Origin of the sequence: Catenovulum agarivorans YM01, assembly GCF_000281085.1 — a bacterium.
Classification (GTDB): domain Bacteria; phylum Pseudomonadota; class Gammaproteobacteria; order Enterobacterales; family Alteromonadaceae; genus Catenovulum; species Catenovulum agarivorans.
On the sequence record NZ_JH767530.1, the window covers coordinates 42887 to 92629 of the forward strand.

Below are 49743 nucleotides of genomic sequence, written 5' to 3' on the forward strand. Positions count from 1 at the left end.
ACAAACAAGCTGAGTGACAAAAAGCAAACTAAAAAAAGAGGGCTTTATAAAGGCCTTTAAACCTATGTGTATTGTTTTCATTTTAATTCTCTTTAGTTTTCAATAAACGTCAAAACTTTGCATAAAACAAAATTCAACGATCTGTTTATTAACAAAAGAGTAAAAAAAGTATAATTGCTACCCCACCCCAACTAAATTGAACGGAAGCGGCAATGAACAATTAGTGGTATTGGACGTGCAGAGAAACACAGGTGGTAATTCGATACTGATACAGCCAATAAAGAAGTTGAGCATTTTGTGCAATCAACTGAGCACTGTGAACTTACATATATCATCCGTGTTAAACAATGGATGAAACGTTTACGTGAAGATAATCAAGCCTACCATCCTGATATTGTTGCCAATAATGTATACGACACACAGGCAATACAACGTCAGCTAGTAACTGGTTAAATGTTTCATTTCAATACTGAACAATTCAGAAACAATCGGACTATAAGCTTGGCAAATTTTCCGTTCACACCTATTCTTAAATACACATCGACTAAAAAACAGCTAGATAAGGTTAATCAAGCATGGTGCCGCATAAAAAAGCTTCTTTATTTTTAACCTTATTATTTAGTGTTAATACCTACGCTGAAATCACCTTGACCTCAGCCCAAGGCACAAGCAACGAACGAAAAACTTATGCTCATCAATTATTGCAAGCAGCTCTAAACACAACTGCCGTTGACAACCATATAGACAGCGTTAAACAAGTGCCCGTAAGTTATGGCTACGATGCCCGCACCTATTTAGTCACGAAAGGTCAAGCGGATGTGACTTATTTTCCTGCAGAAAAACAAGTTGAAAAACAACTAATACCGATACGAATTCCTATATATAAAGGATTGATGGGCTATCGTTTTTTATTGATAAACAGCAAAACGCAAGCAAAATATGACGCTATTATGGATGTGAGCCAACTAAAGGGCTTGATTAAAGGCACAGGTACTCGTTGGCGTATGACAGAGGTATATGAGTCACACAACTTTTTAAATGTGAAAGCCGAAAAGAACCACAGCTTATTTAAAATGTTAAACGCGGGTCGCATTGATTACACAACTAGAGGGGTTATTGAAGCAGCAGAAACATTGAACTCGATTGAACGGCATTTCCCAAACCTCAAAATAGAAAACAGCATCCTTTTGTATACCGAACTCCCTATCTACTTTTTTGTAGGTACCCACAACCCCAAACTAGCAAAACGCATAGAAGCAGGTTTGTTACAAATGATAGAGTCTGGTCAATTTGATAAGATTTTTTATGCCTTTTACAAAACAATTCCGACCAGTTTAACCTTAAAAAACAGAAAGGTTTTCCATGTGGAAAACCCCTTTTTAAGCACAGAAACCAAAGAAAACGCACTCAATTTTTGGCAGCAGCATAACAGCCCACTGCCATTTTAATACTAATTATTTGTTAGCTTCTAATTCAAGTTTACGCATGTTAGCTTCGATAAAATAGAAATCGCCATAAATAATTGGCGTGTCTATTTCACCACCGTTGCCGAAATCGCCAGTAGCTTCAGATAACACAAAACCTAAACCTAAGCTGCTGTCACGTCCTTTACCTTTGCGGTCAGTACGATACTCAGCCGTTAACTTAGCCATAATTTTGTCAGCCAAAGCAGCATATTTGGCTTTTTCATCTTGGTCTTTGGTGTAGTTGGCGTAGCGATACAATGCAGCTGCATAGATGGCAGCGGCTGACGTATCTTTCGGCACTTTAACATGGCTGTCTGAATAAGCTTGGGTGCCACAAGGTATTAACTTATCGCCTTGGATAATTTTTTCACCATGCCAGTTAACCTTACCCTCAAGGCGCTCAAGAGATTCGGTAGACAACATTGATGCCTCTAACGTCATAGGCTTATAGCCTACGTAAGGCAAAATATTATCTTCAATTTGCTTGTCGCATAAACCTAAAATGCCGTGAAAAACAGTGGTGTCTTTGGAGATATTTTCAGCGTATTCATAGGCATTGTCGCGTGTAGCAAAATAATCCCACGCAGGTACAACATCGTCTTGCAACAAATGTTCAATACTGCCATACAAATTACTCAAATGCGCTTTAAAATCAGGATAGGTCGACAAATCTATTTGCGCTTGTTCCATCGCTTCAACAACGGTTACGAAACCGTATAGTGACCAACCTTGGCCTCGTGCCCATGCTGATACATTCCCAACACCTTGCCAGTTCCCAGGTTTATGCGAACCATAATCGAATACGTGGTACGACAGCGGGTACTGTTTTTGAGTGTCAGATTCATCATAAAAATAATGATTAATGCTTGTGTGTTTAGCGTGGTTAAAAGCTATTTCGTGATAACGGGCATTGTCGCTGGCAAACAAGTATTCCAAGTTCATCATATTGTCGACGATAACAGGGTAAGTCCATGGGTTTGACAATGTATACATGTCTTTAACCTGCTCACCATCTTCCAAGGTCAAAATGCGCATACGTGGGATCCAATCCCACGAGCGAATTAAGCCAACTTCATCTGTGTAACGCGTCGCCAATGTGGCACGGCCAACTTCCAATGCAGTTAAGTATTCAGCTCTCGTTTTTTCGTCTAAACCATCATAATCAAGGGCTTCGCCAAATGAATCGTATAAAATAAAACCTAAATCGTGAGTTGAGCCACGTTTGCTTTCAGAAAACAGCGTGTTTTGATAATAGCGCGCTGTTTCGTAAAGCTTCTGTTCTTCACCAGCTTGCCAATTGTTAATATCATCCTTAGCTGACAACAACTTCCATAAAACACCTGGGTAAAAACCGTTAGTCCATTTCTCCGGCAGTTCCATATGGATTTCATCTTTTTCTTGAGAGCGCGGCACACAAATGGTCTCAGGAGTTGCGTCACAACCTTCTTTCATATCAAGGTGACGTTCATTCGCAACATGCTCGATAAGCTTTAAGTACTGATTTTTTGCAAAAGACAAGTTATCTCTGGCGGCATCAAGGGTGAAAACTTGGCTCGCTGCCGACGTTTCTGCAACTGGCACCGAGCTTGTAGGTTCAGCTGACTGTTTACTACAACCTAAACTAGCTAAAACGCAGCCAGAAACAACTGATAGCATAAAAATACGTTTCATCGACTTCCTCTTTGTACTTTATTTATATTTGAATAAAAGTGACTGTTGTTGACTAGTTGAGTCTAACACAGATTTTTACAATCAAATCAAGTTAGTCACAATTTCATTCAAGTCTAGCAACAAGTTTAAAACAAACCAAAATTGGCCTTACCACCTTACACGGCAGTATAAATCAATACTCTTTACAAAAACAACCTTAAATTAGGTAAAGCACACATATTATTGATACAAAACCTTAACAGTATGTCGCCCAGCACCTATTTTTTCCAATTCCACACCGCCATTAGCATGTGTAAATTCAGCTTTTTTGCCATTTACCCACACTTGCTCAATTTTTTTATCAAGCGCAATAGGCAAAATGATTTGAGCTCTAGCATTACCAGGGACAGATACCACCAAGGTAAATTCAGCGCCGAGTTTTTGCTCAATTTCCACTCGAATGGGACCTCGAATACTAGGCACAGTACCTGCTACATAGGTTAAATTGCTCGGCTGTGGCGCAATTTTGAAGCTTGTAAACCCAGCCACCAGTGGCTGTACACCAAGTAAGTAACGGCCGATGATATTTCCAGGGACGGCACCCCACGCGTGATTCCAATCTTGATTTGGTTTAAATTGGTCGTCCCAAGCTTCCATTGTTATGGTAGAGCCTTGGCGAATCATGTTATACCAACTGCGTATTTCCGTAGAAGTTAACAAACTTAGAGCATAATCAGCTTGCTTGTGCATGTACAAGGCTTCCATTAAGTACTGCGCAAAGTACACACTCACGGCCATACCTTTTTGTTTGATGAAATTAATAATTTTTGGCACTTTATCTTTAGGCACTAAACCGACAGCTAAAGGCAAAATATTTGCATGCACGGCGCTGTGCTTTGAACCAATACCATCAATATACAAACCTGTAGCTTCATTGAAAAAATGCTGGTTAAAAGCTTGATAAACGCTTTGCGCTTTGTGTTGGTAATAAGCTTGCTCTTGTTCCAACCCTAAAACCCCCGCTATATCAGCCATTTGTTTAAGGTTTAAATAATAAAATGCGTTTACCACTGTATTTATTGGTACTAAGTCATAATTATCACGCTCTGACGGCGGCCAATCGACAATATCACCCATTTCCTTTTCCCTGTTTCGTTTAGGGTAAGTCGACAGCAATCCGAGGTCTCCTTCAAACTGTTCTAAGGTTTTTTCAGCTTTAAGCTGGTGATAAAATTGCGCGAGTGATTCGGTATCTCCTGTGTACATCCAATCTGTCCATGCCATCATTACTGAGTGTTGTTTCCATTCAGTTGGCCATGTAGGGTTTTGCATCAGGTATTCATGTGAATGACGAGCTAAAGAAAATTCGTCATCAACATAATAGTGAGAGAGTTGATTGATATATGCGTCAGCTTCATAAGGGATGCGTTCACGATCACCATCAACATACACGCCAGCAAAACTAGTTGCTTTCATAGTGTATTTACATAATTGCCAAATGGCATCTAAAGTAGAGTTTGAGGACACAAAGTCAGATTGGTTGTCGTCAAAAGGGTAATGTAATTTGACTAGCGATGCTTGAATATTTGATATTTCAATGTCTTTGCCATCAATTTCGACAAACCTAAAGGGCGCAACGCGTCCAAATCTCCCTGGGATGGCAATCGCTACTTCAGGCTTAGTGTTACGTTGGTCTTTTGGTGGATGTACTGCGTAAACATCTGAATTCTGACTTACATTTAAAGGAACTTTATAGTACCTAACACTACTCCCCTTGTGTAATTTTGAAATGATCCCCTGCTCTGCCCCGTCTGCTACACCGCGCTCAGCAAAATGAACGTCTATTTCACCGGCTTTGTCCGTCGTCAGTTCAAGTTGCAAATAGCCAAATGCGACTTTACCAAAATCAATAAAATATCGGCCTGATGGCAGCTTGGTAATGATGACAGGTTTAACCGCAGTGCTCTCAACGTCATATCTACTCGCTAATTTGCTGGGAGTGGATGAAATACTAAATAGTTGCGGAGTTGACCAAGCGGATTGATATAAATTCTGTTGACTATCCTGAGTCCAAACTCGAACCCGCCATTGATAACTCTGGCCTACACCAAATTCATAACCTGAAATGCTTCTAGCGAGTGACTTTTCATCTAGTATTTTCCCCGAATCCCAGAGCTTGTCACTTGGCAACATAGCCGAAAAGTGAATATTCGCGGGCAGTATTTGAATTTGGTATGCAGTCTGCTTATAAAATTCTGGGTGATTGGGAAGTTGCCAAGAAAATTCGGGTGATAGGTCTTTGATGGCAGATACCCTCTGCCCTTTTAGTAGCTCAACTCTAGGCTGCTGCGGAGCATCTACCAAACTCAAACCTTGAAGTTCCATAGTTGTAGCACAGCTCAGCTGCAGCAAAACGAAAAATACCAATGAGAACAGTTTACCCATAGCAGCAATGTTCCAATATTAGATAACAGGAGAAAAAAAGCCTCTAGTTTTTGACCAAAGGCTTTAAAATAAGCGGAACTGGTGTTTTACAAAACCATATTTCGCTGCTGAAGTGGATACCATTCCACTAATTTTTTCTTTAATTTATCGACGATCTGTGGATATTGTGTCGCCAAATTAGTGGTCTCGTATGGATCGTCAGTGACATTAAACAACCTAGGCGGTTGATTAATTTGCTCATGGTATTTTTGATAACTGACGTTTTTACCATCATAACTTACGATAAGTTTCCAATCACCATCAATAACCCAACGATACATTAAGGTTGATTCAGGATTATTTAAGTCATCCATATCATGTGCAAAACCTTCACCGTAAATGGTGTCACGCCAGATAGCAGATTCATTTTTAAGTTGTCCATATAAATTCAAACCAGGTAACTCTTTTGGAACAGGCAGACCAACGGCACCTAAGATTGTTGGAACAATGTCAATACTGCTGGTCATTTCACTACGCATTTGGGCAGGAAATTGGCTCGGCAGTGAATAGATAATAGGTGTACGCACACCACTTTCATTCGGACTTTGCTTCGATTTTGGTAAAAAACGATCTGTTTGTTGTGGATTGGTGATCCAACCATTGTCAGATACATAAACAACCAGCGTATTGTCTTTTAAACCACTCTTTTCTAAGTGGTCAAAAATTTGTCCGTTGGTTTCATCAAACCACTCTATCATCGCATAATATTTTGCGACTGATTCTGCTAAACCTAAATCCTGGTATTTTTTGTAAATTCGTTCAGGTGGTGTATGTGGTGTGTGTGGCATAAATGGCGCATACCATACGAAAAACGGTTTATCCTGTGCGGCTGTTTTATCAATAAAATCAGTTATTTCCTTTACGCCTTCGCGACCAATTTTTAATCCATCGTCGCCATGGCGACCACCGGGTTGAGGAAATCCTCTAGTCATCCCCTCGTCAAAACCACCACGGCTGTAGTTACCTTCCCACCATTTTCCGGTTTGTAAAGAAACATAACCTTTAGGTTTTAACATGTCGGCTAAGGTTTCTACTTGATCAATTTTGGCGATGATTTCAGCTCTTTGCTGCGCGTATAAATCCCCTTTTTTCCCTCCTGGTAGCTCTCTTGAGGGATCATTGCCTGTTATGCCGTGTTGGTAAGCGTAAAGGCCTGTTGCAATGGTAGCAAGCGATGGCCGGCACAATGAAGTTGGTACATAACCACGCTTGAACGTAACCCCTTCATTCGCGAGCTTATCTAGATGTGGGGTTTTAACGATTTCATGCCCCATAAAACCGTAGTCATTCCATGCATGGTCATCCGACAACACTAATAATATATTGGGTTGCTTTTCAATTTTGTTATGAGCGTTATCGGATTGTGGTGAACTTGTCAGTTGGCTACACGCAGTTATTGTTAAAACTGCGACTAGCAAGCTGACTTTTTTAAGGATCGCGTAAAACATTCAATCTCCAGTAAAATTTACCTAGTATCACCCCTATTATATTTCACAAACACTCTTTGTAAATCAAACACATTATTTTTATTGACTATTTGTGATTATCGGTGATTATATTGATACAGTTTATATACATATTTCAACATCGCCATGCCGTCGAAAACAACTAGCACTTCAACAAGCTCTTTGATTTGCCCGTCGCTATTTAGTAGTACCGCTGGTGTTGTCGCAATCAAAGCTAATGCAAGCTACTTACGGCAAACTAACGTAAGCTCAAGCGGTAGCGATTTGCCATTAGCTGCTAAAGGTAACGCAAACTTATTACAAACCACACTGAAAAATGCAACTAACACAAATAAATTGCGCAAGACTTCTGGGCCTTACCAAATTGATAGAAAAGTTAAAGTGATCCTACTAAACCCTTTGCAAGTACACGCTAAACACGCAAAGTATTTTGCAATCAGCAAACTAGTCGGCGAGTTATTAAATTTAGAGGTCCGAAAAAAACACTTGGCGAAATATGACGAATTTACTGACACAAGCGATAATTTTGTTATATGTAACAATTACGTCGAGCGAGCTTGCGATGGCACAACCAACCAGTAAACGAGCCACAGACAATATAACTAAAACCAATAGTGTAATTAAGTATGTGTGCATCGCAATCAGCAGAATACATTTACTTTCAGGGCGAATATCGCACGACACCAACTTTAGCACTAACAAAATTATGAGTGCGGTTAGAGTAATTTCACCTAAGCGTGTCACCAACGCGATAATAAAAAATAATGATATTTCTCAACTTGGTGATAATGAAGCTAGCGAAAACGCGTCCATTGGTGCTTGCGGTAAGCATTACGAAGGCATTGGTTCAGACGGCGTCCAGGGTAATATACAAATATTAGATACTAGAATTATGGTAGTTGAAGGCAACCGAGTAAATTCCACTCCCACCTACGGAATTGTTACTCGCTCGTTTGATAACCGCCCTACTACAGCATACCAAGCTCGAAACAATCCGTTTGCAGCTTTAAATCAAAATACCTTAAAACTTCAGTGAGTAGAGTAAATATGGAATTTACAAAAAAAACCACTTTAGCGGCAACGCTAATTATCGGGACTTTTAGCTTTGGCACTTGTGCAGCAGATTTGTTGAAAGCAAATACGTTATTCAAACAGCAGCAATATACTCAAGCAGCAGCAGAGTACAAGCAGGGAGCAAAACTAGGTAGTGCACATTCCTACTACCAATTGGGTCTCATGTATGCAAAAGGTTTAGGTGTGCAACAAGACCAATTAAATGCACTCATTTATTTAAACTTAGCCGCACAACAGAACTACCATGACGCAGCAAACTTGCTAAATAAAATGACTGACAAATTACCTGCTGCGCAATTAGAACTGGTTCAGCAAGCACTGCAAGCCTCGGTAGAACAACAAGCTCAGGCAACAAGCATCTATTTACCTCAAATCAATCACGCTAATTTAAATAAAAAGTTTACTTTTGAAGGTGAGGCCGAACTTGAAAAGAAAGTATACTTAGACGACTTGCAAGATGAACTCGACTTAGGATTGGGTCAAGACTTTTCCGATTCATTTGAAAGTGACGGTGATGAGTTTTCAGACAGCAGCGATATACCTTTAATAACAGTAAAAACGCCCTTCCTAATACTAGAGCATGAAGTCGCTCCCGACGGTTCAATTCGTTATATTACAGAAATTCAGAAGCTAGGTTCGGTGAATCGATACACCGAAGCTTACAAGCTGTTTCCATTGCCCAAACCAACATTTGATGGCAAACCAGCTGAATTTATTCATAGGGGGTATATTGGTGCAGCCATTTATGACAAGTTCGATTTATCCGACGAACGATCTTCCTTGTATCGAGAAGTACGAAATATCGCTAGAAAGGGTAAAGACAGCCAGGACTTAACAGAGCAGTATCAATTTGCTATGGCGATGCTTAATTTTCCATGGTTAGAAGAATCACCAGGCCAAGCAGAAAAACTCCTACTAAAATTAGCTAAACAAGGGCATCCATTAGCTATGTATGAATATGGCTTGAAACTCTATCGAGAACAAAAAAATATTCCTCAGGCAATACGCTGGATTGCCGAAGCAAGTAAATATGGTCTCGCTCGTGCAGAGTATCGTTTGGCGCGCTTCATTCAAACGAGTCCATGGCTAGTCAACGACGAAGAAAAGGCATTGTTTTGGTATGAGTCTGCTATGGAAAAAGAACACAAAGCCGCGACAATTCGCGCCGCTGAGATCAAGCTGTTAGCTAACAATGAAAGTTTGCGCAATGTAGATACTGGCATTAAGTACTTGGAGATGGTAGCAGATACGCAAACATCTAACCCGGAATACTTTTATTTGTTGGCTCTATCTTACAAAGATCGAGAAGCTCGCGATTTTAAGAAAGTCGTCGAAAATTTGGAAAAAGCAATTCGTATGGCGGATAGGGCAAATTGGGATGTTAGCGAATGGGAAGACTTACTTTCTGAATTAACTACGGGTCGAGTATTGATAGTCGAATAACCAATTTAATGTTAGATTTTTATCCTTTCGAGCGCTCTAGTCTATTGAGCGCTTTTTTTTTGCAAAAAATTCAACGTTGAATTTTTTCGTAAAATATCACGCACTTCTTTTATTTTTTCAAACTCAGTTCTACACAATTCTGTTTAACCACAGCTACAGACATCAATATTTCGCTAGAAGAATTTATACCTTTTTAAGTGGCTTTTTATCTCCCCCCTAAATCTTAGTAACCGTTATTAGGAGACACTTCTATTAAATTAAATGAGTTCGAAGACTTTCTAACATCATGGTTGCAGCGTGAAGCACGTAAACCAAGAAAGCAACGAAAATCGATCAAAAATCTATTCCAAGATTTACTGCCATTAGGTTACAGCGGCTCCTACGACTGAGTTGCCGCATTTGCCCGACATTGGCGGGATGAACAAAAGTTCGCAGCCTCAAAGCACACCTATATGCCTTTACAATTTGCACCTAGCGAAGCATTCCAATTTGATTGGGGTGAAAACTGGGCACATATTGATGGTAAGAAAGTTAAGTTGCAGGTTGCTCATTTTAAACTGTGCAACAGCCGAGCATTCTTCATTCGAGCCTATTACTCACAGAGTCATGAAATGCTATTTGATGCACACAACCATGCGTTTAGAGTGTTTCAAGGTGTCCCTGAGCGTGGTCTTTACGACAACATGAAAACAGCTATCGACTCAGTGCAAAAAGGTAAAGCGCGTGTGGTTAACCTTCGATTTTTAGCCATGGTCAGTCATTACCTGTTTGAAACTGACTTCTGTAACCCTGCATCAGGTTGGGAGAAAGGCCAAATTGAAAAGAACGTGCGCGATACACGAACAATCATCTGGCAAAGAGCGCCTAGAGTTCAAACCTTAGCAGAGTTGAATCAATGGCTAGAAGAACAATGTATATCCGAATGGCAAACACGTCGTCATCCACAATACAAAGCTAAAACCATTGAACATGCATGGTTAGAAGAGCGTACACAGCTGATGAAAGTTGTGGCGCCGTTCGATGGGTTTATTGAACAAAGCAAACGGGTATCTTCAACCTGCCTAATTAACTTCGATAGAAACAAATACCCAGTTCCAGCCAGTTATGCAAATCCTAGAGTCAGCCTGCATGCTTACTCAGACAAAATTAAGCTTGTGACAGAAGGCCAACAAGTTGCCGAGCACCAAAGAGTATTTACACCCAATCACGAATTACCGCCTCGCGTTATTTATCAATGGCAACATTATTTATAGGTTGCGCAACGTAAACTAGGCGCACTGCGTAACGGTGCACCATTTCAAATGTTGCCAAAAAGCTTTAAACATCTGCAATCTATTCTGTTAGCGCGAAAACGCGGAGATAAAGAGATGGCTGAAGTATTGTCTTTGGTTCGACATCACGACGAAAAGCTTGTTGAAGAAGCAATAGAAAAAGCATAGGAAGCAGGTAACCCATCAAAAGAACACGTAATCAATTGCCTAAGCCGTTTGTTAAACCCTGTGCGAGTTGAACCTATACCAGTGCCAACCAAACTAAAATTAGTTACTGAGCCCACAAGTGATACAGCACGTTACGACAATTTAAGAGGCAAATATCATGCACAATGAAGCTTTATTAAGTACGTTAAAAACACTCAAGTTACATGGAATGGCCAGTTCAATAACAGAGCTTGCATCACAAAATTCGCCTGCTTATCAGCGAGCCCAACCAATCTTAGAAACTTTACTGAAAGCCGAAATTGCGGATAGAGAAGTTAGAAGCATCACTTATCAAATGAAAGCAGCGAAGTTCCCTGTATATCGAGATTTATATGGCTTTGATTTTAATGACAGTAACGTAGATGAATACTTAATCAGAGGATTGCATCGTTGTGAATTTATTCAAGATAGCCAAAACATCGTGTTTGTTGGTGGCCCTGGTACTGGAAAAACGCATTTAGCAACCGCAACAGCAGCTCAAGCCATTCAACATCACCAAATGAGAGTTAGATTCTTATCAACCATAGAACTTGTTAATACGCTCGAAAAACAAAAGCAAGCTGGCAATATAGGCCGCACGGCCACTCGACTTGCCAACTGTGATTTAGTTGTCCTAGACGAATTGGGCTATGTGCCCTTTAGCCAAGCTGGCGGAACACTATTATTCCATCTACTCAGCAAATTGTATGAGCAAACGAGGGTGCTGATCACAACCAATTTGAATTTTACTGAATGGTCAAAGGTGTTTGGTGACACCAAGATGACAACAGCACTATTAGACCGACTGATCCACCATTGCCACATCATTGAAACGGGTAATGACAGTTATCGTTTTAAAGAATCAACAAAGAAATCTAAGCAGAAAAAGAAGTAGCAATCGAGCTTGAAATATCGTCTAAATAGACCCGCTTGGGTGGATCACTATTCGGTGAAAATGGTGGATCATTTTTAAGTGCAAATTAAAGATAAAAAGTTTTTTAAGCATAAATATAGATATGGCGATGCTAATTTTAGTTGGATGCATGTATCACGGATGACTAGAGCGTTGAGCAAGCTCACCAACTGGCAACAAAATTCCTACTTATGCTTGATGAGTTAGAATAAATTTTCAACGACCAAATTTTAATCTGCGGTTTTCATCCGACGAATTAAATTTGTCGTAAACCAAGATATAGTAGGGCGGCGAGCTATCAGCATCAAAAAGTTTGCACTCTCCCACCCAAAAATTCAACGTTGAACTTTTCCTTATATCGCAAGTTGAATTTATTAACGTAGTGGCAGGTAATGTCTTGAGAATAAAGAGGGTAGAGGAAATTCAACGTTGAACACATAAAAAATCTAAGTTCAACGTTGAATTTTTTAACTGTTAAAGTTCATTAAGCAGTTGGATGATTCTGTCCAACTTATCTCTATGTTTAGCGTCGACTTCCAACGCTAATTTACCAGATTTCATAACCTTTGTTTTGATCCCACTGACCTTAATTCCGTTCCAAGTATCAGCCAAATCGTCATCGACTTGGTGCGTTACCACTTTAGCGCCCGAAGTTAACTCCATTACTTCATTTTGTATTTTTAACGCAATCGCCTTACATTGTTCCTCGTTTAACAAGAAATCACTGTCCCATTGCCCATACTTTTCTTTAAGGCTTTCGGATGCAGCGAGTAAACACGTTTGATCTAACTTTGTCAAAGCGACTAGAAAACGTACACCAATATACTTGATAGCAGGAAATAACTTGAATAACGAAGAGGGTAGGGCAGATATTGTTAAAGCATGATGTGCCGTACCTCGACTCACAGAAAATTGATTCATAACATCATCAACTTTAAATGACACGCTACTGTCTTCTTGTTGTTTTTTTATAGACAAAGCAAGGTCTGTGGTTGTCGGTACACCATGAATATCAGCAGTAACAACAAAAGCCTTTTCATCTTCTTCGTCCATTTCAGCGGTGACCCATACATACAATTCACCATCTGTTAACTGAGATACCGCAAAGGAGCGCTTCATTCCCTCAATTAAAACCATGTTTTCAGCAGAACCAACGGCTTTGGCTGGGTTTGAATTACGTTTATGCTCCTTAATTGTATCAAAAATATCATTTACTGAGGCGAGTGTGAAAAATTCGGAACTACGTCGATTAAAACGCGATTTCTTCACTTTCTGAGAAATGTCTTGGCTAGGTACTTTAACCATACGAAAAGTATATTCTTTTCCAGTCGCAGGGCCCTCTAGGCGCATCACATCTCCCGCAATAAGAGGCTTCATTGTGCTTCTAGCACTCTTATAAAACTGCTGTGTCATTAGAATTCACCTCCAGAAACACTCTCTAAAAAGCGTAAAAATTCATCTTTTAACGTTTCCGTATACGTTAGTGCTTTATCTAACTGCTTGTCTGAACACAAATTTTCGACCTTTCGGATGTCAAATATAGTACATTGATTTCTTGCAGCCGCTTCAAAAGCATAAGAACTAACAAGTTGGCTACTAAAAATGTTGTCACCCAAGACTCGGCGTGCTTCATCCATCATGTGTTTATCTCGACCAAATTCGATATTGTAATTAGTTGCTAAGCACTTAAACCATTTAACATTCTCTCCTTTGTTCGGCAACATTTCTAGGTTAATCGGCAAGTTGCTTAAAAAACTACAGGTACTGTGCCAGTCAAGTTCACGTGGGGTAAATGGAACTACTATGCCATCACAGGCATACTGAGCGGACCAAACTAGAGGATTAATATGGGGACCTGTATCAATTAATATAACATCATAGTCATTTTTAACTTTATCAATAACAGTCTCTTTTAACCGCTCCACGTGGTTCAAATTGCCAGTTTTAGCATAATGCAGCCATGCCGATTGAGAGAATCTTTCATCTTCAGAAAACGACGGGAGTACGTGTAAAGACGGTATATGCGTCTCATGGATACTATTGGCTAATATTTCTTCGTGCGTGAAACCTTGAGAAAGATATTGTCGGTACAACCCCTCTTCTTCTTCATCGCCCAACATCATATCTACCGCAGTTAGTATGTCGGTTGAGTAATTCTCTTGAGGTAACAGGTAGTTTCTCAGTGAACCTTGTGGATCGAGATCAATTAGCAAAACTCGCATTCTTTCATGTAAGCCAATAGCAAGAGAAGCAGCCAAAGTGGTAGCTGTAGTAGATTTACCAGTTCCACCTTTTTGATTTTGAAGGTTAATTACCTGTGTTTTGAGTCCTTTATCTGACCATTTTGGTATTTCAAAATAATCCATAAGCACATGCATGTGCTTCAAAGTAAAAAGATATTTGTTGTGTTTGAGTAAAGCCTCTGGAACTATTCCATTTGCGACCGCTTCTTCATATTTAGCTTTAAAAGTATTTCGAGACATTCGACATAATTTAGCGGCTTCGTTCATATTAACAGAATTATTCTCAATAATTCTTTCGATATCACCACTCATTCGTTGAGCGTAAACACTTTGATACCGTGAATAATTGAATTCGGTCAACTTTTCGCCTAAAGACGTTAATTTGCTAGTTACGTATGACATCCAATCACCTAATAGACACTTGTAAATGATTTATGAAATCTACAGTTATTTTTGATAGTTATCAAGTGTTTTTGAGCAAGCGAAGTATCAAAGTGAAGTATAAATATTAAATTAGCGTCAGTTAATATAAGTTATGATGAATGAACTTGTGAGAATTAAATAACATGCAGGAAGCAAACGTTCTCGTATACCTATACTAGTTTTTTCTGCCACCTTCCAGCTCGTATAATCCCTCTGGTGGCATAAATAACGATTATAAGAGTAACCAAGGTAGTTATTTATGCCACCTTAAGAAAAAGACGTTAATAGTCCTTATAGAAGTGGCATAAAAAACGACTTCAAAAGTCAGTCGTTGGATTGTTGCTAGTTATTTATGCCACCAATTCGGTTTTTTAGTAATCCGCAAGGGTACAAATCATTGAATCAGACTAAGTAATAAGTTATTTACGCCACTAAGGTAAAATTTTTGCTTCAAAAGTTACAACTAGCTAACATAAAACGTGATTTGAGACCTGATTTACTCTTTCACCTAGTTATTTATGCCACTTTATCCAGCGAACCTAAGACCTAGATATGGTTAAACGGTATAATAAATCAATAATTACAGATACTTATAGACAATTAGTGGCATTAATAACTAAGTTTAAACACGAAATAGGCGTTATTTTTGCCACTTTAGCTTCAATTGGGACAGCATTGACCCTCTTACTTAAGCAAGCGGAAGTTCATGTAGCCACGTTTTACCAGCCTCATCATGCTTAATACAGATTAATGATTAGTCAAAATCGAATTTTAAAGGGAGATCACAGATCAGATCTTATATATATAAATATATTTATGATCTGATCGATCAGGTTACCTTCTTTAAAAATCAATGAGTTAAATTGTAAAAGTGGACAAAATAACGTGATATGTGCAAAAAAAACGACTTAAAGTGGCAGAAATAACTAATGTGGTGGCTAAAATAACTAGCTAAAGTGGCTAGAATAACTTCGAATGGTGGCAGAAATAACTCATCAACTAAACACTATCGAGTTATTTACGCCACCATAGCAAGTTGATTTTGCCACTTGAGAAGTTTTAAATGCCACCTTTAGGGTTGGGAGCTAGTTTTTTTGCCACTTTCTCCAAAGAGTACAAGCTTTGCGTCTTAGATTTATTCGCTAACAACTTTGCATTTTGTTTTACATACAACTGTGTGCCTGTTGATGGATTCAAATGCTGAAGTTTTGATCAGATCTATATTTATATAAATAAATATAGATCTGATCGATCTGCACAGAATCACTTTAGATCATACACTTATCAAGTTAAAGTGGCGATAATAACTATATAGGTGCGAAAAAAACTACTTTAAGTGGCAAAAAAAACTATTACAGTGGCCTATATAACTTCGAATGTGGCGTTTTTGACTTACTATGGTGGCATAAATAACTATCTCAGCTATCTTGTAGATAGTTATTTATGCCACCATAGCAAGTTAGAATGGCCACTCTACAAGTTTAAATAGCCACTACAAGACACCTCTACTAGTTATTTATGCCACTTTAAAGTGGTCTTTTTTGGTTTTTTTGCGTATGTAGCCCCGCGTAAAGTGCGCTTTTATTCACTTGAGTAAAAAAAATGTAAAATAGTTACTTGATCTTATTGTGGCAATGGTATATTTTCAATGCCACTAATAGCTGGCGAGATTCGATACAGAAATGACAAAAACAAAAGATATAAGTCAGATCTACAAATCAGACAGGGTTGGCTTAATTCGTTCGGAAAATGGCAATATGACTGCCACAATGCAAAGAGCGTTTAACGCGATTATTTTATCTTTGCAAAATTATTGTATCGAGCAGTTTGGCGATTTTTCGACAGTTGAAGGTGTTTTAGGTGACTCTGTTTTAGATGTCGAGGTTGATTGGGTTGATTTTTGTAAGTCTATGGGCTGGCAATCCAATAATCGAACAAACGCCAAAACCGTTATATCTGCTCTAAAGCAAGCTCAGTTTGAATGGGGGTTAAAAGAAATTGATCCCAAAAGAATTGGCTTCATTAACGTACTCAGTGCCGCAAATATTGAAGATGGCGTATTAACGTTTCAAATCGTTCCGAGTGTACGCCGAGAATTATTAAATCACCGCGGTATCTCCGCAATATCTTATGACCTCAGTTTGACCAACCTAGCTTGGACCGATAAGTATACTGCCCGAATTTACGAAGAGTGTTTGCGTGTGTGGCGTGATGGTGAAAATCGTCGGAAATATACAGTGAACGAATTTCGAGAGGCGATAGATTGCCCCTATACTAAAGAAGGCGGCAAAATCGTTTGGGCAAACCCAGTGATGCGTGATTTCAAACGCAGAGTGTTGACTCCCTCTCAAACCAACATTAATGAAACTGACTTTGTTGACTTCGTGATTAATATAGAAACCGTTGGACGCCCTGTTAAGTTTCTAGTATTGAATCTAAAACCTAGACCCAAAGCCCGTAGAATAGCTGGTTCTCATTCGTCTGAAGCCTTAGTATTGAACAAACTAAGCGAAAAGGGCTTTATTAATGCAGCTGCAAGTTATTTTAATAAGTTGCACAGTGATGAAACATATTTTGAACAGGGGCTAGATGAAGAAGAAATACACTACATCTTATATGTGCTTGAACGATATGAAAGCTACGAAGACAAGATAAACCCAGGCGGTGAACTTAGCTATTTCAAAACGTGCCTAAAGTCTAATGTTAAAGCCTTCGAGCCTATCTGGGCCAAGAAAGAGCAAGAGCTGTTATTAGAGCGCGAGCGTATCGAAAAACAACAGTTGTTAAAAGAGCAAGAAATTAGAGAAAAAATTAAAAGCTCAATGGCTGAAGTCAAGAATAAGTACTATTCAAAAGTAGCGGATCAGTACTTGGCAGAATTACCCTCTGAAGAGCGCAAAGACTTGGTAGATAGTATCCTCGCTAAACATTTAAAGACGAATCCTTCGGCTGGTCGTTTGCTTAATGAAGCAGCTAGAAACGCAATTGTGAGGATGTATTTGAAAGAAAATAAAATGTTAAACCATCTGATTAACAAAGATGAACTTGATGCGACCCTTAAAGGAGTTGAAACTGGTATTCGTAACACATCTACTTAATGTATTGCTAAGTTTTCTAACTCCTCGTATACACCGCATGATACTCAGTTAAATCTATTCTTATTTTACATTGCAAAAAAGCCACTAATATGTCTGTGCCGTAGCAATATTGAACTGTAATTATCTAATAATTCAACTGGTCGATCTCACCTGCAAATTTTTCTAAATTACCTTTATTGACTTGTGCGTTGCATCGAGCTGTCTCTTGCTTTTTTCCATGTCAATTGCATGAATGTTGATGTGAAATTGGAATGTAAATTTAATCTTTTGTTTACAAAGTGATTTAAGGATTTAAAAACCTAAAGATTGATTCAATCTTAATCAATCATGAACATTCGAGATGTTACAATTTGAAAATCTAGGGACGAAGGTACTATAAATAAAAAATAGATAAATCTGAAATTGACATCAAAAGCTTTAATATCTAAGTATGCCGGAGATTGTTCTACCTGGGCTGAGGCGCTAAATTGTATAGTTGCTTAAAGGGATTTTTAAGTTTGTTTGTGCATGAAATACAAGGTAATTTACAAAAAATTTACTTTTTGCCTAAAAAGTGATTGATAATGATTGAAAAGTGATTATAATTAATCATGTTTCAAAATTGTTAAGTATGTCATTTAAGCAACATAGTGATTTACAAGTACAAACGACACTAAATTTAAACAAGGGTTACACAGTATGACAAAATCAACTAAGCGAAGCCAACTTCGTCTGAGCCAAATAGCCTTAGCGCTTGGTACTGCCGGTTTAATGTTTTCAGCAAGCAATGCATTTGCTGAAGAAGCGAAAAGGTTAACTGCAAAAGAAAAAGCACAAGCACAAGCACAAGAAGATACTGAAGTTATTGAAGTAACTGGTGTACGTAGCGCACTTGAAAGTGCTCTCAATACAAAACGTTCTGCGGTTTCAATTGTAGACGCAATATCGGCCAATGATATTGACGCATTGCCTGCATTAGATTTAGGTGAAGCACTACAGGCGATTCCTGGTATCCAGCTAAACTCTGACGGAGAAGGTCGTCAATCGAGCATTAGTTTACGTGGTTTAGGTAGTGGTTTTGTTAAAACTACCGCATTTGGTCAATCATTCGCGACTCCTTCGCCAGCGAGCAACTTATCAGTTGGTTCAACTAATCCATTTGCAGCTTTTGAATCAAGTGTTTTTGATGGTGTTACTGTTACTAAATCGCCAACTGCTGATATGCAAGCAGGTGGTGTTGCTGGTACTGTTGATAAAAAGCTCCAGCAAGCTTTATCTAAGAAAGATGGTACTGCCAGTATAAGTATTGGTGGTCGTTATGAAGAGTTAACTGGCCTTTGGGATCCAAATGTAAAATTATCGGGTGTTAAACACTTAATTGACGACAAATTAGCTGTAGCATTTAAGTTAGGTGCATCTGGTCAAACATTCCGTCGTGATACGTTTGACGTAATCAACTATATGGCAGTCGATGAATCTCGAGTAACTAACTATGATGCTTATAGAGAGCGTTATAAAGATATCCTTGGTGACGACGGTGTAATTAGAGTTCCAGTGCGCGGTCGTAACGTAAGTGAATTTAGTGACGGTGACCGTGTATCTTTTTCAGGTAATATCGAATTCCGCCCAACTACTGATTTAAAATTAGGTGCACACGTTTTATATTCTGCGCGTAACCTAGACAGTGGTACAAAAGAAGCGTCTACTATCGAAGCTTTACACGGCACTCGTGCTGACAGACATAACTATGATGCACGTATCGCATTAGATATGGACACTGCACCATTTGCCTATGATTTAACTTCAGATGCCGAAGATGCTGCTACTGCATTTGCTGTTAGCAACTATGATTTCGAAAATGGTACGTTGAAAAACGAAAATCGTAAAACAACTTTTGAAGAGCGCACTGAAGGCGTTATTTTATACGCAGACTACCGTAAAGATGACTGGGTATTAGATACAAGAGTTTCATATTCGCAAGCTGAAAATAATTTTGAAAATGTTGGTATTTCATTTACCCATAACCAAGATTGGAGAGACAAATTTAATTTCCGGGATGCTGAAGAATTCCGCAGGGATCTTCCTACTGTAGGCACTGGATTTAACGGTACAATCAACACTGGCCAAGGTAACTTGGACAAGGTTGAGATATCTGGTGGTTTTGATACACCTTACGTTTATGATGACTTAGTTTGGACCGTTCCTAACACTACTGGTGCGACCTTATCTTCAGTTTCCGATAAGAACCAAAACAGACGCTTGCAATTTGGCATTAATGGCCGTGTACGTGATTTAACTAAAGAATTTAGTAGCGCTGAGTTTAATGCACAACGCTTTACAGATTTTGGTTTTGGCGATGTTTTACGTTTTGAATCTGTGAAAATGGGTGCTCGCTGGTCAAGCGAAGAGTTAGATAGTATCGACCAACGTCAAAGCCCAGCTGGTCTTGACACAGCAAACCTTGGTTCACATTTATTGACTGATCAAGTGTTATCTAATGTTCAGAATGATTACTTTAACGGTAATATGCCTGGTACTTTCAATCACACTAATGGTTGGTTGACCTTTGATAATGAACAGGCTATCGCTAAGTTACAAGAAAATATCGTTACTGACCCTGCAAATCTAATTACTAATGTGAGTGGTTTAACCGTAGACCCTAACATTCAGAGAAATAGAACTGGATTTTGGGATAGCCAAAATAGAAATACCGGCGCGCCAACCAATTTAGGTTTTAATTTTGGGGCAACTCAAGACATTACTGCGCTTTATCTAACAACTGATTTTTCTGGTGACATTGGTTCTGTATTCTATAGCGGTAACTTAGGTGTTAGACATGAGCGCACGGAAAATTCGTTTAATGGTTTCCGAACAGAAAATAATCCTGATGGCAGCAAAAATGTATTAGTTAAGCCTATGGTGTTTGATGATAGTTATGAGCACACTCTACCTATGGCAAACATTTCATTCGAATTAACTGATGATGTAATGTTGCGTGCTGCATACTACGAAGGTTTAGTTAGACCAAATCTTTTGGCTCAAACACCTACAGTAAACTTTAGAGGCGGTGCAAACAGCGTAACATTAGACTTGCCGCGTTCAGAAGTAAGACCGTTTGAAGCAACAAACTACGACTTGTCGTTAGAGTGGTATAACCGTGAAGGTAGTGCTATTTCAATTGGTTACTTTAAGAAGGATATATCAAACTTATTTGCCAGGTTGGTGGGCTACTGTCCAACCGATGGTTCTAACCCTGTTGTTAATGACTTATTAGGTGACTTAGAGCGTGTCGATTCTGACGATGAAGAAAATTCATGTAAACAGGTTACAGCATTTGAAGATGATGAAGGTAACTTAGTTAACAGAAGTGTGACTATAAACTCGCACATCAATGTAGCAGATGAGCTTAACGTAGAAGGTTTTGAGCTTGCGATTCAGCAAAACTTAGACTTCTTGCCTTACCCTTGGAATGGCTTCGGTGGTGTATTTAACTACACTAAACTTAGACAAAGTGGTAGTGAAGCAGAGTTGACTCGTGTATCTCCTGAGTCATACAACTTGATTGGTTATTGGGAAAATGACGGTATCAGCTTACGTTTAGCTTATAACTGGCGTGATGATGCAAACCTACAAGGTGCTAACTCATTCTTAGGTGTAAACACAAGAACTCGTAAAGACTACGGTCGTTTAGACTTCTCAGGTTCATATGCATTAACTAAGAAAATTAAGTTATTCCTACGTGGTTATAACTTAACTGACGAAGTTGGTTATGAATATTTAGGTAATGATGAGCGTGCATTAAGCCGAATGACATACACTGGTCGTGTATTCCAAGTGTCGGCAAGCTACAAATTCTAAACTTATTAGTTTAAGAATCTAACCAAAATCCCAACAAGTTTTATCTTGTTGGGATTTTTTGCGTATTTAAACTAACCTTATTCCAATAAATAAAATAACAGTGTGGTGTGTATGGTATTAAACAATTTGGCTAAAACTATTTTAGTTAGTGCAATGACTGCAGGCGTTATTGCATGTTCAGCGACAGATACAGCTTCAACTTCCTCAAATGCTAAACAAGCAAATCAGTCAGCTGACTTAATTGCAGTTAATCCAACTTGGTTGAATCAAAGTTATGCAAATTACCGGGCAGGTGATGAAACGCTAAAACGTGTAGTTGCAAGTGTTGTTAAAGCGGCTGATCAGGCGCTTACTAAGCCAACAGTATCTGTACTTGATAAAACTTTAGTGGCGCCAAGTGGCGATAAACAAGATTACATTAGTGTTGGCCCGTACTGGTGGCCAGACCCATCTAAACCAGATGGCTTGCCTTGGATAAAGCGCGACGGCAAAACGAACCCTGCAAGTAAAACCACAGGTTCAGATAAACCGGCAATGAATGATATGTTGATGTATATCAGCAGTTTGTCTTTAGCTTATTACTATACCAAAGAAGAAAAATACGCCGAAAAAGCAGCATCATTTATTAAAACTTGGTTTTTAAACCCACAAACACGAATGAACCCTTCACTTGATTATGGCCAAGCTGTACCTGGTGCTGAAGACGGCCGACCTTACGGCATTATCGAAACTCGTTGGTTTATTCGCTTATTAGATGATATCGGGCTAATAAGTAATTCAAAACATTTTGATGAAACAGCGCAGCAACAGTTTAAAACTTGGGTGAGCGAATATACCCAATGGTTAATCACCAACCCATTAGGCCAAGGTGCATGTGACGCCCACAATAATCATGGTACCTATTGCGAAGCACAAATTGCCGCATATGCTTTATTTACCGGCCAAAAAGACTTGGCCAAACAATATGTTGAGCGAGTGTTTAAACATAGATTGGCTGAACAGGTTAAACCAAATGGTGCTCAACCTGACGAACTAGCACGTACTCGCCCAATTCATTATTCAGTATTTAATTTAGAAGCCTATGTATTTGCAGCTAGAGTAGGTGACCATTTAGGTATGGATATGTGGAACTACCAAGCCGCCAATGGCGCAAGCATAAAACAAATGATCGACTTTATTTTGCCGTCAATCAAGCAGCAAGGTTATTGGCAAAATGTTAAAGATAAAAAAATGCGTATGGGACGTTTGTTCTACTTCTTACAATATGCCCATATTAAATACGGTGATGTTAAGTACCAGCAAGCAATCTCTGATTTAATGCCATTAGTAGCAGAAGAAGATCGCAGTGAATTTGCTCAGTGTTTATTAATAATGCCTAAGCCGGATAATTTATCTTTAAGTGATCTAGTTAAAGTTGACCCAACTGGAGAAAAATCGACCTATCGTTGTTATTATTAATCGAATAATGCGTCTATTTATTGTTAAGCTGTTAAATTGTTACAAGTAACAAATTAACAGCTTTTTCAATTTTAATAGAGTAGGGGGTTATTTGAAGTGAAACACTTGGATATTCCTTTTAAGTGATTCACCGTTTGATGTTAGTATTTTGATTGAATTGGATGTTTCATTGCCTTGTTGGTACATAGCTTCTGATTCATCTGAAATATTATGAATGCGTTTGTTAATTTCATCTGCAACGTTTGTTTGCTCTTCTGCTGCCACTGCTATTTGGCTGGCCATATCTGTTATTTGATCTAATTCAGCTTTTATTTGAATAAACGCCTTGGTACTTTTTTCGACAACTTGTACTGCGCTTTGGCCGTTAGTTTGTAGGGTTTCCATGTTCGCTGCGGCCTTTTGTGCGCCTGTCGTTAAGGTTTCTATTTGTAACTGAATTTGCTCTGTTGATTCGTGGGTGCGTTTAGATAACTCTCGAACTTCATCAGCAACAACTGCAAATCCTCTGCCTGCATCTCCCGCTCTTGCTGCTTCTATCGCAGCGTTCAGTGCAAGTAAATTTGTTTGTTCGGAAATACCTTTGATTACTTGTAATATATTACTTATTTGGCTGGCTTCGTTATTTAAATTGGCGACAATCTGTGCGGTATTTCCTAGTTCAGTAAATAATTTGTCCATTGTCAATTTCGACTGAGTGGCATCTTTTTCACTTTCTACAGACAAATTATATACTCGTTGCACTGTTTCGGAAGTGGATGAAGACATTTTTGATACTTCATAAATCGTTGCTGTCATTTGATTAATGGCGACAGAGATACTATCAGTTGCTTCTTTTTGTTTGTCGATTAACTGCATCGAATTTGTCATAGATGTTGCTACGTTTTTACTTGTATCGTCCATTGACAACACTTTTTTACGTACGACCGACAAAGTATCTTCAAATGATTCAATTAACAAATTAAATGCATTGCCGACTTGGCTTAATTCGTTGTTGCCCGGAAGATTGCTTCGTAAGGTCATATCCTTGCTGTCTGCAAGCTTTTGCAAGTCGCGCATTAACTGTTTGAGGGGGGAATTGATACTGACGATAATTTTTGATGAAACCGCGAGTAGTATAGCGAGTAAAACAACCAAGACTATTATGGTATTGGTTACAGCAGTTTCAGCCTGCAGCATGAGTTCCGTTTTAACTTGCTCTATGTGTTGTAACACAATATCGATTACATTTGCGTATCGGCTGTCGATATCTAGGCCTTTGTTTAGCCATTCTTGAGGGTCCTCTGGCAATTTTAGATCTATTGCTTTTTTATGGGCACGGCGCAACTGTTCGTATTGGTTTCTCGCATAAACATATACTTCGGTTCTACCTAGTTCTTTATTGTATATTTCTACTAAGTCATTTGGCGCAAAGCTAGTGAAGTTACTCGTGTAAATGTCTTCAACTAAAGCTAGTTTAATGATGTCTCCAAACATGTTTACATCTAAAGGCGAGCGAGAGCCACCATGATATGTGGTCGTAAGCAGCAGTGAAGTATGCTTTGCATTCATTAAATTATGGTAAGCATTAGTCAGATTTGATAGTTCTTTGTTCCCACTTGAAAGTAAAATTACTTGGTGAACACTGTCGATTAATATTTGTGATGCAACTTTATATGATAGAAGCGTCCAAATTTTTTGTCCTGGATTTTCTGGATCTGGGGTGTTTTTTATCTTTTTGTCTGCTAAATCACGGATAGTGTCCAGTTTGTCGATTTTAGATTTTGCATCTTTGATATATTTTTGCAGTTCCGAAAATTCTAAAAGAGCTTCCGTTTCAGAGACAAAGTCCAAGTAATGCCGTAAAGCTCTATCAACAGGTATTCGAGATTGATTGAGCTGAGATTTATAATCGGATGGGTCGTCATCAGCTTTATTTACATAGAGTGTTGTATATAAACGTTCTAATTGTAAGCCTGAAATGAGAGGTGACACTTTATCTATGTATTGTTGTAGGATCTGCAAACGTTCAACATTAGTTAACTCATTCTGTGCTTTTTGTAATCGCTCAGCAGCGAAATACAAAGTCGCAGCTAGTGGAATTAGTACTAATACTATGATTCTTGTTTTTATACTAATTTGATGGATTAAATTCATCTTCGCCTCTGAGTTATTATTATAAAGTTTAACTAAACCTTTAAAATATAGTACAAAGTTCAGATAGTTAAAGTTTATTTGCGCGGATGTGGGTAATTTTGCACGTTTATGGTTTTTTTGTCTGGAGTAGGGAAAATTCAACGTTGAATTTAAGTCGTTAATTTAGCTGAGCGTGTTGAGGTGGATAAACAAAGCGCTGAAGAATTCAGCGCTTTTTGAGTCATCTAAGCTGGTTAGTGCCCCATCTTAGACTAACTTTTAAAGTATTGTCGACCGCACATAGGTCGATTATAAAAAGTTATACTTCACACCAAAGGTGAATACTTTTCCTGAGTATTTAGTTGCGCGTGGCATCCACTCATGTGTTTGGTATTCTTCGTACAAATTTTCCGTCAAGTTATATGCTTTAAAGTTAATTTGTAAGTCTTCAGTGATTTTGTAGTAGGCAGAGGCATCTAGTCTACCTGCCGCGGCGACACTTCTGTCTGCAAAGCCGTTGGCCGTGCCTGATGTACGTAAGTCGTATGCGGTACGGTAGTTATAAGCTAGACGCACACCAAAACTGTCTTGTTCATAATAAGCGATTGCATTGTAACTTTTATCAGAGATACCTGGAATGCGGTTGGCGTCGTTGTCGTCTTGTTCTGTTTGAGAGTAGTTAATTACGCCACCAAAGCCATTCCAAGGATAAGGTAAGAAATCTAAGTTTTGTTGAATAGAAATTTCCATACCTTTAATTGAAATAGTGTCGGCTATATTAACAATACCACTCATGTTTACTGTGTCACCTGCAACTAATAAATCAGGATTTGATAAATTGTCGTTGCCGTCTGTAATGCACTTACCGTCGTTTTGTACTGATAACTGACCTAAATCAACCCCTGTTCCAGTAAGCGCTGTGCTGTCACATAAGTCTTGGGTGTCAAATAGATTACTGATTTCTTTTTTAAATAGCGCTAGGGTAATTGCACTGCCTGTTCGGTTATACCATTCAAGTGACAAATCATAAGAATCTGCTTCAAATGGTTTTATGTTTGAGCCTGGTAACTGAACTGTTGCACCAACACCTTGAATATAAGAGAACTTAGACGTGGGCGACGCTGAGCGCAAATCAGGGCGAGCAATATTTTTATTGTAAGCAAAGCGCAAGATAACACTTTCATCATCATCCAGATTAGTGGACAAGTTTACGCTAGGTAAAAAATGGTTGTAGTCGTTTTTAAATACGGCCAAGGGCAAGTTATTGATGTCACTTCCACCTGTGTCTGGCGCTTTTGCTTCGGTTTCTGATTGAATATAACGACCGCCAATATTACCGTTTAACAGCATAGGACCAAATAATTCAAATTCAAAATTTGCCATACCGTACAAAGCATTAGTTTTTAAACCTGAGCTATAGATAAAACCATCCGATTGGCGGCCACCGCGTTGAATGTAACCTGTGGGTGTATACACTGCTTCTTCGCCGTTGCTAGCAGGTGCAATGTCGGCGATCTTGATCGAGTTTTTCAAATCAGCATTCATTGAATCAAAATCAAATGAGCGCCAGCCTTCAGCTGCAGATACAAAACCATCCGTTAACCCACCAAAAAATGCTTGCTCAGACACGTACGCAGGGTCAGTAATTCTGTCACTGGTCATAATCCCTGTAGGGTTGACACCGATAGAAGAGCCTTTAGCATAAGTTGAATCTTGGAAAACATCAGCAAAACGATAGCCAAATTTAACGTTTTTCAAAAATCCTTCGTCGAACTGACGAGTGAAATCAAGTTTGAATGAATCATTGCTGTGTGCAACTTGCTCATAGTTACCAGTAATCAACAAGTATAATCCGTCTGCCGCTTTGTTGGTGGTGGCAGTATTTGCTACTTGGTTTTTAGGTGACCAAACTGCGTTCGCAAAATCCATTGCTTGATCTGCACCTGTCATATTGAAATAGAAATCTTCAATATTGCCTTCACCTGTATATACAGAGCCCTTAATACTGGCTGGTTTGTCGGTACGGTTTGACAACAATACTTCAGTTCGGCGATTGGTTGCTTCAGACAATGTTAGGTTGGCATCTACTGTCCACATATCATGTGTCCACTCAGCATCAAACATATAAGCAGTTGCATCTTGCAACTGTTCGTCTTTACGATTGTCGAAGTAGTAACGAGGACGCTCAAAATCTACGCCGGACAATACGTAAGTTTCTTGACCCGCGTTATTTTTTTCGCCGGTTGGGCGTAAAGGATACGTGTCCAAAGTAGGGGTCACTTTAACAGACGTTTGGTCTAAACGCATTTCCAGCTGTTCTAAACGAGCTTCGTCTAAGTTACGTTCAGTAATTATACTGGTGAAACCCAATTTTAAATTTTCAGATGGTTTGTACTCAATACCACCTGAGAAAGAAAATCTGTCACCACTGTTTACTTCACTTTGCTGACGGTATTCACCTGGGAATAAAATAGTCGCGTCTTCGTGTACGTTATTGTCGCTAAGCCATTCGTTATACAGTGCATCTTGTTCTCCTTCTGTGCCATCGGGTGCAAAATTTTCAGCTCTTAAACTGTCATAAGCATTGATCCGAATTACGTCTTGACGGAAAGTTTGTTGTGAAAAAGATAAGGTGCCAGATACTGCTAATACATCATCGATTAAGTGCGTAGAACCAGAAATTGAAACTTCGGGGTCAATTGAATCAGCGAGCTCTTCGTATCTCCCACCAATTTGCATACGTAAAGACTGTTTACGTTGTAATGGACTTTTAACTTTTTGGTTTACTGTGCCAGCAATACCACCTTCGACCATATCAGCAGTTAAAGATTTCTGTACGGTAATACCATTAAACACAGCTGGGTTGTATGCACCAAATGGATTCGCCGCGCCATAAGGTGATGCGTCGCGTGTTGGTGTTGCAATTGAAACGCCATTTGCTGTTGTTAGCACAAATCCTGAAGGCAAACCACGTAAGTTAATGCTAGATTCACGACGTGAACCTTCTCGATTTAATTGTACACCTGGTACGGCTTGTAAGGCTTCACCCATATCTAAAGCCGGCAGTGTGCCGATATCATCCGCTGAGATACCGTCAACAATTGTTGGAGCTAGTTTTTTCTCGTTGATAGCCGACTGCAGATTTCCTTTGATGCTACTTACGATCGAGATGACTTCTACTTCTTCGTCATTGACTGTTTCTTGTGCAAATGTTGGTGAGCAGGCAAGTGCCACCAACGCGCCTAGGGTTGTTTTTTGAAATGGATGTTTGTTTCGAGTGCTCATCTTTTACCTCGCATTGTTATTTTAAGTTGCAATTATGTAAATTCATTTTTACCTTAGCATGAAGATATCTGTTGATAAAGTGGTAAGGCCAATTAATTTGGTGGTTTTTTCTATTTATCATGATTTGTTTAACTTATATTCATGATTTTACGTAATTTTATTGTTTTTTCGGTTTGTTGATATTGTTTTAACTGGCTGGAGTATTTCTTGTTGAGCTAAATTATTTGCGTTAAATGTCATGTGATAATGTTGTAAGGCCAATTTTGCTGTGCTAATGTTTTTAATTGTTAATGGAATGTATTTAATGAATGGCTTCACACTTACACAATTAAACACATGAGGTAAATTTATATGGAAAAAACTAACTTTAAATTTTTGAGGGTGCCAGTAGCGTTAGCAGTTTCGACTGTTTCGGTGCTTGCTTGTGGTCTGTCATTTGAAACGGTTGCGCAAAACATCAATGTATATTCAGCTGCAGAGTTACAAGCGGCTTTAAGAAATGCCAGTGCGGGAGATGAGATAGTCGTTTATCCTGGCAGCTATATTGGTCAAAAAGGGGAGGCAAATAGTGGTAGTAGCCCGGCACACTTTTATAGTGATAAAAGTGGTACGGCCTCTAACCCTATTGTGTTGAAAAGTTACGCTAAATCTGACAAACAAACTTTGCAAGGTGACAACGTAGACTCGGGATATATTTTATATTTGACCGGGGACCATTGGCGAATTAAAGATTTAAAGTTCAAGACCGCGCAAAAAGGCATTATGTTAGAAGGGGCAAACTACAATTTGATTGACAATGTTGAAGTGTCTGATATAGGTGCCGAAGCCGTGCATTTTCGTCAGTCTAGCTCTCACAACAAATTGACTAACTGCTACATTCACAATACTGGCAAACGTGTTGGCAAAGAGGGTTTTGGGGAAGGCGTCTATGTTGGGACACACAATGGACACGAGTCGGCTACGCTCGATCCAAGCAACTATAATTTAATTGGTGGTTGTACTATCGGTCCTAATGTTACAGCCGAGACCTTTGATGTTAAATCTGGCACCAAAGGTACTGTGATTGAATCTAACAATTTAAGTGGCAAGGGTATTATTGGTACCAGCGGCAATCCGGCTGCCGATAGTTTCATCGATTTGAAAGGTACTGATGTTATTGTTAGATATAACAAAATGGATTGGCAAGATGATAACAATCTTGCTCACGCTATTTTTACCTATCAGGAGCATAGGGCTTCCAATATTTACGAAAATGAATTTACGCTCAAATCTTCATCGCCCATATTCAAAATATTAGAAGAAACAGTTCATGCCAAAAACAATAGCCGTTTGGACAATGGTACTAAAGTCGTTGAAGCTGACTATCAATTAAACAAAATGGATGATCAGTTAGACAATTCAATTGAACAGCCTTATCAAGGACCTTATTCATGTTTTGATGAATTGACCAATGGGTGTGGATCAGCGCTTTCTGGTACATCACCAGAAGATCCAGAAGAGCCTACAGATCCAAATGATGGTAGCACGCCAACGGATCCTAGCGGATGTGATTCAACTGTGTCAGTTTCTTGGAATACTAAAACAGAAGTTACGCTTGCTGGCGCTACTTGTGTTGATTTTGGTCAAGACTTAAGCGGCGAAAATCTACAGTTTTGGGATAGTGATGCAAATTCAAGTTGTGATTTTCGCGGCTCAGTTTCTTCGATAAATGGTAGTGGCAGTCTTGACATAACCTCTAATTATGTAAGTGTTTCAAGCTTTAGCGGAACTCTACTGCAGCTGGTTGCGAATAATGGCTGTGACTATATTAAGGTAAGGGCATATTAGTTGTTAATGTGTAGACTCTAATATAAAAACTTTGCGTTTGGTCAGCTGCAACTCTTGTTGTAGTTGGCCAAAATATTTAGTGAAAAGTAAGTCGAAATTACCATTTTTTTGGATAGCATCTAAACCTACTTCGATATCTTTCGCCATGTCAGGTTCGGCTGGCGTTACATAATAATAAACAGGCAGTTTTGTTTGCAATAAAATGGTTTTCTCTATAACCATGTTTGGATAATTGTGGCTACGCGACTGAACTTCGGCAAGGACTTCATTAACACCCCTAGGGAAAAAATCGAAGCGATCTTTGGCTAACATTTTGAATAAACCATCGTAGTTAGAGCTTGTGACTAAGTTGAAATTATTTTGCTGAAAAATTCTAGTAATAGACCAAACATGGCCTGTGCCTAATTTGAGTTTTTTGAGTTGTTCAATGTCGGTTATTTGCTCAAATATGGGCTGTTTATATTGGTTTATTAATAATACGCGTTGGCCTAACAATCCTCTTAACAAAGGCCTTTTTACAGCTATCAGTGTTTTATCCCACTCCGTCCGAGCTGCCGCCCACATTACATGTGCATGTATGCCGTGGTGCATTTGCCGTTCTGCACGAGCTTCATTCATTGGCTCGCTAAAAACGACATTGTACTTGTTGGGAGATGAATGATTAAGTGCCTCAATTAATAGCGCGCTGGCGTAGTTTCCACGAACGTCAATTGCTGAACTGCTAGGGGTAACTAAAACCAAGTCTTTGGCGAGCGCAGCGTTACATCCTAAAACAAGCGTGATGAATAACCCAATGGCGTATGCATTTAGCGAGCGCACTATATTTGGTTGGTTGTCACACGAGTTAGATACAAGTTTAGACGGCATAAATGGCTACATTAATAAATTTGTTCAAGTCTTTACAAAGCTTAGCAAAGTTTTAGTTTCTGGAATGAGAATGTTAGATTATAGTAAAAAATAATTGGTAAGGCCACTTGACTGCGGAGCGATTTAAACTATAATTTTTCTTTATTATTTGATTAAATGTTGGCAAAATCAATCAATAACACGCATTTTGTCTAACCATCAACCTTGGTGAATGTATGCAACTTAGTAACGAATATTTAACTCAGCACTCGTCTAGCCTAGTAAATTCAGGTGTAGGGACTCCGAAGTATGATCGAGAAAAATTAAATATAGGTATAGTCCACTTAGGGTTGGGTGCGTTCCATCGTTCTCATCAAGCGGTTTTTACAGATGCGGTATTAAATAAAACTGGTGATTTGAGCTGGGGAATTTGTGCTGTTGCGTTTAGTAATGAAGAACTCAAAAATCACATAAATCGTCAAGATGGTTTATATACCAATGTTATCTGTGGGAAAGAACAAAATTTTCAGATTATTGGCTCAATCAAACAGGCTTTAGTTGCTTCAAAACAAATGACAGAAGTGCTCGCAACGCTAGCACTGCCTTCGGTAAAACTTGTCTCTTTAACTGTGACTGAAAAAGGTTATTGCCTGAACGAAGCTGGCACGCTTGATACCAAGGTTGCCAATGTACAGCATGACATCCAAAATATATCTTCGCCGAAAACTGCGATAGGTATTTTGGTCGCGGGTTTGTTGGGCCGTTTTGAAAAGGGGCAGAGCGCATTTAACGTTATCGCCTGCGATAACTTACCGCATAATGGTGACAAGCTAAAGAAAGCGACCGTTGCTTTAGCTCGTGAAATTAGTCCAGATTTAGCGAATTGGATTGAAGCTAATGCTAAGTTTCCAAACACTATGGTTGATTGTATTACTCCGAAAACTGAAGACGCCACAGTTAGTGCGGTTGAGCAAAAGCTCTCGTACACAGATTCAGTGCCAGTGCAACGAGAACCGTTTGCTCAATGGGTAATTGAAGATATTAAAGGTATGCCTCGCCCAGCTTGGGAACAAGCAGGTGTTTTGTTTACCAATGATGTTGCGGGCTTTGAAAAAACTAAACTAAGAATCTTAAATGGCACACATTCTGCGCTTGCTTATATCGGCTCTTTGCTAAATATAGATACGGTTTATAACGCTATTAACAATCGCAAGGTTAGAGCTTTTATTACAGAATTGCTTGAGCAAGAGATTATACCAAGTATTGAAGCACCTGCCGGCTTGGACTTACACGATTACGCTACCGCTATTATTGAGCGTTACGACAATCCATCAATCCGTCATTTGTTGATTCAAATTGCTGCCGATGGTTCTTTAAAAATCCCAGTACGTACTTTGGAACCAATTAAAGAAAATTTGGCCGCGAATAGGCCAATTGCGCACTTGTCGATTGTGGTTGCTGCTTGGATTCGTTTTGTTGTTTCGCGTGTTGAACAGCAGGCAGACATTGCTGATCCAAAACAACAAAGTATTTGTGCCCTTGTTGCTCGATTTTCCGGGGATATCGCTCAAGATGTAAAAGCGTTTTTACAAATTGACGGAATTGTTGAAAAAGAGCTGCTTGCCAATCCGCAGTTTGTCGACTCTGTCGTTCGTGCTTATCGCGAACTTGATGGCTTTTTATCTTCTTTGGCTTAACCGGCAATAAATATATTAAGAGGTTGTAATGGCTAACTTTACTCCGTATTCAATTCATGAAGACCGTTTGTTCAGTGCTGATAAAAAACTGAGGGATATCAGCCGAGAATTGTATGCGTCAATTAAAAATTTACCGATTGTAAGCCCACACGGGCACACTGATCCGCGTTGGTTTGCAGAAAACAATAATTTTTCGAATGCTGCAGAACTGCTCATCATCCCAGATCATTATGTGTTTAGGATGTTGTATAGCCAAGGGGTTAGTTTGGAGTCTCTTGGCATATCTAGGTTAGACGGTGGTTTAGTCGAAACAGACTACCGCAAAATATGGCGTTGTTTTGCTAAACACTATTATTTATTTCATGGGACGCCGTCTCGCATGTGGATGGATCATGTGTTGTGCAGCATATTCGGCTTTGAAGTTGAATTGACCGAAGCTTCAGCTGACTTTTTTTACGATAGAATCAATGAAATATTGGCAAGCGACGAGTTTAAACCTCGCGCTCTGTTAGAAAAATTTAACATCGAATTGTTGGCTACCACAGAAGGTGGTTTGGATGACTTGAGTTATCATGCCCAGTTGAAAGGCACCGGACTAGACAAAACCGTTATTACCACTTTCCGTCCAGATGATATTGTTGATCCAGAAAATGGTAATTTTGCACAAAATTTACAAACGTTAGCCGAAAAAACAGGGCAAGATTGTGGCAGTTGGCAAGGGTATTTAGCGGCAATTCGTAATAGACGTGCATTTTTCCAAGCACACGGCGCTACTGCAACAGATCATGGCCATGCAACTGCAAAAACAGCCAACTTAACCAAAACCGAATGTGAGCGATTATTTAGTCAAGTGCGCTCGGGTAATTTTACTGCTGAGCAGGCTGAACTGTTTCGTGCACAAATGTTAACTGAGTTAGCGGGCATGAGTTTGCAAGATGGAATGGTTATGCAAATACATCCTGGTGTATATCGTAACCACAATAGCCATGTACTAAAGAACTTTGGTCGAGACAAAGGTGGAGATATCCCAGTACAGACTGAATTTGTGCATAATTTACAACCTTTGCTAAATAAGTACGGTAATTCAACTGATTTGCGTATTATTTTATTTACTTTAGACGAAACGACCTATACACGTGAGCTTGCCCCACTAGCAGGGCATTATCCAGCATTAAAACTAGGACCAGCTTGGTGGTTTCATGATTCACCTGAAGGCATGTTGCGTTACCGCCATGCAGTCACTGAAACAGCTGGTTTATATAACACGGTTGGTTTTAATGATGATACTCGCGCGTTTTTATCTATCCCTGCGCGTCATGACGTAGCTCGTCGCATCGACTGCCGATTCTTAGCACAAATGGTTGCGGAGCATAGAATTTCTGAAAGTGCGGCTTTTGAATTAGCCCACGATTTGACTTATCGCTTAGCGAAAGAAGCGTATCAAAATACCAGAGTGTAAAGTTATGAATTTAAATGCCTTAAAGTTTGTTGGTGAGTGTTTGCTTACTCTTTGAGGCTTGAATGTTAGTGCTTTTACTGAGCACTTTTTGTTTTTCAAGTAGGACATGAGGCAGTGGATGACATTCACTGTCTTCTTTTTTGGGGGATTTATGCGGTGGTTTAAAACTGTTTTTTGCTTAAGTGTGTTAGTTTTTTTAGCTTCATGCGGCGGCGAACAGCAACAAGTAGTGCTTAGAATGGGTCATACACTCGATACTGAGCACAGTGTTCATAAGGCTATGGTGTATATGGCTGAACGGTTACGTCATTACTCAAATGGTGAAATGGATATAGTTATTTATCCAAGTGCACAATTGGGTAATGAACGTGAAATGGTCGAGTTACTGCAAATTGGTAGCTTAGCTATGACCAAAGTATCGGCTGCGACCATAGAAGGTTTTGTACCTGAAATGAAAGTGTTTAGTTTGCCATATATATTTCAATCACGAGAGCATAGATGGGCCGTACTCAATGGTGAAGTGGGGCAAAATCTACTAAACGAAACACAAAGTGCACACTTGGTTGGTTTGGGTTATTACGATGCTGGTAGTCGTAGCTTTTATATGACAGATACCAAAGTTGAAGACCCTGCAGACTTAAACAGCAAAAAAATTCGCGTCATGGAGAGCCAGACCGCAGTAAAAATGGTCAATGCCTTTGGTGGTGCCGCCACTCCGATTTCTTTTGGGGAATTATATGCTGCGCTGCAACAAGGTGTTGTTGATGGTGCAGAAAACAATCCACCCTCTTTCTACCTATCGCGTCATTATGAAATTAGCAAGTACTATATTTTGAACGAGCATACCTCTGTACCCGATGTGATAATTGGCAGTAAACATGTCCACGACAACTTGACCAGCCAACAAAAAACTTGGTTAAAACAAGCGACGCTTGATTCAGTGGAGTATCAAAAAGAATTGTGGCTTGCAGGCGAACTAGAGGCTTTATCAGAAGTGAAAAAGGCTGGGGTTGAAGTGATTTATCCGGATAAAACACCTTTTATCAATGCGGTTAAAGAATTCCATGCAACTTTTAAAGGTACGCGTATGGGCCAATATTTAGAGCAAATTGCAAAAATGAATGAGGGTAAATAATGAATACAGTCACCTCGCACATAGAAAGTTTATTGAAAAAACTCTTAGTCTTGTTAAGTGCATTGATTGTTGTCGGTGTAACTTGGCAAGTTATTTCACGTTATGTTCTACAAGCACCCAGCTCCGTAACTGAAGAAGCTGCTCGGTTTATTTTGATTTGGATTAGTTTGTTTGGCGCTGCTTATGCGTATCAAACTGGCTCTCACTTAGGTTTGGATATAGTTGTAAATAAGTTGTCAGAAAAAGGACAAATTTTCGCCGCTATGTTGTCGCATGTTTTTGTGGTTGGTTTCGCATTAAACGTTATGGTATTTGGCGGTTTTTCGTTGGTGGATTTAACCATGTCACCAATTCAAACATCAGCTGCACTAGAAATTAAAATGGGCTACGTATATTTTGCGGTGCCTTTGTCAGGTTTGATTATTGTTGTTTTTGGTCTTAATAAAATTAAAGATTTAGCATCACAAGTATGGGGGCGCTAGGCATAGTTATGGATTATTCAGGTTTAGTTTTAGTTATCACGTTTTTCGCTCTCCTGCTGTTAAATGTGCCTATTTCATTCAGTATTGGTATCGCAACAGCGGTTACAATGTTGTTTACTATAGATTTTGCCCCTGCCGTTACCACAGTAGCGCAACGTTTAGCTGGTGGGGTGAACAGTTTTGTATTGTTGGCGATTCCATTCTTCGTATTGTCTGGCCTGATTATGGGGCGAGGGGGCATTGCAAAGCGTTTGATTGAATGTGCTATGGCGCTGATAGGTTTTCTGCCAGGTGGTTTGGCATTAGTTAATGTATTGTCCTGTACTTTATTTGGGGCAATTTCTGGTTCGGCTGTTGCTGCGACTAGCGCTATTGGTAGTTTTATGATCCCGCAGATGGAAAAAAACGGTTATGACAAGAATTTTGCTACAGCTGTTACCTGTACTTCTGCTACTACCGGGATGTTAATTCCACCAAGCAACATTTTAATTATTTATGCTGTTGCGAGTGGCGGTGTTTCGATAGCTGCGCTATTTGTTGCAGGTTATTTGCCTGGTATTTTGGTTGCGTTGTCGTTAATGCTAGTGTGTGCTGGATACGCAAAAGCAAAAGGTTACCCTACAGGCGCACGTTTGCCATTGAGTGTTGTTGCTGAAAAAGTGAAAGCTGCAATTCCAAGTTTGCTTCTGATCTTTATCGTTATTGGCGGTATTATTGCTGGTGTGTTTACCGCAACTGAAGCGGGTGCTATCGCTGTTATATATTCGCTTATTTTGTCTGTGATTATATATAAAGAAGTCAAATTGAGTGAGATGTCAGAAATTTTACTTAAATCGGCAGAGACAACGGCCATTGTAATGTTGTTGATCGGCGCTTCTTCGGCTATGTCTTGGATCATGTCTTATGTGAATATTCCACAAGCCATCAGCGAATTTTTATTAGCGTTGAGCGACAATCCATTATTGATATTATTGTTGATTAACATTTGTTTGCTGGTTATAGGTGCTTTCATGGATATGACACCAGCTGTCCTTATTTTTACACCGATCTTTTTGCCTGTAGCTGAAGCTTTAGGTATGTCGCCGCTGCACTTCGGCATCATGATAGTACTCAACTTGTCAATTGGTTTGGTGTCGCCACCTGTTGGCTCTGTATTATTTGTTGGTTGTGCAGTTGCGAAAACATCAATTGAGAAATTAGTCAGGCCACTTATCCCACTTTACTTAGCTATGATTGTTGTACTTATGTTGGTTACTTATGTTCCCGCTATCAGTGAATTTTTACCAAGTGTGTTTGGTTTAGGCTAAGGGTTTGTCATGATTTATGTGGTTATGGGGGTTAGCGGCTGTGGTAAGAGCAGTGTTGGAGAATTGTTATCCAAGGCTTTAAAAATACCATTTTATGACGCTGACGATTATCACCCGAAAGGCAATGTTGACAAGATGTCATCTGGGATCGCACTTACTGATGACGACAGATGGCCTTGGTTGCAAAAATTAAATGAAGAAATGAAAGTTTGGCAAGCTGCTGATGGGGCAGTACTAGCATGCTCTGCTTTAAAACAGATTTATCGAGAGTGTTTGGCAAAAAATATTGAAAGTGTAGTGAAATTTGTTTATCTGCAAGGCGACTTCGATACCTTACTCTCTCGGTTAGAGGGGCGCAAAGGACACTTTATGAAATCAGATTTATTGAAGTCACAGCTAGCAACCCTTGAAGAGCCAGTAGATGCGATATTTGTTGATATTAATCAACCATTAGAAGCAATTGTTCAAAATATTACCAAGGAACTATAAATGAGTTTTACTATCCATGAAACCGCACAGGCCGGGTTGATTGATGATGCTCAACTTAAACAAATTGTTGATCAATATATTACTGGACGTTTGCTTGATGCGAAAAAAGTATTGTTGTTACCACCAGATTTAACGCGTTTCCATTCCAAAGCCGGTTTTATTACAAGTTATTTGTACCATGAATTAAAAGACCGGTGCGAAGTTGCGATTATGCCTGCGTTAGGGACTCATGATCCTATGACAGATGCCGAAATTGATATGATGTTTGGTGCAGACATTCCAAAATCGGTTTTTCACCCTCATTACTGGCGAAAAGATGTGCAAGTCGTTGGTCAAATAGGTGAAAAACGTATTAATCAATTGTCTGAAGGCAAGCTTAATTACACCATGGATGTTGGCGTAAATAAGTTGTTGTTAGAGACCAAATGGGATGCAATTGTGTCAGTGGGACAAATTGTGCCTCACGAAGTAATAGGTATGGCAAATTACACCAAAAATATCCTTATTGGTGTAGGCGGTGAAGACACTATTCATAAATCTCATTTCTTGGGGGCTGTGTATGGTATGGAGCGTATTATGGGGCGTGTGCAAACGCCTGTGCGTAGTGCATTAAACGAAGGATATGACCAGTTTTTAAGCCATTTACCTATTGACTTTATTTTAACTGTATTAGGTAAAGAAGACGGGAAATTGGCGTTGAAAGGGGTGTTTTGTGGCGATAGTTACCAAACCTATGAACAAGCTTGTTTATTGAGCCAACAATATAATCTTAATCTGCTAGATAAGCCGATTAAAAAAGCGGTTGTATATCTAGATCCCACTGAGTTTAAAACCACTTGGTTGGGTAATAAATCTATCTACCGAACACGCATGGCAATTGCCGATGGTGGTGAATTAATTGTGTTAGCACCAGGGCTGAAGCGTTTTGGTGAAGATATGTCAATTGATGCTTTGATCCGTAAGTTTGGTTACAAAACAACGGATGAAACTTTGGCCGCAATTGAACATAACCCAGATTTAAAAGCCAATCTTTCTGCTGCAGCTCATTTGATTCATGGCACAAGTGACGATCGCTTCTCCGTGACTTATTGTCCAAAAGATGCAGTAACTCAGGCTGAAATTGAGCAGGTAAATTATCAATATTGCCATTACGACGAGATGATTCAGCGTTATCCATTAGATCAGCTTGAGAATGGCTGGAACACAATGCCGGACGGAGAAGAAATTTTTTATGTCAGTAATCCCGCGCTTGGATTATGGACGACCAAAGAAAACTTTGAAAACAAATAGGCGTTTGTATGCAAGATAAACATATTCATCTAGACATTGTTGGTGGTATTGCAGGGGATATGTTTATCTCGGCTATGATTGATAGTCAAAGCTGGCTCGAACCTATAGTGTTGGATTCTATTAGTAAACTTGTTCCGGCAGATGTCGGAGTGGCGCGAATCGCAAAAGGAATCAATAAAGGTATAAGTGGTTTAACTTTTAAACTTGAGCTTGTAAGTAATTCAGCCCACCATGACCACCCACATCCACATAGCCATTCGCACTCACATCGGCATGATCCTCGCACCACGTACTCGGGCATTTGCCAAATGCTTGAGGATAGTGACTTGCAATCTGAAGTGATCAAAATTGCTAAAGCTATTCTAACTATTATTGGCAAAGCTGAAGCTAAAATTCACAATAAAACCTTGGATGAAGTGCATTTTCATGAGTTAGCCGATTGGGACTCAGTGATGGACGTTGTTGCTATAGCAAGTATTTTTGAGCAGCTCCAAGGATGTGTTTGGAGTATATCAAATTTGCCAATTGGTGGTGGCTTAGTGAAAACTGCCCATGGATTGTTGCCCGTACCGGCGCCAGCGACAGCAGAAATACTAAATGGTTTTACTTTTGTCGACGATGGTGTTGGCGGTGAGCGAATTACGCCGACTGGTGCCGCAATTTTGGCCTATTTGCAACAAGAAAAGCGTTTGGTTGCAAAACAGGCTGCTCAGCTAACCGCAATTGGATATGGGTTAGGTACAAAACAACTGCCGAATATGCCAAATATTTTGCGAGCTATGGTTTTTCAGCACGGCTCATCTGCAGCTTATCAAGATTCTATCCAAGTTATCGAATTTGATATTGACGACATGACAGGTGAAGAAATAGCCGTCGCGGCAGAGAAAATTCGGCAACAAACGGGTGTCATTGATTTAATCAGTTACTCAGCCCGAGGAAAAAAAAATAGGCCACTTGAATGTTTTCGCATTCTCGCTCGTTGCGAACAATTACACACTATCATTAAAGAATGTTTTCAACAAACCTCAACTATTGGTTTGCGTTATTTCAAGGCAAATCGTAACTGTTTACACAGAGAGCATATAGAGATTGAAGGGATAAAAGCAAAGTGTGTGACGAGAGAAGGATATCAAAGCATTAAAGTAGAAAACGACGAACTAATCGAGATGAATACTTTACAGGCGCGTCGGTCAGCAAAATTTAATAGAGAGTTTTAACTCATGAGTGGTTACTAAATGTCTGTACAGATTATTAAACCTATGCCAGAAGGACTATTGATTAAACTACAAAATTTGCTGGCGTTTGTAGACCAATTTCCAGCCGCTGTTGTGGCTCTGAGTGGTGGCGTTGATAGTATGTTATTGACTTACATATTGCATAGGTATTCATCTACTCAAGTTAGTGCTATACACGCTGCTTCACCTGCAGTGCCAGAATCGGCTCTTGAACGAATTAACCAGTATAAGCAGGCACATAACTGGCGTTTAACTATCATAGATGCACAAGAATTAGCTAACCCAAATTACCAAAACAACCCAGTTAATCGCTGCTATTTTTGTAAAAGTAGTTTGTACCAGCGAATTCAAACTCACTCTAGCGACGTGATTTTTTCTGGTACCAATATGGATGACCTTGGAGATTATCGCCCGGGTCTTGCTGCTGCTGACGAAAATCATGTACGTCACCCTTTTGTTGAAGCAAACATAACCAAAAGTGAAATATACCTGCTAGCTGAGAGTTTTGGCTTAACCGGGTTACAGTCATTGCCTGCTCAACCTTGTTTAGCAAGTCGGATTGAAACTGGCATCAAAGTAACTGCAGATGATTTAGTCTTTATTGATGCGACCGAAACTTTAGTTAGGGATATTTTGCCAGAAGTGAGTGACATTCGGTGTCGTATAACCCAAAAAGGTGTTGTTATTGAGCTTGCGGAGTTACCACAAGAACCTGAACTCTCTAATTTGATTCGGCAAGTGACTGCAGCATGTTTAAGTCAACGGCGAGTTCTTACAGAAGTACGTAAATATCAAAAAGGTTCTGCATTTCTGCATCCAAGTAATCACTTGTGGAACCAAATTAAAATTAAGCAAGTGAGTTAAGCATGGCTAACTTTATTTGGGATTCAGAGCGTAAACATCGCACTGGTGTGGCTGAAGCGATTTTTTGCCAAGGTAAATCGGCATCAGATTTACAAGCAATTGTTGCGCATAACTTAGCTGAAAAAAATCCCTTGTTAATGACCAGATTAAGCGAAAAGCATTGGTTATCATTATCCTCTGAAATACGCCAACAACTTGATTATGATCAAATTTCTGAAACCGCCATTGGCAATTTTAAAATTATTGAACCTATGCCAAATGACATTTGTATTGTTTGCGCGGGCACTTCTGATCTAGCTGTTGCAAAAGAAGCACAGCGAACTTTGTTATTTAACGGATGCGATGCACCAATTGTTGCAGACGTTGGAGTGGCTGGCTTATGGCGGTTGCTAGATAAAATTGAACATATTCAGCAGTACAAAATTGTTATTGCAGTAGCGGGTATGGAAGGTGCGTTGTTTAGTGTTTTGGCTGGTTTGATTACAGCACCTGTCATCGCCGTACCTACATCTATTGGTTATGGGATTTCTGCTGATGGTCAGGCGGCATTGTCTAGCGCTTTGTCATCATGTGCGCCAGGCGTGATGACAGTTAATATCAACAATGGTTTTGGTGCCGCGGTTGCTGCCATCAAAACTATTCGTCAATTTGCTTAGTTGGGGTTTGTATGTTTGGCGTTGAAATGTTAACTGCAATTGCTGTTGGTTTGTTTGTTGGTGTATTGCATGCGTTTGATGCAGACCATGTAATCGCTATGTCTAGTTATGCTAATACAAGCCGAAAAATGTCTCACATTCTAAGGTATGCATGTAAATGGGGCTTGGGACACGGTGGGGTTTTACTGTTTTTATCCACTGTCCTCGTCCTAGTGGGTTTTCAGTTGCCCAGTTGGTTTGTTCATTATTCAGAGATGGCGGTGGGACTGTTGTTGATTTATCTCGGTTTGCGTCTATTGATGCTTGTTGTGCGACAAACAAAAGATTTGCATAGAAGCAGAATTGTACAGCATGACCATACCCCCTTGTTTATAGGCATGTTACATGGTGTAGCAGGCAGTGCACCTATGCTCGCATTGTTACCTAATATGCTTAAAAGCCAATTTTTACAGCACGTTGCTTGGTTCTCGTTGGGGTGTATGTTGGGGATGTTTTCATTTGGTTTTATGTTCGCTGTTGTTCAAACAAAATACATTCAGCGCAATGTAAACTTAGCAAAAGGTTTTACATCGGTACTAGCCACCTTGTCGGTTGGATTTGGTGGCTACTGGTTAATGAGTTCTTAGTTTGTTGGTGGCGTGTAGCAATCGTTAAATTAGCTCAAACGTGGTCGCTTAAGTTTTAGCGACCAAATGCAAACGTTAAGTGAGGATAAAATGGTGTTAAATACCCTATTAAAGAAGGTTTTTGTGCGTAAAGTGATTGCGATCGCATTGCTACTTAGCACGAGTACTAGCCAGGCCATAGCGAATACAATTAATTATTACATAGAGGAAGTAGCGCTACAGCAATACAACAAACGCGTGTTGCAAATGGCTTTGGAGCATATCGAATTAGCAGGCACTAAGCTAAACGCTATATCTGATAAAATGACTCGAGAACAGGCCTTTATGCGCATGGATGCTGGCGAAATTGACATCATGTGGTTGAATACCAGTCAAGAGTTGGAAGATAGATTTATTCCAGTGCGTATCCCTATGTTTAAAGGGTTGATGAGCTATCGAGTATTGATGATCAGGCAAGGAAACGAACAGCGGTTTGTGGGCATTGGTAATTTTTCCCAGTTTAAAGATTTAAAAGCGGGTGTAGGTAGGTTTTGGACAACAACCAAAGTTTTTAAAGCTGAAGGTATAAACTCTGTATTAACAACCAAAACACCAAATCTATACCCTATGTTAGAAGGTGGGCGCTTTGATTACATTCCTCGAGGTGTTATGGAAATCGCCCCAGAATTAAAAAAGTATTCAAATTTACCTTTGGCATTAGAGACAACTCTACTTTTGCATTTACCAACAGCCGTGTATCCGTTTGTTAGCAAATCTAATCCTAAATTAGCCGCGTTGGTAGAAGAAGGTATGCTGAAAGCTATTGATAGTGGTGAGTTTGATGCTTACTTTAAAACAACTAATCAGTACCAAGATACGATGAAAATTATCAGTCAGTATAAATGGAAAGTTATTCCAATTAACAACTCACTTTTACCTAAATCGACGCCTTTGTCTGACAGCAAACTGTGGGTCGACTTTAGTCAATACTTGCAATAAAAACGATAAGAGTGCCTTAAAGGTGAAGAAAACAATAATAATTTTAATCGCAATTTTGTGTGCTTCAAGCACAGTTAAGTTGTCGGCAAAACCAACCAAAGATAGCTACTATGTCTGGATTGCTGCATTGGATGCGGGGATTTATGCTGCGAAATTTGAGCCGTTGCAAGGCACTTTTACTGACGTTAAACAAGTTGAGGGTCAACGCAATGGTTATTTTATTGCTAAACACCCTAAATTAAATGTGATTTATTTGGCTGAACGTTCGCACGCGAGTAGCAGTATTCATAGTTACCAAATCTTAAGCAATGGTGAGCTCAAGCATGTTGCAAGTTTAGATGGTTTACCTGCGGGTATAGTACATATTTCGATTGATAATCAGGGGCGGCATATTGCAGCTGCTTATTACAAATCTTCATATGTTGGTGTATACACATTGTCGGGCAATGGGCTGCAGGTTCAGGTGCTTGCGCAACATCAGCACGCAGGAAAGAGCATACATCAACGGCAAAAAGAACCACACCCACACTGGTCAGGATTTTCACCTAATGGAGCGTATGTCTACTTTGCGGACTTGGGGACGGATCACATTTGGGTGTACAAAATAAACCAAATGAACAGGCTAGTTGATTTAGTCCAGAAAGCACAAGCACCGGCAGGTTCAGGTCCTAGGCATGTTAGTTTCAACCAGAAGTTTGAATTGGCGTATGTGAGTGACGAGTTGTCCGCTCGAGTAAGTATTTATACAGTCAATGAAAATACAGGAAAACTTAACTACTTATCTTCTACTGATACGCGACCTGAGTTAAACAAAGAGATGTGGTTCAACGTATCTGACATTAAACTTCATCCAAATGGCAATTTTTTGTATTTAGTTAATAGAGGTTTCGATCAAGTTTCTGTGTTTGCGGTACAACCTACTTCTGGACTCCTGACATTTGTTGAGCATGAGCCAATCCGCGGCAGTGTTTCTCGCCACATCAACTTCGACCATGCTGGTGAATGGGCGTTTGTATTAGGTAAAGAAAGTAATACGTTAGCTTTATTTAAAATTGAACAACTATCCGGAAAACTGGTTTTTAGTAAACCTATTTACAATATTCCTACGCCAATGGCGTTGGTTTATTGAAGCTTGACAAGCTCTAGTGAAGTTCTATCTGTAACTTATTGTGGTTGAATGTAAAAAAATGATGATTTATTGGAGTGTCGTTATATTGTTGGCTATGCTTTAAAGCGAGTCTATACCCCTGTGTCGATTATTTTGTTGGAAAAAAAACCTATGTTAAGAAAACTCAAGCTATTGAAAAGCAAGTTGTTAATGATCTGTGCCGTGCCACTGATTATTATTGCTGCAGTTTTGACATGGAGCATTATTAGCGAAATGGAGTCATTCAAACAAGAGCAGGTAAAAGCTGAGCGGGAGACTTTGCTCTTGCAAAAGCAAAATGAGTTGAAGTCTCTAGTTCTATTGGCCTTATCGGCGATGAAAGAAACTTTGGCGAAACCGCCGTCGGAAGAACGCGATGAAGCGATTAAAAATTTTGTTTACAACATGAATTTTGGAGATGGCACATACTTTTTTATTAATAGTTACGATATGTATGCTATTGCTAATGGTCGTGTTGGGCGTGTGCCAGAGAAAAAATTAAATATTGATAGAAGTAAACTTAATGGAAAAGCTCATCCTCTAGAAGATATGCGTGACGCAGCTAAACGAGGTGGTGATTTTGTGCATTACAATGCATTTAAAAAACTCGGTGATGCAACCCAAGCGCCTAAATTGGCTTATGCGGCAGAAATTCCTGGTTATCAATGGCTACTCGGCACTGGCTATTTTATTGATGATATCGAAGAAGCAGTGCAGCGTAAGATCAACACTTTTGATATGACTCTGGGTCGATTACTCAGTAAAACGGTTATCGCTAGCGTGACTGTATTAATTATTTCGCTAGTTGCCACTGTCATTCTTATTCGAAAAGCGTTGCAGCCATTGGACAATATGAATGAAGCTTTACAAGATATCGCGCATGGAGATGGTGATTTAACTCACAGATTGAAAATTGAGTCTGATGATGAGGTTGGCCGCTGTGCAAGATCATTTAATGATTTTTCCGAGAAAATTCGTCGAATTGTGCAGATAGTTAGCCAAGAGGCGACTACAATCAATAGTTCTACTGTGGCTTTGGATCAATCGTCGAAGACCAGTCTAAATTTAGTTGAAGAGCAGCGCATCAAAACTGAATATTTAACTCAAGTAATCTATGAAATGGTCGCGAGCGCGCAAGAAATAACGAACAACGGCAATAAAGCAGCAGAAGCTGCCAATGTTGCTAGCGAAGAATCGACCAAAACATCACAAGCGTTAAAAAATGCTGTCAGTAAGTTGCAACAGCTGAATAATGATATTAATAAATCTTCCAATGCAATGAACGAGTTAGAGCGTGAAACTGATGCGATTGGTTCAGTATTACAAGTTATCCAACAAATAGCAGAGCAGACCAATCTACTAGCATTAAACGCCGCGATTGAAGCTGCCAGAGCTGGGGAACAAGGTCGAGGGTTTGCTGTGGTGGCTGATGAAGTTAGAACTTTAGCCAGTCGTACTCAAAATAGTACCGAAGAAATTAAGCTGATGATTGATAAATTGCAAACAGGCGCACAAAATGCAGTTGCGGCAATGGATATTAGTAAAAATTCAAGTATTGAAGCGCAAACTGTTGCTGAGGCTTCTAGCCAATCGTTAGAAAAAGTCAATCAGTCAATCATAGTGATTAATGAAGTTAACTCTGTGGTTGCAACTGCTGCCTCGCAGCAAATGAGCGTTACTGAAGATCTCAATCAGAACTTGCATGCGCTTTGTGAATTGACCAGTAACACCGAACAAGAAATAAAGAAAGTAGCGCATACAAGTCAAGATCTTAAAAGTAATGCGCTAGCGCTTAATCGTGAAATGGATAACTTTACCGTATAGCCTGTTTTATTTGCTCGATTAAAGAAATCAACAAAAGGCAAGTTTAACCTTGGCTTTTGTGTTTGTTCTTTCAAATTAATTGGCCTTACCACTTGGTGTTATTATAACATTGCTGATAATTTATCGAATTGATGTTAATTATGTGTTTAATCTTGACTCTGTTTCTCTACAAAGTTATGCTTTGTGGTTTGGTGGTAAGGCCAATTTTAACGAGGAAGATAAAAATGAGGTTTGATAGGTTTGTTCGCTTGAAAGTTGCTCAAACAACTGCATTCATCGTTCTAACTATTTTAGGGCTAACAGCTACACATTTGAATGCGGGCCAGCCTTTGCACAAAAACGCAAGTCAGCAGTTGCTTATTAACAATAACTGGCAATATCTTGAAGACAATACTGCAGAAGTTAAGCAAGCTTTGGCCAGTGATAATTGGCAATATGTTCATTTGCCCCATTCTTGGAATGTCTATGACAGTATTGATGCGGTCCCTGGTTATCGACGTAGCGCAAGTTGGTACAAGCGCACGTTAGTGATTGATCAACAGCAGTGGGCAAATACAATTTTGTACTTCGAAGGCGCAAATTACGAGACGGATGTTTATGTTAACGGTAAACATATAGGTCAACACATTGGCGGTTATCTGGGGTTTGAATTTAATATTTCAGGCTATGTCAATGAAGGGGATAATGAGTTACTTGTGAGAGTTAGCAACGCTTACAATCCAAATTTAATCCCGTCACAAAAAGCAGACTTTTTCCTACATGGAGGTATCACAAGGGATGTGTGGTTAAAACAATTACCTGAGTTTTATATAAACAGAGTTCAAGTTGACACGCCGTCAGTTAGCCATGACAGCGCAGAAACTAAAGTTACCGTTGAACTTAATCAAATTGTTAAAGCTGACAATGCACAAATTAAAGTTAAGCTGTTAGATCCAGCAAATAAGCTGGTACAAGAGCAAACTGTCGCAGCTAACCAAGCTAGTTCGCTAGTGGTTGATTTGGCCAATGTAACTCAACCACAACTATGGTCACCAGATTCACCAAATCTTTATACAGTGCGAGTTGAATTATTGGCAAACGGTGTGTCGGTACACAGCCAAAATGAGACAATAGGTTATCGTTGGTTTGAAATGCGCCCGCAGCAAGGCTTTTTTGTAAACGGTGAACGTATATTAATACGTGGTACGCATAGGCACGAAGAGCACTCAGGTTTTGGCGCAGCATTAAGCAATGAGCAGCATAGAAAAGACATGCAGATGATCAAAGAAATGGGCGCTAATTTTGTCCGTTTAGCTCATTATCCGCAAGACCCAGAAGTGTACAAAGCTGCTAACGAATTAGGTTTAATTCTATGGGATGAATTGCCATGGTGTCGTGGTGGTAAAGGCGGTGCAGAATGGGAAGAAAACACCGAACGCTTGTTACTGCAACAAATCGAACAAAATCGTAATCACCCTAGTATTGCCTTTTGGTCGCTCGGTAATGAAATTTACTGGGAAGAAGATTTTGTTGGCGGAGGTCGTGAAGAAATAGTCCTTCCTTATTTAACAAAATTAAACAAAATGGTTAAAGAATTAGACCCAAGCCGCATGACCACAATTCGTAAATACTACCCAGGTGCACATGTAGTGGATGCATTTTCGCCATCTATTTGGGCTGGTTGGTACGGTGGTGCCTATGGTCAATACCAAGTTGCGATTAAAGATTCAATGCAGAAGTACCCAGCCTTTTTGCACATGGAATATGGTGGTTCGAGCCATGTTGGTCGACATACAGAAACCCCAGTGACAAAAGATGGTTTGTTAGACGCACAAGTGTCTGTTGAAGAAGCCATGAACCAAGCTGTGGTTAAAAGTGTTGCTAAAGATTCGGATTGGAACGAATCCTACATGGTTGATTTGTTTGATTGGCATTTAATGGTATCAGAAACAACCCCAGGTTTTGCTGGCAATGCACAATGGGCATTTAAAGATTTTGGAACACCTTTGCGTCCACTTAATCCAATTCCGTACATGAATCAAAAGGGCTTAGTTGATGCTTCAGGTCAACCAAAAGATGCTTATTACGTATTTAAGAGCTACTGGGCCAAAGAACCCTTTTGTTACATTGAATCAAAAACATGGACACATAGAAATGGGCCAAAAGAAGGTCGCCCAGTGACTGTTTATTGTAATACTGAACAAGCTGAGCTTTTCTTGGATGGCAAAAGCTTAGGCAAGATCACAAGACAAGCAAACAAATTTCCGGCGGGTGGTTTAGTTTGGCAAACCCCATTTAAAAATGGCCAAAATAACTTAAGCGTGAAAGGTTATACCAAAGGCAAACTAGTTGCAGAAGACGATTTGCAAGTTACATACTTGGTTGGCAGTCACGGCAAATATGACCATATAAAACTAACCCAAACTAAGCTTGAAAACGGCAACGTACTCATTACAGCTGAAGCAAGAGATGCTAATGGCAATCGGGTGATTGATTACGCTGAAAAAGCGCATTTTTCATCTATGGAAGGCAATGGGTATTTATATGAAAACTATGGGGTCCCGGGGCGAACTAACGGCATTCAGATGGCTAACGGTGTTGCATCTATTGAGTTCAAACCTGATGACAAACCAGCAACTATCGAATTTAGAACGCAAAATATTAAAGGCGTCTATACTCTAGTGCAACCTAATTAACTAAATAACCTAAACTCTGGGTAACTATCTCTCCAGAATAGCAACTTGTTATCCAGAGTTCAGATTGAATACAAAATTGTGACTTGCTCAGTCAATTTGATTGCTTGGTTGGTCATAGTGTGTCAAAATCGCTCAGATTAGAGCTTTATTAGTGGGACTTTTTAGTATGAAAGATAAATCAGATATCGGCCTAGTTGGCTTAGCAGTAATGGGTGAAAACTTAATTTTAAACATGGAGTCGAAAGGCTTTACGGTAACAGCATATAACCGTAGCTACGACAAAGTTGAAAAGTTTTTATCTGGTCGTGCCGAAGGCAAGAATATCCGTGGTGCAAGCAACGTTGAAGAGTTAGTTGCTTCATTAGAAACACCGCGCAAAATTATGTTAATGGTTAAAGCTGGTCAACCTGTTGATGACTTTATTGAGCAATTGGTTCCTCATTTAGACAAAGGCGACATCATTATTGATGGTGGTAATACCCATTACCCAGACACAAACCGCCGTGTACGAGCATTAGCCGAAAAAGGCATTTTATTTGTTGGCTCTGGTGTTTCTGGTGGTGAAGAAGGCGCATTAAAAGGTCCTTCTATTATGCCGTGTGGTTCACTAGAAGCATGGCCAGCAGTTAAAGATATTTTCCAATCAATCTCTGCAAAAGTAGCCGATGAAAACGGTGAATTAACCATTCCATGTTGTGATTGGGTTGGTGATGAAGGCGCAGGTCACTTCGTGAAAATGGTGCACAATGGTATTGAATACGGCGACATGCAGTTAATCTGTGAAGCATATTACTTAA

The 49743-nt window shown here is 39.5% G+C and carries 35 protein-coding genes and 1 pseudogene; 28 read left to right on the plus strand and 8 right to left on the minus strand.

Translation table 11 applies throughout. The features are described 5' to 3' along the window. Nucleotides 1–297 precede the first annotated feature (297 nt). On the plus strand, nt 298–453 hold the full coding sequence (locus WSC_RS24890) for a hypothetical protein (RefSeq protein ID WP_016956473.1): 156 nt from the start codon (nt 298–300) through the stop codon (nt 451–453). Between the two features lie 122 nt (nt 454–575). Beyond that, nucleotides 576–1448 (plus strand): type 2 periplasmic-binding domain-containing protein, encoded by an 873-nt coding sequence (locus tag WSC_RS24245; RefSeq protein ID WP_016956474.1) that lies wholly within the window; start codon nt 576–578, stop codon nt 1446–1448. A 6-nt stretch (nt 1449–1454) separates the two neighbouring features. Here WSC_RS24245 and WSC_RS0113550 read toward each other — a convergent pair whose 3' ends face one another. The 3 genes from WSC_RS0113550 to WSC_RS0113560 all read right to left on the minus strand — a co-directional run bounded on the left by WSC_RS0113550 (nt 1455) and on the right by WSC_RS0113560 (nt 7048). Then, nucleotides 1455–3137 (minus strand): hypothetical protein, encoded by a 1683-nt coding sequence (locus WSC_RS0113550; protein WP_016956475.1) that lies wholly within the window; start codon nt 3135–3137, stop codon nt 1455–1457. A gap of 219 nt (nt 3138–3356) precedes the next feature. Beyond that, on the minus strand, nt 3357–5561 hold the full coding sequence (locus tag WSC_RS22845) for an alpha-L-rhamnosidase-related protein (protein WP_016956476.1): 2205 nt from the start codon (nt 5559–5561) through the stop codon (nt 3357–3359). A gap of 86 nt (nt 5562–5647) precedes the next feature. Next, nucleotides 5648–7048: a sulfatase family protein gene (locus WSC_RS0113560; protein ID WP_016956477.1), complete on the minus strand. Its 1401-nt coding sequence runs from the start codon at nt 7046–7048 to the stop codon at nt 5648–5650. 514 nt (nt 7049–7562) lie between these two features. Between WSC_RS0113560 and WSC_RS0113570 the strand changes: the two genes are divergently transcribed. The 6 genes and pseudogenes from WSC_RS0113570 to istB all read left to right on the plus strand — a co-directional run bounded on the left by WSC_RS0113570 (nt 7563) and on the right by istB (nt 11935). Further along, a complete protein-coding gene (locus WSC_RS0113570) occupies nt 7563–8102 on the plus strand; it encodes a hypothetical protein (RefSeq protein ID WP_157447289.1) in 540 nt (179 codons plus the stop codon). An 11-nt stretch (nt 8103–8113) separates the two neighbouring features. Beyond that, entirely contained in the window at nt 8114–9583 is a 1470-nt protein-coding gene (locus tag WSC_RS24250) for a tetratricopeptide repeat protein (RefSeq protein ID WP_016956480.1), read from the plus strand. Nucleotides 9584–9984: 401 nt separating this feature from the next. Continuing rightward, nucleotides 9985–10575, plus strand: a pseudogene (gene istA / locus WSC_RS25155) (IS21 family transposase); the annotation flags it as partial. A 6-nt stretch (nt 10576–10581) separates the two neighbouring features. Continuing rightward, entirely contained in the window at nt 10582–10836 is a 255-nt protein-coding gene (locus WSC_RS25590; protein WP_420170089.1) for a Mu transposase domain-containing protein, read from the plus strand. Nucleotides 10837–10884: 48 nt separating this feature from the next. Beyond that, nucleotides 10885–11022 (plus strand): hypothetical protein, encoded by a 138-nt coding sequence (locus WSC_RS25160; RefSeq protein WP_016956482.1) that lies wholly within the window; start codon nt 10885–10887, stop codon nt 11020–11022. A gap of 157 nt (nt 11023–11179) precedes the next feature. After that, nucleotides 11180–11935 (plus strand): IS21-like element helper ATPase IstB, encoded by a 756-nt coding sequence (gene istB / locus WSC_RS0113585; protein WP_016956484.1) that lies wholly within the window; start codon nt 11180–11182, stop codon nt 11933–11935. A 492-nt stretch (nt 11936–12427) separates the two neighbouring features. Here istB and WSC_RS0113590 read toward each other — a convergent pair whose 3' ends face one another. Together WSC_RS0113590 and WSC_RS0113595 are read right to left on the minus strand one after the other, a co-directional pair. Beyond that, nucleotides 12428–13366, minus strand: a complete 939-nt coding sequence (locus WSC_RS0113590; RefSeq protein ID WP_016956485.1) for a ParB N-terminal domain-containing protein — start codon at nt 13364–13366, stop codon at nt 12428–12430. Further along, complete coding sequence (locus WSC_RS0113595) at nt 13366–14598, minus strand: ParA family protein (protein ID WP_016956486.1); 1233 nt, start codon at nt 14596–14598, stop codon at nt 13366–13368. The genes WSC_RS0113590 and WSC_RS0113595 overlap by 1 nt, the downstream gene beginning before the upstream one ends. 1703 nt (nt 14599–16301) lie before the next feature. Here WSC_RS0113595 and WSC_RS0113605 point away from each other — a divergent pair. The 3 genes from WSC_RS0113605 (at nt 16302) to WSC_RS22860 (ending at nt 23012) form a co-directional block, all read left to right on the plus strand. Then, entirely contained in the window at nt 16302–17717 is a 1416-nt protein-coding gene (locus WSC_RS0113605; RefSeq protein ID WP_016956488.1) for a replication initiation protein, read from the plus strand. A 678-nt stretch (nt 17718–18395) separates the two neighbouring features. Beyond that, complete coding sequence (locus tag WSC_RS0113610; protein ID WP_016956489.1) at nt 18396–21554, plus strand: TonB-dependent receptor; 3159 nt, start codon at nt 18396–18398, stop codon at nt 21552–21554. Nucleotides 21555–21665: 111 nt separating this feature from the next. Continuing rightward, complete coding sequence (locus tag WSC_RS22860) at nt 21666–23012, plus strand: alginate lyase family protein (protein ID WP_016956490.1); 1347 nt, start codon at nt 21666–21668, stop codon at nt 23010–23012. Between the two features lie 87 nt (nt 23013–23099). Here the strand turns inward: WSC_RS22860 and WSC_RS0113620 are convergent, their stop codons facing one another. Next, nucleotides 23100–25145 carry a methyl-accepting chemotaxis protein gene (locus tag WSC_RS0113620; protein WP_016956491.1) on the minus strand — a complete coding sequence of 682 codons (2046 nt, stop codon included), beginning with the start codon at nt 25143–25145 and terminating at the stop codon, nt 23100–23102. A gap of 288 nt (nt 25146–25433) precedes the next feature. After that, nucleotides 25434–28409 carry a TonB-dependent receptor gene (locus tag WSC_RS0113625; protein ID WP_016956492.1) on the minus strand — a complete coding sequence of 992 codons (2976 nt, stop codon included), beginning with the start codon at nt 28407–28409 and terminating at the stop codon, nt 25434–25436. Nucleotides 28410–28760: 351 nt separating this feature from the next. Here WSC_RS0113625 and WSC_RS0113630 point away from each other — a divergent pair, with 351 nt between their 5' ends. Further along, entirely contained in the window at nt 28761–30236 is a 1476-nt protein-coding gene (locus WSC_RS0113630; RefSeq protein WP_016956493.1) for a right-handed parallel beta-helix repeat-containing protein, read from the plus strand. Between the two features lie 3 nt (nt 30237–30239). Here WSC_RS0113630 and WSC_RS0113635 read toward each other — a convergent pair whose 3' ends face one another. Then, nucleotides 30240–31103, minus strand: coding sequence for a type 2 periplasmic-binding domain-containing protein (locus WSC_RS0113635; protein WP_016956494.1), 864 nt, complete (start codon nt 31101–31103; stop codon nt 30240–30242). 215 nt (nt 31104–31318) lie between these two features. Between WSC_RS0113635 and WSC_RS0113640 the strand changes: the two genes are divergently transcribed. From WSC_RS0113640 to WSC_RS22880, 16 genes are all read left to right on the plus strand, one after another. Next, the gene (locus tag WSC_RS0113640) at nt 31319–32779 is read left to right on the plus strand and encodes a mannitol dehydrogenase family protein (protein WP_016956495.1); all 1461 of its coding nucleotides are present in this window, start codon (nt 31319–31321) and stop codon (nt 32777–32779) included. 28 nt (nt 32780–32807) lie between these two features. After that, nucleotides 32808–34238, plus strand: coding sequence for a glucuronate isomerase (uxaC, locus tag WSC_RS0113645; protein WP_016956496.1), 1431 nt, complete (start codon nt 32808–32810; stop codon nt 34236–34238). A gap of 151 nt (nt 34239–34389) precedes the next feature. Next, the gene (locus WSC_RS0113650) at nt 34390–35373 is read left to right on the plus strand and encodes a TRAP transporter substrate-binding protein (protein ID WP_016956497.1); all 984 of its coding nucleotides are present in this window, start codon (nt 34390–34392) and stop codon (nt 35371–35373) included. Continuing rightward, entirely contained in the window at nt 35373–35855 is a 483-nt protein-coding gene (locus WSC_RS0113655; RefSeq protein WP_016956498.1) for a TRAP transporter small permease, read from the plus strand. The genes WSC_RS0113650 and WSC_RS0113655 overlap by 1 nt, the downstream gene beginning before the upstream one ends. Before the next feature lie 8 nt (nt 35856–35863). Further along, entirely contained in the window at nt 35864–37162 is a 1299-nt protein-coding gene (locus tag WSC_RS0113660; RefSeq protein WP_016956499.1) for a TRAP transporter large permease, read from the plus strand. Between the two features lie 9 nt (nt 37163–37171). Beyond that, a complete protein-coding gene (locus WSC_RS0113665) occupies nt 37172–37651 on the plus strand; it encodes a gluconokinase (RefSeq protein ID WP_016956500.1) in 480 nt (159 codons plus the stop codon). Continuing rightward, nucleotides 37652–38941 (plus strand): nickel-dependent putative hexonate epimerase, encoded by a 1290-nt coding sequence (locus WSC_RS0113670; RefSeq protein WP_016956501.1) that lies wholly within the window; start codon nt 37652–37654, stop codon nt 38939–38941. It abuts the gene before it with no gap. 8 nt (nt 38942–38949) lie between these two features. Next, on the plus strand, nt 38950–40158 hold the full coding sequence (gene larC / locus WSC_RS22865; RefSeq protein WP_016956502.1) for a nickel pincer cofactor biosynthesis protein LarC: 1209 nt from the start codon (nt 38950–38952) through the stop codon (nt 40156–40158). An 18-nt stretch (nt 40159–40176) separates the two neighbouring features. After that, the gene (larE, locus tag WSC_RS22870; RefSeq protein WP_016956503.1) at nt 40177–41040 is read left to right on the plus strand and encodes an ATP-dependent sacrificial sulfur transferase LarE; all 864 of its coding nucleotides are present in this window, start codon (nt 40177–40179) and stop codon (nt 41038–41040) included. Between the two features lie 2 nt (nt 41041–41042). After that, entirely contained in the window at nt 41043–41696 is a 654-nt protein-coding gene (larB, locus tag WSC_RS0113685; protein ID WP_016956504.1) for a nickel pincer cofactor biosynthesis protein LarB, read from the plus strand. 11 nt (nt 41697–41707) lie between these two features. After that, entirely contained in the window at nt 41708–42322 is a 615-nt protein-coding gene (locus tag WSC_RS0113690; RefSeq protein ID WP_016956505.1) for a hypothetical protein, read from the plus strand. Between the two features lie 66 nt (nt 42323–42388). Then, nucleotides 42389–43300: a type 2 periplasmic-binding domain-containing protein gene (locus tag WSC_RS24255; protein WP_016956506.1), complete on the plus strand. Its 912-nt coding sequence runs from the start codon at nt 42389–42391 to the stop codon at nt 43298–43300. Between the two features lie 22 nt (nt 43301–43322). Continuing rightward, the gene (locus WSC_RS0113700; protein ID WP_157447290.1) at nt 43323–44429 is read left to right on the plus strand and encodes a lactonase family protein; all 1107 of its coding nucleotides are present in this window, start codon (nt 43323–43325) and stop codon (nt 44427–44429) included. A 150-nt stretch (nt 44430–44579) separates the two neighbouring features. After that, entirely contained in the window at nt 44580–46271 is a 1692-nt protein-coding gene (locus tag WSC_RS0113705) for a methyl-accepting chemotaxis protein (RefSeq protein WP_157447291.1), read from the plus strand. 224 nt (nt 46272–46495) lie between these two features. After that, nucleotides 46496–48946, plus strand: coding sequence for a glycoside hydrolase family 2 protein (locus WSC_RS0113715; RefSeq protein WP_016956510.1), 2451 nt, complete (start codon nt 46496–46498; stop codon nt 48944–48946). A 166-nt stretch (nt 48947–49112) separates the two neighbouring features. After that, nucleotides 49113–49743 (plus strand): NAD(P)-binding domain-containing protein (locus WSC_RS22880; protein ID WP_016956511.1); only part of this gene is annotated, 631 nt, incomplete at its 3' end.

Excerpts from the sequence above, each read along its gene's own strand:
- WSC_RS0113655 (WP_016956498.1), top strand. The coding sequence starts at position 35,373 with ATGAATACAGTCACCTCGCACATAGAAAGTTTATTGAAAAAACTCTTA.
- WSC_RS0113650 (WP_016956497.1), top strand. The coding sequence starts at position 34,390 with ATGCGGTGGTTTAAAACTGTTTTTTGCTTAAGTGTGTTAGTTTTTTTA.
- larC (WP_016956502.1), top strand. The coding sequence starts at position 38,950 with ATGCAAGATAAACATATTCATCTAGACATTGTTGGTGGTATTGCAGGG.
- WSC_RS0113630 (WP_016956493.1), top strand. The coding sequence starts at position 28,761 with ATGGAAAAAACTAACTTTAAATTTTTGAGGGTGCCAGTAGCGTTAGCA.
- WSC_RS0113670 (WP_016956501.1), top strand. The coding sequence starts at position 37,652 with ATGAGTTTTACTATCCATGAAACCGCACAGGCCGGGTTGATTGATGAT.
- WSC_RS22860 (WP_016956490.1), top strand. The coding sequence starts at position 21,666 with ATGGTATTAAACAATTTGGCTAAAACTATTTTAGTTAGTGCAATGACT.
- WSC_RS0113610 (WP_016956489.1), top strand. The coding sequence starts at position 18,396 with ATGACAAAATCAACTAAGCGAAGCCAACTTCGTCTGAGCCAAATAGCC.
- WSC_RS0113705 (WP_157447291.1), top strand. The coding sequence starts at position 44,580 with ATGTTAAGAAAACTCAAGCTATTGAAAAGCAAGTTGTTAATGATCTGT.
- WSC_RS0113625 (WP_016956492.1), bottom strand. The coding sequence starts at position 28,409 with ATGAGCACTCGAAACAAACATCCATTTCAAAAAACAACCCTAGGCGCG.
- WSC_RS0113595 (WP_016956486.1), bottom strand. The coding sequence starts at position 14,598 with ATGTCATACGTAACTAGCAAATTAACGTCTTTAGGCGAAAAGTTGACC.
- WSC_RS0113605 (WP_016956488.1), top strand. The coding sequence starts at position 16,302 with ATGACAAAAACAAAAGATATAAGTCAGATCTACAAATCAGACAGGGTT.
- WSC_RS24250 (WP_016956480.1), top strand. The coding sequence starts at position 8,114 with ATGGAATTTACAAAAAAAACCACTTTAGCGGCAACGCTAATTATCGGG.
- WSC_RS0113715 (WP_016956510.1), top strand. The coding sequence starts at position 46,496 with ATGAGGTTTGATAGGTTTGTTCGCTTGAAAGTTGCTCAAACAACTGCA.
- WSC_RS22845 (WP_016956476.1), bottom strand. The coding sequence starts at position 5,561 with ATGGGTAAACTGTTCTCATTGGTATTTTTCGTTTTGCTGCAGCTGAGC.
- WSC_RS25160 (WP_016956482.1), top strand. The coding sequence starts at position 10,885 with ATGTTGCCAAAAAGCTTTAAACATCTGCAATCTATTCTGTTAGCGCGA.
- WSC_RS24245 (WP_016956474.1), top strand. The coding sequence starts at position 576 with ATGGTGCCGCATAAAAAAGCTTCTTTATTTTTAACCTTATTATTTAGT.
- WSC_RS0113570 (WP_157447289.1), top strand. The coding sequence starts at position 7,563 with ATGACGAATTTACTGACACAAGCGATAATTTTGTTATATGTAACAATT.
- WSC_RS25590 (WP_420170089.1), top strand. The coding sequence starts at position 10,582 with ATGAAAGTTGTGGCGCCGTTCGATGGGTTTATTGAACAAAGCAAACGG.
- WSC_RS0113560 (WP_016956477.1), bottom strand. The coding sequence starts at position 7,048 with ATGTTTTACGCGATCCTTAAAAAAGTCAGCTTGCTAGTCGCAGTTTTA.
- WSC_RS0113590 (WP_016956485.1), bottom strand. The coding sequence starts at position 13,366 with ATGACACAGCAGTTTTATAAGAGTGCTAGAAGCACAATGAAGCCTCTT.
- WSC_RS0113550 (WP_016956475.1), bottom strand. The coding sequence starts at position 3,137 with ATGAAACGTATTTTTATGCTATCAGTTGTTTCTGGCTGCGTTTTAGCT.
- istB (WP_016956484.1), top strand. The coding sequence starts at position 11,180 with ATGCACAATGAAGCTTTATTAAGTACGTTAAAAACACTCAAGTTACAT.
- WSC_RS0113660 (WP_016956499.1), top strand. The coding sequence starts at position 35,864 with ATGGATTATTCAGGTTTAGTTTTAGTTATCACGTTTTTCGCTCTCCTG.
- uxaC (WP_016956496.1), top strand. The coding sequence starts at position 32,808 with ATGGCTAACTTTACTCCGTATTCAATTCATGAAGACCGTTTGTTCAGT.
- WSC_RS0113620 (WP_016956491.1), bottom strand. The coding sequence starts at position 25,145 with ATGAATTTAATCCATCAAATTAGTATAAAAACAAGAATCATAGTATTA.
- larB (WP_016956504.1), top strand. The coding sequence starts at position 41,043 with ATGGCTAACTTTATTTGGGATTCAGAGCGTAAACATCGCACTGGTGTG.
- WSC_RS0113665 (WP_016956500.1), top strand. The coding sequence starts at position 37,172 with ATGATTTATGTGGTTATGGGGGTTAGCGGCTGTGGTAAGAGCAGTGTT.
- WSC_RS0113690 (WP_016956505.1), top strand. The coding sequence starts at position 41,708 with ATGTTTGGCGTTGAAATGTTAACTGCAATTGCTGTTGGTTTGTTTGTT.
- WSC_RS0113635 (WP_016956494.1), bottom strand. The coding sequence starts at position 31,103 with ATGCCGTCTAAACTTGTATCTAACTCGTGTGACAACCAACCAAATATA.
- WSC_RS0113640 (WP_016956495.1), top strand. The coding sequence starts at position 31,319 with ATGCAACTTAGTAACGAATATTTAACTCAGCACTCGTCTAGCCTAGTA.
- larE (WP_016956503.1), top strand. The coding sequence starts at position 40,177 with ATGTCTGTACAGATTATTAAACCTATGCCAGAAGGACTATTGATTAAA.
- WSC_RS24255 (WP_016956506.1), top strand. The coding sequence starts at position 42,389 with ATGCAAACGTTAAGTGAGGATAAAATGGTGTTAAATACCCTATTAAAG.